Below are 57,671 nucleotides of genomic sequence, written 5' to 3' on the forward strand. Positions count from 1 at the left end.
ACCGTCGGTCCAGAACGAATAGAAGTAGCCGTTGTTCGTGCCGGTCTGATTGGTGGTGATCGCCGCGTGGGCGACGCCGGGCAGCAGCGCCACGACCGCGGCCAGCGCCACGGCGCAGGCACGGCCGATGAGCAACCCGGCACGGCCGCGTCTGCGGCCCCTCGGGAGAACGGGGACGTCGTTCACGTGCTTCCTCCTCATGCGGGCCTGGTGGGGGATCGCCAGGCGGCGTGAATCGGTTCGACAAGGTCAGGCCCCCGTCGCCGAAAGTATCGGCGCAGTGGCGAAAGTATCGATTCGCCTCCTCTGGGCTGTCAACGAGTCGGAAACGTCCCCGAAACCTCGTGATGATCGATCATTTCTCACGAGAGAGCATCCGACCTGGTCGGCGGCCGGAAGCCTTGACCGGGCGCGCTCGGATCGGTCGGAGAAGGCGCTGGTCGAGTGGTCGGGATCCAGGCCGATGCGGTTGAAATTTTCAGCGATCCGAGAAGTGGGAGAGGCGACACACACGTCTTCCCCTCGGAGGCATGCGCCGTCCCCACCAGGGTGATCGGCGGACGGCATCCGCCACTGTCGCCGGCGTCCTCCCCCAGCCGGTACGGCGGGCAGGCGAACTGCCGATCGCTCAGTGAGTCGCGGGAGCCGGATCGCTTCGCAGCCTGCTGTACATCCAGCCGTCGCGCCACCGACCGGCACGGAACTCCACCGCGCGCAGCACGCCCTCCAGCGTGAAGCCGGCCTTCTCCAGCGACTTCTGTTCGGCGATGTTCTCGGGGTGGGTGGCCGCCTGGATGCGCTCGGCCGGGGTGTGGGTGAACAGGTAGTCGCACAACATCGCCTGAGCGCGCCAGCCGATGCCGCGCCCGCGCCAGTCCGGCAGCAGGGCGATCCCTATCTCCCAGTATCGGGAGACCCCGAACCCCCGCGCCGACCAGCTCACGACGCCCGCGGCCGCGCCGTCGACCTCGACGATGATCCTGCTGTCGTCGTCACCCAGGTAGCCGTCGGCGGCGAAGCGCCGCGCCGGGGCCTGCGCGTCGCGGAACCCCGTCCAGTCCAGGCCGATCAACCCCGGCTCGGTGACGAAACGCCGGAACATGTCGAGGTCGTCCTCCGTCACCGGCCGCAGTCGTATCCCAAGCGCGCTCATCGCGGCACCTCCCCTGGTGATGCGCACGTCCACAAGATCGTCAGTGGCCTGGACCCTACCTCGCCGAGTAGTGCGGCGCGTGACGCCGGGGACCTACTGGCCGAAGGAGAACCGCAGCTGAGCGTTGATCAGGAAGTTGAGCCGGTGGCGCAGATGGCCGATGACGGCCTGGTCTGGAGCTTCTCCAGGCGTCGACAGCGTCCAGCGCAGGGCGCATCCGTTCTCCGCCGGCCGGATGTCGAACCGGATCTCGTCGTCGGGCCTGTCAGGCCACAGCGACGACCAGACCACGAGTTCCGGCTTCACCGCCTGGAGGATGCGAGGGTCGACCTCGTCGGGACGCAGATCGAGCCATGGGCGCCCACCGGGTCGCCGTGGATCGGCCAGACTCTCCCACACCACATGAGGAGGCGGGGGTTGCTTTCGCTCTCGCGAACCCAGCTCGATCACTTCAACAGTCTAAAGACCGGTCCCGCCCGCGCCCGATGGCCAGGTCTGCTCGCCAGGGTTTCGCAATGGCAGGACGCGCAGTGACTCCGTGAACATTTCAGGCCATGACTCGGACGGCGCCCGCGCGGAACCTCCTCCGGCGACGACGTGACCGCGAAAAGACCAAAGCTCATCCCGTACGGAACGGGCGACGGCCGGACAGGCGGCTTCCACACGACGAGCCCGGGTGGACGACCACCACTCGTGAAAGCGCTCTCTCGCACGTACGGTGTCGGGCATGGAGCTAACTGAGATCCGGAGATACCCGGTCAAGTCGGTTTCAGGGTGGGTGATGGATTCGGCGGTCGTGGAGCCATGGGGGCTGGCGGGCGACCGCCGCTGGGCCGTCGTGGACGAGCAGGGGGAACTGCACTGGGCCGGGGAGAACCCCCGGATGCTGTCCGTCGTGGCCAGCGCCACGGACGAGGACGGGCTGCTGCTCGACGCGCCGGGGATGCCCCAGCTGAAGGTGCCCCCGGCCACCGGAGAGAGCGTTCCCGTGGGCTTCGTCGAACTGGACTACGCGACACTCGCGCACCCCGACGCGCACGCCTGGTTCACCCGCCTGCTCGGCAAACCCGCCCGCCTGATCTGGCTCGACGACCCCAACCGCTGCGCCGTCCCGCCCTCGCACGGCGGCCTGCCCGGCGACGTCGTCACCTTCGCCGGGGACGCCCCCATCCTGCTCACCTCCCGTTCCTCGCTGCGGCAACTGGACGACTGGATCTGCCGTGGAACGCCAGGAGGACCCGCCCGCTCCCCTGGACATGGCCAGATTCCGCCCCAACCTCGTGATCGACGGCGCACCCCCGTACGCCGAGGACGACTGGCGCGAGATCCGCATCGGGCCGCTCGCCTTCCGGGTCTCGGAACGCTGCGACCGGTGCGCCGTCCCCACCTACGACCCGGTCACCCTGGAGAAGGGCAAGGAGCCTCTCCGCACCCTCGCCCGCCACCGCCGCTGGGACGGCAGGACCTGGTTCGGCATCCGCCTGATCCCCCGAGGTCGCGGCGAACTGCGACTCGGCGACCCGGTCACCGTCCTGGCCTGAACCGGCCAGCCCTCGCAGGACTCGCCGGACGTTGCGCGAGGTCCGCCAGCACGACGGCAGCGAGACCAGCGTGGGCGCTGCCGTCTGGGCCTACCAGGACGTGAAGTCACCTGGCCGCGGCGGCGGCGACGCGGAACTCGTAGGCCGCCGGCTGGACGCCGTCCTGCCGTCAGACCAGGCGGCTGAAACTTTCCACCTCCACATCCGAGGTTTCCACCTTCTCGGGAGAGACGTCGGCACCGTGAATCCGATCGCGACCTGGGGATTCATCTGCGGGTTCCGGTCCCCGTGCCGTGGCGACGGCAGAGCCTTCACCGGTGCACTGATCGGGTCTGTTGACCGAGATGGCTGCGCTGATAGCTTCCCGATCAGGATGACGATCTGCCTCGAGATCAGCAGCACTCTGGTAACCGGGTTGGCACATTCCATGCGAGGGCAACCCTGGACGTCGGATGTTAACGCTCACATCCTCTCGGGGCAACGACACCGCCGACCGCCACCGCGGTCAGCTCGCACCCCCAGGAGGATCGTTGCGCTCCCCCTCACGCGTACGCAGGAAGGCGTCGCTCGCCGTGATGGCCGCAGCGCTGGTGACGGCGCCGGCATGGGCGGCGCCGGCGTCGGCGGCGTCGTCGTCGTCCTTGGTCAGCGCCGCCTCGGGCCGGTGTCTGGACGTGACGGGAAACACCGACGCGCCGGGCACCGCCCTGGAGATCTGGGACTGCTCCGGGCAGGCCAACCAGGCGTTCGAGTTCACCTCGGCCGGTGAGCTGCGCACGTTCAACGGCACGCGGTGCGTGGACGCCTACGCCGGCGGGACCTCGCCGGGCACGAAGGTGATCATCTGGTCGTGCAACGGGCAGAACAACCAGAAGTGGCGGCAGAACGCCGACGGGTCGGTCACCGGCGTGCAGTCGGGTCTGTGCCTGGACGTGAACGGCAACGGCACGGCCAACGGGACCGCCGTCATCCTGTGGACCTGCAGCGGCCAGGCCAACCAGAAGTGGAGCACCGCCGGAGGCCCCAGCCCGACGCCCACACCGACGCCGAGCCCGTCGCCGCCGCCCGTGTCGCCCAGCCCCTCGCCGTCGCCCAGCCCCTCACCATCGCCCAGCCCCTCACCGTCACCCAGCCCGCCGGCCGACGCGAACTCCCGGCAGAAGGTCGACTTCGACCGGAGCTGGAAGTTCATCCGTTCGGACGTGACGGGCGCCCAGAACGCGGGCTTCGACGACTCGAGATGGGTCCCCGTGGCGCTGCCCCACGACTTCGACGCCCCGTACGACGTGGGCGGCTCCACCGGCGGGCAGAACTTCTACGTGGGTGCGGGCTGGTATCGCAAGCACTTCACCGTTCCCTCGTCGTGGAGCGGCAAGCGCGTCGAACTCGAATCCGAGGGCGCGTTCTCGATCACCGACGTGTGGGTCAACGGAACCAAGATAGGCACGCATCGGGGCGGCTACACCGGATTCGCGTTCGACATCACCAGCGCGATCCGGACCGGCGACAACGTGGTAGCGGTGCGCGTGGACAACCGCTGGCAGCCGGACCTCGCCCCTCGGACGGGCGACCACCAGTTCAGCGGCGGCCTCTACCGCGACGTCTACCTGAACGTCACCGACAACGTCCACGTCACCTGGTACGGCACCTTCGTCACCACCCCCGCGCTCACCAATCCGGCCTGGGACACGAGCAACTCCGCGTACTTCAGGAACATCGACCTGTCGCAGTATCCGAGCGACACCGACCTGCGCGCGAACATCGCCGCCCGCCGTTCCAACGTGAGAGCGCAGACGGAGGTCCGCAACGACGGTTCCTCCGCGGTCGACGTCTACGCACGCCAGGAGGTGCGCAAGCAGGGATCGACCGGCGTGCTGGCGACGTTCGACTCGCCCGTACGGACACTCGGCGCCGCGGCCACGACGACGCTCGACGCGCTGAGCGGATCCCTCTCGAACACCTCCGCCATGCTGCAGAATCTCGACCTCTGGGCGCCGAACAACCCCACGCTCTACACCGTGACCACTTCTCTCGTGGTCGACCGCACTCCGGACGGGGCCGTCAACGACGGCGTCGTCGTCGACAGGTACGACACCACGTTCGGCTTCCGCAGCGCGCAGTGGAAGGTGGACGGCTTCTATCTCAACGGGGTCAAGACGCTGCTCGTCGGGGCGGACGCGCACCAGGACCACGGTGGCTGGAGCAACGCCGTCACCAACTCCGGGTTCGACCGCGACGTCCGCTACATCCGTGAGGCCGGCATGAACTTCATCCGGGGCTCGCACTATCCCCACGACCCGTCCTTCGCGGACGCCACGGACAGGCTCGGCGTCATGCTCTGGTCGGAGGCGACCTTCTGGGCGACCGCGACCGCCGGCAAGGAGCCCACGCCGACCGGCAGCGTCAACGACTACCAGGCGGACGGCTATCCGCAGAAGACGGCCAACCAGGCGGCCTTCGAACAGAGCGCCATGGACACCCTTCGCGACATGATCCGGATCAACCGCAACCACCCCTCGATCATCAGCTGGTCGATGGGCAACGAGGTGTTCTTCACGTCCTCGGCCACCCTGGGCAACGCCAAGGCGCTGGTGAGCAGGATGCGCGACTACTCGCACCAGCTCGATCCGACGCGCAAGGCAGGGCTGGGCGGTGTGCAACGCAACTCGCTCGACCAGCTCTCGGTCTCTGACGTCGCCGGATACAACGGCGACGGCGGGAAGATCACCAACACGTGGATGCCGAACGTCGTCTCGGAGTACGGGTCGTACACCTCCGACCGGCCCGGCACGTACGGCCCGACGTACGGCGACGTCGCGGACCCGTCCGACGGCACCAGGTTCAAGCTCACGACCGGAAGCGCCGGACTGGCCATCTGGGCGGGCTTCGACCACGGCACGATCATGAGCGCCGCCTTCGCCCGCATGGGCATGATCGACTACTACCGCCTGCCGAAGGACCAGTGGTACTGGTACCGGGCCAACAAGTCGAGGTGGACGGGCATCACCAATGTCGCCGACCCCACGCCCGTGGCCCGCGAACAGTCGACGAGCGGCACGGCGACCCGGATGACGCTGGAGGCAGGGAGGTACTCACCGACGACGATCACTGACGACGGCACCACGGACACCCAGCTCGTGGTGACGATGCGGAACTCGTCGGGCGCCTGGGTCAACGACACCCGCGCCGTCACGCTGACGGTCACCGGCGGACCCGGAATCCTGCCCGGCGGCAAGTCGTACACCTTCACGCCGGGTGTCCAGGGCTTCAACGGGAAGATGGCGATAGAGTTCCGTTCCTCCTACGCCGGCACGACCACCATCACGGCGAAGTCGTCGGGGCTGCCCGACGCCACCATCACGATCACGACCACCGACACCGTCGGAGCAGCGGGCGAGACAGAGCCCGCCAACTTCGGCAACTCAGCTCTCTGGGGCTGACCTGCCGCTCACCTGGCCGATTCCCGTTCACCGCGCGTCTGTGTTCAGCGTTACCGGGCAATGTCGTCACATGGCAACGGGCGCGGAGCGGAACGAGCGGGATTGGCTGCTGGTCAGCGTGTCCACGGGTGCCATCGCTTCAATCCGGGTATGTGTAGGCAACTGCGGTAGCTGGGCGCGGTCTGCTGTGTCGAGCGAGGAGCGCGGACGTGGACTACGAAGAGTTCCTCGAAATCGTGAGCCGCCAGACCGGCCTGGACGCCGAGGCCGCTCAGCGCGCCATACAGGCGACACTCGAGACGCTCGCGCGGCGCCTGTCGAAGGGTGAGAGCCGCGACCTGCTCCGGCAACTGCCCGCCGAGCTGAAGCCGTACGTCTACACGGACGAGGCCCCCGAGGCCTTCGACGTCGACGAGTTCCTCCGGCGCGTGGCCGAGCGGGAGCAGGTGGACGTCGAGGAGGCCGAACGGCGCGCGCGAGCCGTCTTCTGGGCGCTGGGCGGTGCCCTGGACGCCAAGGAGGTGGCCGACCTGGCGGCGGACCTGCCGGAGGAATTCGACCCCCTGGTGGCCGAGGCCCAGCGGCGGCACGTCGAGGTCATGCGGTCCTCGGAGTTCCTCAGCAGGGTCGCCAGACGGACCGGCCTCGACGCCGAGGGTGCCGAAAGCGCCACGGCGGCCGTGCTGGAGACGCTCGCGGAGCGCATCGCCGCAGGCGAGGTCAGGGACCTCATCCGCGAACTGCCGGTCCGACTGCACCCACCACTGAGGCGGGGCATCGCCGGTCGCTCCGGCACGGCCACACGGATGGGGCTGGAGGAGTTTCTGCGCCGGGTGGCTGAGCGAGAGGGCGTGTCCCTTGACCAGGCGCGGGAACATGCCGCCGCCGTGTTCGCCACATTGCGCGAGGCCATTACGGACAAGGAGTTCTTCGACGTCACCGTCCAGTTGCCGGACGAGTACCGGGCCCTGCTTCCCCATCCGTGAGCGGGCGACGGCCGGGCCCGCCGTTCCACCTGCTCCATGAACCCCGGCAGGTCCTCGAAACCGCGCCAGTAGCAGGTCACCTCTTCCCGTGGAGGCCCTGACACGTCACAGGCCCGGCGAGGCGGTTCCGGGTGCGGTCACGGCGGTCGTCTCAGACCGTCGTGACCGCGGTTTCGCCCCCGTGCGCAAGGAGTCCGGCCGGAGTGAGAAGGTGTGGGGGACGGCATGCTGGCACAGCCGGCCTCCGGCACCGCTCGGGCCGCAGGCTGCCGGAGGTCTCCGTGGACCTGCGAAACGTTTCGGAACGGGCGCCGCAGGCGTTGCACATCGCGATGGTCGCCCCGCCGTGGTACGACATCCCGCCCAAGGGGTACGGCGGCATCGAGTCGATGACGGCGGATCTCGTCCGCGGGCTGCTCGCCCGCGGGCACCGGGTTACCGTGATCGGCGCGGGCGACGGAGTCGATCGGCGCACGTACAACGAGCCGCCGTCGGCGAGGATCGGAGAGGCGTATCCGGAAGTCGTGCACACTGCCAGGGCGGAGCGCTTCCTGTGTGGGCTGGCGCCCGACGTGGTCCACGACCATTCGCTCGCCGGCCCGTTGTGCGCGTTGGCACGTACGGCTCCCACCGTGGTCACCTGCCATGGCGACGTCCGGGGCGAACTCGGCGCCTACTACCGGGCCCTCGGCACCGCCGTCAACCTCGTGGCCATCTCTTCGTCGCAGCGGGCGAGCGCACCCGACCTCAATTGGGTCGCGCAGGTGCACAATGCCGTGGATGTCGCCACGTTCCCGTTCCGCGCTCGTAAGGAGGAATGGGTCCTGTGGGTGGGCCGACTGCATCCCGACAAGGGTGCTCACCTGGCCATCGAGGCCGCCCGGGCGGCCGGCCGGTCCATCGTCCTGGCGGGCAAGCAGACAGAGGGAATCGAACAGGCGTACTTCCGGGAGCACGTCATGCCGCTGCTCGGCCGGGCGGCGCGGTACGTGGGCGAGGCTGACGCCGCACTGAAGCGTGACCTGCTGTCCCGGGCTCGTTGCCTGGTGTTCCCGGTGCAGTGGGAGGAGCCGTTCGGCATGGTCATGATCGAGGCCATGGCCTGCGGCACACCGGTGGTGGCACTGAGCAGGGGCGCGGTTCCCGAGGTCGTCCTGGACGGGGTGACGGGCAGCGTCCGTCACGATGTCGGGCAGCTTGCGGTCGCCATCGAGGAGGCAGGGAGACTGGAGCCGGCGGCCGTGCGCGCCTACGCGCTGCAACGCTTCGACGTCTCGGTGATGACCGAGGCCTACGAACGCGTGTACCAGCAGGTCTTCGCGCCGATACATGACCCGGGCCGTCCGGCGGGACGGGAAGGGTGAACTCGTGAAGCCACGACGCCTGACCGAACCAAGTACGGAGTTGCTTCGCACCTGGCGCTCCCCCTGGGCGACTGCCACTGCTCATGCGAGGCAGGAAGGGTGGTGCGAGGGAACGGCAGGCGGGATCCTGGGGTGGGGGACGAAATCCCGTCGGGGTGTTCACGAGCCCACGGGGGATACGCGTCATAGGGATTGTTCTCGCTGGTAGAGCCCTGACGCCCACCAACGTCGAAGGTGGCGTGGATTCCGGTTCTCCCGCCCGGGCCGATGCGCATCGGCGGCGGAGCGAGTGGTCTTCACGAGCTGGAACAGCCGAGGGGGTTGGTCCCGTGAACGTCCCGAGAACAGCAGGGTCCCACAAGGTGGTGCTGGCCACCTACAGCAGCTACGACGCGGCCCAGCACGCGGTGGACGTCCTGGCCCGCCACGACTTCCCGATCGAACACGTCACCATCGTGGGCTGCGATCTGCGGTGGGAGGAGAAGGTGCTCGGGCGATGGGGCTTCGGCAGGGCGCTCCTCACCGGCGCGGGTACCGGCGGCTGGATCGGCCTTCTCATCGGCGTGATATTCGCGATCTTCAGCCCGTGGGCCGGATGGGCCATCGGCTCCTCGATCGTGCTCGGGCTGATCTTCGGCCTCGTCTGGGGTGCGATCAGTCACGTGGTGCAGCACCGGGCGTTCGCCTCGATGCCTGCGGTCGTCGCCGACCACTACGACATCCTCGTCGACCCCGAGTTCGCCGACGAGGCCCGGCGCGTGCTCACGGACGCTCGTGAGACCGCTGCGCTCAGGTGAGCGCGCCAGGAGGGGGATGAGGACATGGCCAAGGCGGTGGGCATCGACCTCGGCACGACGAACTCGGTCATCGCGACCACGGAGGACGCGCATCCAACGGTCGTCCCGAACGCCGAGGGGTCGCGCACGACTCCCTCGGTGGTGGCCTTCACGGACCAGGGTGAGGTGCTGGTGGGCCAGATGGCCAGACGCCAGGCGATCCTCAACCCGAAGGGCACGATCTATTCGGCCAAGCGCTTCATCGGGCGCAAGTTCGACGAGGTACAGAGCGAGATCAAGGCGGTCTCGTTCGACGTCGTGCCGGGCCCGGACGGCGCCGTGCGGTTCAAGGTGCGCGACAAGCTGTACGCGCCGGAGGAGATCTCCGCCTTCGTCCTGCGCAAACTGGCCTCGGACGCCGGGAAGTTCCTGGGCGAGAAGGTCAACGAGGCCGTCATCACGGTGCCCGCGTACTTCAACGACGCCCAGCGGCAGGCCACCAAGGACGCCGGCAAGATCGCCGGCTTGGAGGTCCTGCGCATCATCAACGAGCCCACCGCCGCGGCCCTGGCCTACGGGCTCGACAAGAAGGGCAACGAGACGGTCCTGGTGTTCGACCTGGGCGGCGGCACGTTCGACGTGAGCATCCTGGACATCGGCGAGGGCGTGATCGAGGTGCGGGCCACCTCGGGCGACACGCACCTGGGCGGCGACGACTTCGACCGGCGCATCGTGGACTACCTGGCCGACGAGTTCCAGCGCGACCAGGGGATCGACCTGCGGCGCGATCCGCAGGCCCTCCAGCGGCTGTTCGAGGCCGCGGAGAAGGCCAAGGTGGAGCTGTCGGCGGTCACGCAGACGCAGATCAGCCTGCCGTTCATCACGGCTGACGCGACCGGCCCCAAGCACCTCAACACCACGCTGATGCGCTCGACATTCGAGGAGATCACCCACGACCTGCTCGAACGCTGCCGGGGTCCGGTGGAGCAGGCCATGGCCGACGCGAAGCTGACGACGAACGACCTCGACGAGGTGATCCTCGTCGGCGGCTCCACCCGCATGCCGGCCGTGCAGCAACTCGTGCGGCGGCTGACGGGCAAGGAACCGAACATGACGGTCAACCCGGACGAGGTCGTGGCCGTCGGCGCGGCCGTCCAGGCCGCCATCATCAAGGGTGAGCTGAAGGACGTCGTGCTGCTCGACGTCACTCCTCTGTCGCTCGGCGTCGAGACGCTCGGCGGCGTGATGACGAAGATCATTGACAGGAACACCACGATCCCGGCCCGCCGCACGGAGACGTTCAGCACGGCGGACGACAACCAGTCGGCCGTGGACGTGGTCATCCTGCAGGGCGAGCGCGAGCGGGCCGCCGACAACCGGGTGCTCGGCCGGTTCCGGCTGGAGAACATCCGGCCCGCGCCGCGCGGGGTGCCGCAGATCGAGGTCACCACCGACATCGACGCCAACGGCATTCTGAACGTCTCCGCCAAGGACAAGGACACCGGCGCCGAGCAGCGGATCACGATCAGCGAGAGCTCCAACCTGGACAAGAGCGAAATCGACCGGATGGTCGCCGACGCGGAGCGGCACCGCACCGAGGACGCGCAGCTTCGCGCCGCGATCGACGCGCGCAACGAGCTTGACTCGGTCGCCCACCAGGTGGAACGCCGGCTCTCGGAGCTGGGCGAGGCCGTCCCGGTGCACGAGAAGGCGCGGGCCGAGCAGCTGATCATGGAGGCGCGTCAGGCGGTCAAGGAAGAGGCGCCCATCGACCGGCTGCGCAGCCTGACCGCGGAGCTGCAGCAGGTCTATCACGGCCTCGGGGTGGCGGCGTCCGCCGCCCAGACCCAGGAGCCGGCTCAGGCCGGGTCCGGCCAGGCCGCCGCCGGCCCCTCGGACGAGGACGTCATCGACGCCGAGTTCACCAGCCCCGAATAGCCCGTGACATGACATGACCGAGCAAAATGAGACACCACCTCCGGAGCCCCGGCAGGACGTCGAGGAGTCCGTTGCGGAGAAGCTCGCCGAGCTGGAGGACCGGTGGCTGCGGGCCGTCGCCGAGCTCGACAACCTCCGCAAGCGTGTCGCGCGCGACTTGGACCGGCAGCGGATCGACGAGCGCACGCGGGTCGCGGCGGAGTGGCTGCCGGTGGTCGACAACCTGGAACTCGCGCTCAAGCACGCCGGCGCCGACGCCGACGCGGTGATCGAGGGGGTTCGGGCCGTCCGCGACCAGGCGGTCGGCGTGCTCGCGCACCTCGGCTTCCCTCGCAGAGACGACGTGGGGACGCGGTTCGACCCCGCCAGGCACGAGGCGGTCAGCACGGTCGCCGTTCCGGACGCCGACCCCGGCACCGTCGTCGAGGTCGTACGGCCCGGCTACGGCGACGGCGCGCTGCAACTACGCCCGGCCTCCGTCGTCGTCTCCACGAAGGCCGACGAGTGATGGCGGAGCGCGACTTCTACGAGATCCTGGGCGTGCCGAGAACGGCGGACCAGGACGAGATCCAGCGGGCCTACCGGAAGCTGGCCCGCACCTACCATCCGGACGTCAACAAGGCCCCGGACGCCGAGGACCGTTTCAAGGAGGTCTCGGAGGCGTACGAGGTGCTGTCGGACCCCGAGACGCGGCGGCGGTACGACGCGTTCGGGCCGGACTTCCGCCGCGTGCCCGAGGGCGTGGACCCGGCGGCGTACGCCCGTGCCCGCGCCGGAGCGGGCGCCGGCGCGGGGCGGGGCTGGGCGGGGCCGGGGCCCGCCTGGGCGCGCGGACCGGGCGGGGAGGAGATTCATTTCACCACCGGCGAGGGTTTCGAGGGCATCGACCTCGAAGACCTGTTCGGCGGCGTCTTCGGCGGGCGGGGACGCCGTGCGGCCGGCCGTGGCTGGGGTCCGGTGCCGGGCGCCGATCAGGAGGCCGAGCTGCCGCTCACGGTGGAGGAGGCCTACCGCGGCGGACGGCGGACCATCACGATTCCCGGCCCGGGAGGCGGGCGCACCCTCCAGGTGAACATACCCGCAGGGGTCACCGACGGCCAGCGGATCCGGCTCGCGGGCCAGGGCGGCGCGGGCACCGACGGCGCGCGGGCAGGGGACCTGTACCTGGTCGCGCGAATCACCGATCACCCGCGCTACCGGCTGGAGGGGCGCGACATCCACGTCCGCCTCCCGCTGACGCCGTCGGAGGCCGCGCTGGGGGCGACCATCGCGGTCGACACGCCCGGCGGGGAGGCGAAGGTGAAGGTGCCGCCGGGCACCTCGTCCGGGCGCCGTCTGCGCCTGCGCGGTCAGGGCATGCCCAACCCGCGAGGCAGGCCCGGAGACCTGCTGGCCGAGGCCCGGATCATGGTGCCGCCCAGGCTCGGTGACGAGGAGCGCCGTCTGTACGAGCAACTGGCCAGGATCTCGGCTTTCAACCCGAGGAGTCCGTCATGACGTATCCGCTCATCCGGCTCGCCCACGTGGACATCGGGCACCTGGACCTGGAGTCCTTCTCCCAGGCCACGGGACTGCACCCCGAGCTGGTGCGCCGCCTGGTGGCGCTGGGGTTGATCGACGCCTGGACGGACTCCTCGGGCGGCCTGCGCTTCCCGACCGCCCAGGTCGTCGCCGCGGGCCGCCTCCAGCGCCTGCACGCGGGGCTCGCCGTCAACTACGCCTCTCTCGGTGTCGTGACCGACCTCCTGGACCGCATCGCGGAGCTGGAGGCGGCTCTGCGTACCCGCACGAGAAGGACCGGAGACAGATCGTGGACCTGAACCGTCTCACGCAGAAGTCGCAGGAGGCCCTGCACGACGCCCAGACCGCGGCGCTCCGCTTCGGCCACACCGAGGTCGACGGGGAGCACCTGCTGCTCGCGCTGATCCGGCAGCCCGACGGGCTCGTCCCGCGCCTGCTGTCGGTCGCCGGCGGCGATCCGGACAAGCTCCAGCTCGAACTGGAGCACGAGCTGGAGCGGCGGCCCCGCGCCACCGGTCCCGGCGCCGCCCCCGGCCAGGTCTACGTCACCCAGCGGCTGTCCCAGCTGTTCGACGCCGCCGAGCGGGAGGCCGGCCGGCTGAAGGACGAGTACGTGTCGGTCGAGCACCTGCTGCTCGCGCTGCTGGACGAAGGTGCGGACAGCGCGGCCGGCCGGCTGCTCAAGGGGCACGGGCTGACCCGCGAGCGTTTCCTGTCCGTGCTGACGCAGGTGCGCGGGAACCAGCGGGTGACCTCCGCCAACCCGGAGGTCGCCTACGAGGCACTGGAGAAGTACGGGCGCGACCTCGTCGCCGCGGCGCGGGCGGACAAGCTCGACCCGGTCATCGGGCGGGACGGCGAGATCCGCCGGGTCGTGCAGATCCTGTCCCGCAAGAGCAAGAACAATCCCGTCCTGATCGGCGACCCGGGCGTGGGCAAGACGGCGATCGTGGAGGGCCTCGCGCAGCGCATCGCGCGCGGCGACGTGCCGGAGGGACTGAAGGACAAGACGATCTTCAGCCTCGACATGGGCGCGCTGGTCGCCGGAGCGAAGTACCGCGGCGAGTTCGAGGAGCGCCTGAAGGCCGTGCTGACGGAGGTGACGGCGTCCGAGGGCCGGATCCTGCTGTTCGTCGACGAGGTGCACACGGTGGTCGGCGCGGGCGCCGCCGAGGGGGCGATGGACGCCGGCAACATGCTGAAGCCCATGCTGGCCCGCGGCGAGCTGCACCTGATCGGCGCGACGACCGTGACGGAGTACCGCAAGCACATCGAGAAGGACGCCGCGCTGGAGCGCCGCTTCCAGCCCGTCTTCGTCGACGAGCCGTCGGTCGAGGACTCGATCTCCATCCTGCGCGGGCTGCGCGAGCGGCTGGAGGTCTTCCACGGCGTGAAGATCCAGGACGGCGCGATCGTCGCCGCGGTGGTGCTGAGCCACCGCTACATCTCCGACCGCTTCCTCCCGGACAAGGCCATCGACCTGGTCGACGAGGCGTGCGCCATGCTGCGTACGGAGATCGACTCGATGCCCGCCGAGCTGGACGAGCTGACCCGCCGGGTGAGGCGGCTGGAGATCGAGGAGGCGGCGCTCGCCAAGGAGGACGACCCGGCGAGCCGGGAGCGCCTGGAGACCCTGCGCAAGGAGCTGGCCGACCTGCGAGCCGAGGCGGACGCCATGCGGGCCCAGTGGGAGGCCGAGCGGCACGCCCTGCGCAAGGTGCAGCAGCTGCGCGAGGAGATCGAGAGCGTACGCCGGGAGGCCGAGCAGGCCGAGCGCATGTACGACCTGAACCGCGCCGCCGAGCTGCGGCACGGGAGGCTTCCTGAGCTGGAGCGGAAGCTGCGGGCGGCGGAGGAGCAGCTGGAGTCCAAGCAGGGCGGGCAGCGGCTGCTGCGTGAGGTGGTGACCGAGGAGGAGATCGCGGGCATCGTGTCGCGGTGGACCGGCATCCCGGTCAGCCGCCTGCAGGAGGGCGAGCGGGAGAAGCTGCTGCGGCTGGACGAGATCCTGCACCAGCGCGTGATCGGCCAGGACGAGGCCGTGCAGGCGGTGGCCGACGCGATCATCCGGGCGCGGTCGGGGATCAAGGACCCCCGCCGGCCCATCGGCTCGTTCATCTTCCTCGGCCCCACCGGAGTCGGGAAGACCGAGCTGGCCAAGGCCCTGGCCGAGGCGCTGTTCGACACCGAGGACAACATCGTCCGCGTCGACATGAGCGAGTACCAGGAGCGCCACACGGTCAGCCGCCTGGTCGGAGCGCCTCCCGGGTACGTCGGCTACGAGGAGGGCGGCCAGCTCACCGAGGCGGTGCGGCGCAAGCCGTACTCGGTGGTGCTCTTCGACGAGATCGAGAAGGCACACACGGACGTGTTCAACACGCTGCTGCAGGTGCTGGACGACGGGCGGCTCACCGACGCCCAGGGCCGTACCACCGACTTCCGCAACACCGTGATCATCATGACGTCCAACATCGGCTCGCACTACCTGACCGAGAAGGCGGCGCCTTCGGGCGAGATCGACCCGGAGGTGCGCGAGATGGTCATGGCGGAGCTGCGCGCCCGGTTCCGTCCCGAGTTCCTCAACCGCATCGACGACATCGTGCTGTTCAAGCCGCTCACCGAGACCGAGATCGAGCAGATCGTCAAGCTGATGTTCAACGACATCAGGGCGCGGCTCGCCGAACGCCGGATGAAGCTGGAGATCAGCCCGGAGGCGGTCCGCTGCATCGCCGAGCGCGGCTTCGACCCGATCTACGGAGCCCGCCCGCTGCGCCGCTACATCGCCCGCGAGGTGGAGACCCGGGTGGCGCGAGCACTGGTCGCCGGCGACGTCCGCGACGGCGCGACCATCCGGGTGGGACTGTCCGGCGGCGAGATCGTCGTCACGTACGACAACCCGGAGGGCTGACCGATGCCGCCGAAGGTCGTGGAGTCCAGCGTCGTGAAGTGCCCGCACTGCGGCCGGAACAACCGCGTACCCAAGGCGGGGACGGGAGCGCCGCGCTGCGGCGAGTGCCACGAGTCGCTGCCCTGGGTGGTGGACGCGGGGGACGAGGACTTCGCCGAGGTCGCCGAGGCGGCGCGGATTCCGGTCGTCGTCGACTTCTGGGCGTCCTGGTGCGGACCGTGCCGCATGGTGAGCCCGGCACTCCAGCAGGTCGCCACCGAGCTGGCCGGGCAGATCAAGCTGGTGAAGGTGAACATCGACGAGGCGCCTGAGACGTCGCGGCGCTTCGGCGTGCAGGCCGTTCCGACGCTCGTCGTCCTGCGGCTGGGGCGCGTCGTCGCCCAACGGGCCGGCGCCGCCCCGGCACCCGCGTTACGGGAATGGGTCCGCGATGCGCTGGCCGGATGAGCTCACCGAGTCGCCCGACCTGCAGGGCGCCTACCCCCGGCTGAGCGACACGCAGATGCGGACGCTGGCCGCGCACGGCGAGCGTCGCCCGGCTCACCGGGACGACGTGCTGTTCGCGGAGGGCGACCCGTGCGCCGCCTTCTTCGTCGTACTGAGCGGCAAGGTGGCGACCGTCAAGGGGTACGGAGTCGACGATCAGGTGATCAGGGTCCACGGCGCGGGCCGGTTCCTGGGCGAGCTCAACGTGCTCACCGGCCAGGCCAGCTTCGTCACCGGTGTGGTGGCGGAGGACGGCGAGGTGCTCGACGTACCCGTGGACGAGCTCCGCCGACTGGTCGCCGACGATGAGATCCTGGGCGATCTCGTCATGCGCGCCTACCTCATCCGCCGCTCGATGCTCATCGGGCTGGGGGCCGGTTTCCGGATCGTGGGCTCCCGCTACTCGCAGGACTGCCGTCGGCTGCGGGAGTTCGCGGCGCGCAACCGGCTGCCGCATCGGTGGATCGACCTGGAACAGGACGCCGAGGTCGAGCGCTTCCTGTCGCGGATGGGCATCACCCCGGCGGAGACGCCGGTCGTGATCTGGCGCGGCGAGCTGGTGCTGCGCAACCCCACCAACGCGGAGCTGGCCAGGGCGATCGGCCTCCCGGCGCCCAGCGCGCGCGAGACGGTGTGCGACCTGCTCATCGTCGGAGCCGGGCCGGCCGGCCTGGCCGCCGCGGTCTACGGCGCCTCCGAGGGGCTCGCCACGGTCGTCCTCGACAGCGTCGCCCTGGGCGGCCAGGCGGGCACTTCGTCGCGGATCGAGAACTACCTGGGCTTTCCCGCCGGGATCTCCGGTGGCGAGCTGGCCGAGCGGGCGATGATCCAGGCCCGCAAGTTCGGCGCGGAGCTCAGCGTCCCGGCGGAGGCGTGCGCCCTGCGAGAGCACGAGGGCTATCACCTCGTCACCCTGAAGGAGGGCACGACGGTTCACGCGCGCACGCTGCTCATCGTGACAGGCGTTCGCTACCGGAGGCTCGACGTGCCGGACCTGGAGAGGTTCGAGGGGATCAGCGTTCACTACGCGGCCACCGAGTTCGAGGCGCAGATGTGCAGCCGGGACCCGGTCGTCGTCGTGGGCGGGGGCAACTCGGCCGGCCAGGCCGCGCTGTTCCTCGCCCGGCAGGTCGCCTCTGTCCGCCTGCTCGTACGCGACGGCGAGCTGACCAGGAACATGTCCCGGTACCTGGCGGTCGAGATCGAACAACACCCCGGCATTCAAGTGATGCTGAACACCCAGGTCCGGCGGCTGGCCGGGCGGGAAACGCTCGAGGCGGTCGTCGTCGAGAACAACGTCACCGGGGAGCAGTCCACCGTCGAGGCACGCGCGATGTTCGTCTTCATCGGTGCGGAACCGTACACCCGGTGGCTGGCCGACGAGATCGCGCTCGACTCCCAGGGATACATCCTGACCGGGCTGGACGCCGCCCGTTCCGGCAGGAAGGGCGTGCTGGACTCCACGGGCCGGCCGTTTCCGCTGGAGACCAGCAGGGCGGGTGTGTTCGCGGCCGGCGACGTGCGGCACGGATCGATCAAGCGGGTCGCGTCGGCCGTCGGCGAGGGCGCGATGGCCGTGCGCCTCGTGCACGAGCACCTCAGGTGAGGGGCTGAGTCGTCGACGCGGGGAGGAAGGGGACTGGCGATGGCAGAAGTGATGGCGGTGCCGAGGTTCGAACGGTTCTTCAGGACGGCGGCGGGCCTCGACGTCGACAAGGAGGACCTCCGGCGCTACAGCGACTTCGTGAACCAGAAGCTGTACGACCTGCTGGTGATCGGCGAAGCCCACGCGAAGGCGAACGTCCGGGACGTCGTCGAGACCTGGGACCTGCCCATCACCAAGGGCCTCCAGGAGAGCATCCACCGGTTCCGCGACCTCGACGAGGACATCGAGCTGAAGCCCATCCTGGAGCAGCTCGCGGCGTTGCCTCCGCTTGACCTGTCGATCGGCGAGGAGGTGAGGGAACGGCTGTCCGAGATCGTCGGCGGGCTGTCGCTGGCACTGGCGCGCACGTTCACCGTCCTCGATCCCGAGCTGAAGAATCCGAGGACCGAGCACTGGGATCGCGCGATCCGCGTCTTCCAGCTGCTGCTCTAGAAAAGAGGACACCATGAAGGCAGTCGTATACAAGGGACCCCGGCAGCTCGACGTCGAGAACGTGCCGGACGCGCGGATCGAGATGCCCACCGACGTCCTGGTCCGTGTGACCACGACCAACATCTGCGGGTCGGACCTGCACATGTACGAGGGCAGGACCGACCTGGAGCCGGGCCGTGTCCTCGGTCACGAGAACCTCGGCGAGGTGGTCGAGGTGGGGCCGGGAGTGGTAAACGTCCGCGTCGGCGACCTCGTCTGCCTGCCGTTCAACGTCGCATGCGGCTTCTGTGCCAACTGCGAGAAGGGCCTGACGGCCTTCTGCCTCACCACCAACCCCCAGATGGGGGTGGACGGAGCCGCCTACGGCTTCGCGGACATGGGCCCGTACAACGGCGGCCAGGCCGAGCTGCTGCGCGTGCCCTTCGGCGACTTCAACTGCCTGGTCCTGCCGGAAGACGCGCGGGAGAGGCAGACCGACTACGTCATGCTGGCCGACATCTGGCCAACCGGCTGGCACGCGACCCAGCTCGCCTGTGTGCAGGCCGGCGACTCGGTCGTGATCTACGGCGCGGGGCCGGTCGGCCTGATGGCCGCGTACTCCGCGACGTTCAAGAGCGCGAGCATGGTGATGGTCGTGGACCGCCACCCGGACCGGCTGGCCAAGGCCGAGGAGATCGGGGCGATCCCGATCGACGACTCCAAGGGCTCGCCGGTCGACCAGGTCATGGAGCTCACGCAGGGCAGGGGCGCCGACCGGGGCTGCGAGTGCGTGGGCTACCAGGCGCACGACCCCCAGGGGCACGAGCATCCCAACATGACGCTGAACAACCTCGTCAAGTCGGTGAGGTTCGCCGGGACGATCGGGGTCGTGGGCGTGTTCCTCCCCATGGATCCCGGCAGCCCCGACGACCTCTACAAGCAGGGCGAGATCGCCTTCGACTACGGGATGTTCTGGTTCAAGGGCCAGTCCATCGGCAACGGTCAGTGCAACGTCAAGAACTACAACCGGCAGCTCTGCACCCTCATCCACAAGGGGAAGGCCCGGCCGTCCTGGGTCGTCTCCCACGAGCTGGATCTGGACGAAGCGCCCGGCGGCTACGAGCACTTCGACCGGCGCGACCCGGGCTGGACCAAGGTAGTCCTGCATCCCGCCGGCGTCGGCTGATCCTCCTGTGGCGACCGCGCACCCGCGGCCCGACCACTGCGGCACCGAGGAGGACGCGCCATGCGCATGCCGGACGCCCGCCGGCTCAAGCAGAGGCTGTACGACGCCTTCAACAGGCACGACTTGGACGAGGTGATCCAGTGTCACAGCCAGGACGCGGTCCTGGTGACCCCGGCGGGCGTCGCGGAGGGCCACGAGCAGATCGCCTCCTACTACGAAGATCTGTTCAGGGGCTTCCCCGACATGCGCATGACGGTCTGGCACACCATCCTGTGCGCCGATCCGGCGGTGACCGAATGGATGCTCACCGGCACCCACACCGGGCCCTTCCTGCTGCCTGGGGGCCAGGTGCTGGAGGCGACCGGCCGCCATGTCGCCATTCCGGGCACCAGTACCTGTTCGGTGGGAAACGACAAGATCATCAGTCACCGGATCTACCTGGACCAGCTGGAGCTCTACACCCAGCTCGGCGGGCGCCTCGCCTTCGACGAGCAGCCGTCGCCGGGTGAGCGGCGCGCGGAGGACTGAGCGATGCCGGCACAGGACGTGGGCGACATGGTGACGGTCGAGCTGTTCTTCCAGTGCAGGCACGACGTCGTCAGCGAGGAGATCCGGATTCCACGGGCCGAGTGGGACGCGATGAGCGCGGGCCAGCGCGACGCGTACCTGGCCGACCGCGTAGACGCGCTCGTGTGCGCGAACTCCGGCGCCGGTTGGAGGGAGATCCAGGAGGAGTAGAGCGGCCGGGAGACAGCCCGTCGTGGGAGTGGGTGAGAGCGTGGGCGCGCTGAAGGTGGCTCTCGTGGGGTTGGGCGTGGCGGCCCAGGTCGTGTACCTGCCGCTGCTCGCCAGGCGGCGGGACATCTTCCAGGTGTCCGCCGTGTGCGACCTGGACGGCGCCCACGCAGAGACGCTCGGCCGGGAGTTGGGCGTCAGATCCTACGACCGCGCCATGGCCATGCTGGAGGCGGGCGGGTTCGACGCGCTGATCGTCCTCACGCCCGGTTCTCACGGGCCGCTCGTGAAGGCGGCCCTCGCCTGCGGCTGCTGGGTGCTGTGCGAGAAGCCGCTCGCCTACAGCCGGGCCGAGCTTCACGGCATCCCCGGCGACGCGCGGCTGATGGTGGGTTATGTGAAGCAGTACGATCCGGCCACGCAGCGCCTGCTGTCGGCGCTCGGCGAGGCCGGCGGCGCCAGGGCCGTACGCCGTCTGGACGCCACCGTCCTGCACCCCTCCGAGGAGTCGCAGCTCCTGTTCGCCAGAGCCCGGGTGTCGAGGCCGGCGTCCGAGCGGCTCGCCCCCTACCTCGAAGCCGACGACGAGGCGATCATCCAGGCTCTGGGAACGGTCCCGGAACGGCTGCGGCGCCTCTACTCCCAGGTCTTGCTCGGCGACGTCCGGCACGAGCTGTCCGTCATGCGGCTGCTGGTCGGCTCGCCCGCGACCGTGGACCATGTGTCCGTCTGGCCGGACGACGTCTTCCCGCCCTCGGTCGAGGTGAGCGGGAGACTGCCGGACCCCGCGTACGGCAGGTACGGCCTGTGCTGGCACCACCTGCCGGACTACCCCGTCTACCGGGAGACGATCGCCGTACACCACGACCACGGCTCGCTGGAACTGTGCTTCCCGACCCACTACCTGCTGAACGCCCCGACGAGCCTCACCGTCCTGTCGCGGGCCGGCACGGCCGAGCGCACGGCCGCCTACCGCGACCTCTCGGAGGCGTACGAGCGGCAACTGGTGGCCTTCCACCGGTTTGTCACCCAGGACGAACCACCGCTCACCGGGCTCGACGGGGCGTTGAAGGACATCATCACCGCGCAGCGGATCATCCGCCGCCATGCCGAGCAGACGGGGCTCTCCGTCGGCGGCGAATGCGGGGAGTAGGGCGGGCGTGGCGGCATGGCGACCAGGGACAGCGTCCGCGCCTGGCTCCTGGAGGGGCTTCAGCACGAGGACGTGATGCCCGCCGGGCCCCACGTGGTGGAGGCGCCCCACAGGCGGCATGCCTGGTGGCAGGTCATGTGCCTCACCGGTCTCGACTACTTCTCCACCCTGGGCTACCAGCCGGGGATCGCCGCGCTGGCGGCGGGCCTGCTGTCGCCCGTCGCGACGTTGTTCCTCGTCGCGCTGACGCTGTTCGGCGCGCTGCCGGTCTACCGGCGGGTCGCGGTGGAGAGCCCGCGCGGCCAGGGCTCGGTCGCGATGCTGGAGCGGCTCGCTCCGAGGTGGTGGGGCAAGCTGTTCGTGCTGGTGCTGCTCGGGTTCGCGGCCACCGACTTCGTGATCACGATGACGCTGTCGGCGGCCGACGCGACGGCCCACATCCTGGAGAACCCCTTCGTGCCCCGCGCCCTGCAGGGGCACCAGGTCGCCGTGACGATCGTCCTGCTGGCGCTGCTCGGCGGCGTGTTCCTGCTGGGCTTCAGCGAGGCGATCGGCGTCGCCGTCGTCCTCGTGGGCGTCTATCTGTCGCTCAACGTTGTGGTGGTGACGGCGGCCGTGCTCCATGTCGCCGACCGGCCCGCCCTGGTCGTGGATTGGAAGCAGGCCCTGCTGGCCTCGCATGGCGGGCCGGCGTCGATGGTGCTGCTGTCGCTGCTCGTCATGCCCAAGCTCGCCCTCGGCCTGTCCGGGTTCGAGACCGGGGTGGCCGTCATGCCGCTGATCAAGGGGGACCTGGCGGGACGGATCAGGGGAGCCAGAAGGCTGCTGACGACGGTCGCCCTGGTCATGAGCGTCTTCCTGATCGCCAGCAGCTTCGTCACGAGCGTGCTGATCCCGCTGCGGGAGTTCCGGGAGGGGGGCAGGGCCAACGGCCGGGCCCTGGCCTACCTGGCCCATGCCTATCTCGGGAACCGCTTCGGGACGCTGTACGACGCGAGCACGATCGCGATCCTGTGGTTCGCCGGCGCGTCCGCGATGGCGGGCCTGCTCAACCTGGTTCCCCGCTACCTTCCCCGGTACGGCATGGCCCCCGACTGGACGCGGGCGGTACGGCCGCTGGTGCTGGTCTTCACGGCCGTCGCGTTCGCCATCACCGTGATCTTCCGGGCGAGCGTGACGGCGCAGGGCGGGGCGTACGCCACCGGAGTCCTCGTGCTGATCCTCTCGGCGGCCGTCGCGGTCACGGTCTCGGTCCACCGGCGGGGCCGGCGCGCGGCGACGGCGGCATACGCCGCCATCGCCCTCGTCTTGACGTACACGCTGGTGGCGAACGTGATCGAGCGGCCGGACGGCGTCAAGATCGCCTCGTTCTTCATCACGGCCATCGTGGTCACCTCGCTGATCTCCCGGGCGACCCGGTCCACCGAGCTGCGGGTCACCCGCGTGGTCCTCGACCCCTTGGCGGAGCGGTTCCTCCGCGAGGTGCCCGGCCACGAGGTCCACCTGATCGCCAACGAGCCGCAGCGGCGCGACCGGGCGGAGTACGAGGAGAAGCTGCGTGAGCAGTGGCGCAACCACCGGCTGGATACCGCCACGCCGGTGCTGTTCGTGGAGGCCACCGTTCCGGACGCGTCGGAGTTCCTGACAGAGCTGCGCGTCCGGGGCGAGGAGCGGTACGGCCACCGGATCCTCCGGCTGGAGAGCTCCTCGATCCCGAACGCGCTGGCCGCCCTGCTGCTCTACATCCGCGACTGCTTCCGCAAGCTGCCGCACATCTACTTCCACTGGGCCGAGGAGAACCCCGTCGCCGCGATGCTTCGTTACCTGGTGTTCGGAGTGGGCGACGTCCCGGCGATGACGCGCGAGATCCTGCGGGAGGCCGAGCCGGATCCCGAGCGCCGTCCCCGGGTGCATGTCGGATAGGCCGTGTTTGCGCTGCTCGGATGGGGGTATCGGCTGCCCGACCGGGGAGGCGAGGCTCATGACGGATCGCCTGTTTTCGGATCGGCGGGACGCGGGCCGGGTGCTCGCGGGACTCCTCGGCCACTACCGGGGACTGCCCGACGTCGTCGTCCTCGGCCTGCCGCGCGGCGGCGTGCCGGTGGCATACGAGGTGGCGACGAGGCTGGGCCACCCGCTCGACGTGCTTGTGGTGCGCAAGCTCGGCACGCCCGGCCGGGACGAGCTCGCCATGGGGGCGATCGCCGGTGGCGGAGTGGTGGAGCTCAATGAGGACGTCACCCGCGCGCTCGCCATACCGTCCGAGACGATCAGGGAGGTCGCCCAGCGGGAGGCCCGCGAGCTGGCGAGATGGGAGCGCGCCTACCGGGGAGAACTGCCCACGCCCGAACTGCGCGGCAAGATCGTGATTCTGGTCGACGACGGACTGGCGACCGGCGCGAGCATGCGTGCGGCGATCCGAGCGGTGCGGGAACGGGAACCGGCCCAGATCGTCGTCGCCGTGCCCGCCGCGCCGGAGTCCACCTGCGAGGACCTGTCCGCCCTGGTGGACGACGTCGTCTGCGCGACCACTCCGATCCCGTTCTTCTCCATGGGGGAGTCGTACTGGAACGTGCCCCAGACCGCCGACGAGGAGGTGCGCGAGTTGCTCCGCGCGGCGGCCTCGGCGCGGGCCTGGGCCCCGCCCGCCCGCACCGACCTCGCCGTCCTGCGCTCAGAGCTCGTGCCCACGCGCGACGGCGTGCCCTCGGACGAGGTGCTGTTCCACATCGTGGGCGACGCGCGGTTCGTGCTGATCGGCGAGGCGTCGCACGGCACCCACGAGTTCTACGCCGCGCGCGCCCACATGACGCGGCGGCTGATCGAGGAAAAGGGCTTCGTCGCCGTGGCGGTGGAGGCCGACTGGCCCGACGCGTACCAGGTGAACCGGTTCGTGCGCGGCCGCGGCGACGACGGATCGGCGGAAGAGGCGCTGCGCGGCTTCGCGCGGTTCCCCGCCTGGATGTGGCGCAACGCGGACGTCCTCGACTTCCTCGGGTGGCTCCGCGAGCGCAACGAGCGGCTGGACGAGCGGGCGCGGGCGGGGTTCTACGGGCTCGACCTCTACAGCCTGCACCGCTCCGCGGAGGAGGTCATCGCGTACGTCGAGAAGGTGGACCCGGTCGCGGCGGAACGGGCCCGCGACCGCTACTCCTGCTTGGAGCACAGCGACGGTGACGACGGGCAGGCGTACGGGTTCGCCGCCGCGTTCGGCGCAGGGGAGTCGTGCGAGCAGCACGTGATCGACCAGCTCGTCGACCTCCAGCGCAGGTCGCTGCAGTACCAGCGGGCGCAGGGCCTGCTCGGCGAGGAGGAGTTCTTCTACGCGGAGCAGAACGCCAAGGTGGTGGCCGCCGCCGAGCGGTACTACCGGACGATGTTCGGCGGGCGGGTCTCGTCGTGGAACCTGCGCGACCGGCACATGGCCGACACCCTGTTCGCGCTGGCCGAGCACCTCGGCTGGCAGCGCGCCGAGCCCGCGAAGATCGTGGTGTGGGCGCACAACTCCCACCTGGGCGACGCGCGGGCGACCGAGATGGGGGCCCGCGGCGAGCTCAACCTCGGCCAGTTGGTGCGCGAGCACAATCCTGAGGACTGCCGGCTGATCGGCTTCACCACCTACACCGGGACCGTCACTGCGGCCGACGACTGGGGCCGCCCCGCCGACCGGAAGACCGTGCGCCGGGCGCTTCCCGACTCGGTCGAGGACCTGTTGCACGACGTCGGGCACAAGGAGTTCCTGCTCGACTTCGTCCACTCGGTCCGCGCCGCGGACCTGCTGCGCAAGGCGCTGCTCGAACGGGCCATCGGCGTCGTCTACCGCCCGGGCACAGAACGGCACAGCCACTACTTCCAGACCCGCCTGTCCGACCAGTTCGACGCGGTCGTCCACATCGACGAGACCCGCGCCCTTGAACCCCTGGAACGTACGGCCCGCTGGGAGCGCGGAGAGGCCCCCGAGACCTACCCGGTGGCGGTCTGAGACCGGGACAGCAGGGTTCCAGCCGACCCGCCGTTCGGGGGAGGGATCGTATGACGAACGCGTGGACGTTCGAGGGACAGCCGGCCGCTCTGGGCGCCGGCACCGTAACGCTCGTGGAGGGGAGCTCGTTCTGCGTCTCCTCCTGGAACGGCGACATCCTGCCCGGCGGCCCGCAGGGCGTCTACCACGCCGACACCCGGCTGCTGTCCCGCTGGGAGCTGCGGGTGGACGACGTGCCGATCGAGCCGCTCCAGGTGCTGGCGGGCGAGCCGTACCACGCCGCGTTCCTCGGCCGTACGCCGCCGAGGCCGGGCCGGGCGGAGAGCACCTTGATGGTGGTGCGGGACCGGTACGTCGGCGGCGGCCTGCGCGAGGACCTGCTGCTGCGCAACCTCTCCGACGAGCCCGCCGGCTGCGTGGTGGACGTCCACATCGGCTCCGACGTCGCCGACCTGTTCGAGGTGAAGATCAACCGGGTCCGGCACGTCCCCGACGTCGACCTGGTGCCCGAGGGGGCGAGCCTGCGTGTCTACTCGCCGAGCCGCGCTCGCGGCGCCGTCATCAGGACCGCCGACGCGCTGGCCGTTCCCGGACTGCTCGGCTTCCGCGTGACCGTGCCGGCCCGGGGGGAGTGGAGGGCGGCCCTCCAGGTGAATCCGATCATCGACGGTGAGGAGACGCAGGCGTGGTTCTCCACGCACCATCCCGTCGAGTACGCCGGGCCCGCGGTGCGCCTGGCGGCCTGGCAGCGGCACGGCCCGTACGTGGTCACGGATCATCCGGGGCTGGCCAGGACACTCCGGAGGTCGAAGGAGGACCTGGGGTCGCTGCGCCTGTACGAGCCCGGGCCCCCGGACGAGCCGCCCACGATCGCCGCCGGCGCGCCGTGGTTCATGACGTTGTTCGGCCGCGACTCACTGCTGACCTCGTGGATGGCGCTGCCGCTCGACCAGTCGCCGGCGCTCGGCACGCTGCGCCGCCTGGCCAGGCTCCAGGGCACGAAGGTCGACCCGCTGTCGGAGGAGGAGCCCGGGAAGATCCCGCACGAGCTGCGGTTCGGCGCGCGGTCGAGCGTCTCCCCCCATGGCGCCGCCTGCTACTACGGCTCGGTCGACGCCACCCCGCTGTACGTCGTGCTCCTCGGTGAGCTGCGCCGCTGGGGCATCCATCGCGAGGCCGTCGAGGAACTCCTGCCGCACGCCGACGCGGCGCTGTCGTGGATCGAGGAGTACGGCGAGCGCTCGGGCCCGATCGAGGGGTTGCTCTGGTACCGCCGCAAGACCGACAAGGGCCTGGTCAACCAGGGCTGGAAGGACTCCTTCGACGGAGTGAACTTCGCCGACGGGTCCCTGGCCCGCGCGCCCGTCGCCCTGGCGGAGGCGCAGGGCTACGTCTACGCGGCCTACATCGCGCGCAGCCACTTCGCGCACGAGGCGGGCGACCACGAGACCGAGCGCCGTTACACGGAACGGGCGTGCTCTCTCCGCCGCATGTTCAACGAGCTCTTCTGGCTTCCGGAGCGGGGCTGTTACGCGATCGGGCTGGACGGCGAGGGCAGGCCGATCGACAGCGTGGCCTCCAACATGGGCCACTGCCTGTGGACCGGCATCGCGGACGAGGACAAGGCGGAGTACGTCGCCTGGCACCTGCTGTCGGAGGAGATGTTCACCGGGTTCGGCGTCCGCACGCTCGCTTCGTCGATGGGCGCCTACAACCCGATGAGCTACCACAACGGATCGGTGTGGCCGCACGACAACGCCCTGATCGTGTCGGGCCTGATGCGCTACGGGTTCGTCGCCGAGGCGCAGCGGGTGGCCATGGGTCTGCTGGACGCGGCGGAGGCGTTCGGCGGGCGGCTCCCCGAGCTCTTCTGCGGGTTCGGCAGGAAGGAGTTCCCCATCCCGGTGCCCTATCCCACGTCGTGCTCCCCCCAGGCTTGGGCGGCGGCGAGCCCCGTTCAAATCCTGCGATCGCTGCTGCGCTTCGACCCCTGGATCCCGTACGGCCGGCTGTGGGTGGCCCCCGTGCTGCCGGAGGAGTTCGGCGAGCTGAGGATCACGGGGTTACCGCTGGCCGGTGGCCGGGTCAACCTCGTGGTGTGGGGCAGTGGCGAGACCAAGTTGAGCGGGCTGCCCCCGGAGATCGAGGTGCACTGCGCGCCCCGCCCATCGATCAGCACGATCGTCAGCCACCAGGACCATTTCACGGACGAGCCGTGAACGACGACACGTACGGCCGGTCGGCCAGGGCAGACCACTGACGGTGCTCCTTGGGCCGGGGCAGAGGCCGGTGGTTCGGGACGCCTAGGAACACGATCAGTCCGGCGCAGGCGACCCTGGCAGGCGCAGCCCTGGTACTCCCCGGGAACTGCGCGCGCGCCTGGACACGGCCGCCTGAGCGCGCTGCAGGCTCTGGCCCCCGTCATCAGGAACCCCCGGGGCCTGGCACGGCAAAACTGACAGCACCGCACCGCCGCCATCAGGTGCTGGACGGCCCCCGCTCCCGACTCAGATCGAAGGAGCGGGGGCCGCGTTCGCGTCAGGCTCCCAGCCGTTCAGATCTCTTAAAGCCTGCTCCAACGTCTCCTGTATCTCGAACAACTGGATCAGGCCGGTCGTGTTGAGGAGGCGCCGGAGAAAAGCCGGTGGAGCAGCCAAATTCAATCGGATGCGGTGCTCCTGGCATCTCCGAAACACCTTGATCAACTGACTGATCCCGGAGGAGTCGCAGAAGCGCAGCGGGCCGAGGCCCAGAATCAAACAACCCTCGCGGAGGTGATCCCACAGGCGTTCAACCGTGTCGAGCAGACTGGCAGACCTCGTCCAATCGAGATCTCCCGTGACGTGAACGACCGCCCACTTGCCACAGGCGCCGCGATCCACGTCGAACACGATCCCCTCAGGAGGCACCGCGATCACCGCCTCCCAACCCGCAGAGCGCCACCGCCATACAGCCCGGTCCCCAGAGAACCAAGGTACGGCGACATCGGCCAACGCGAGGCGCTCGTCACCGTGATGCAGATGCGCACCACTACCCACCGCTCGCCGCATCACGCCTCCGGCGGGGGCCTTCGACTCCCGGGTAATCACCCCCGCGCAGCTCGGAACCGTAGGCGGCCGCGGTGCTGATCGCCCCGCCGCGACGATCAGGCGGAGGGTGGAGTTCTCGCCGAGCCTGGCCCGGTGAACAGTGCTCGGAAGGTCTCCGGGTACCCACAGGCCGTCGCAGGTCGCGAAGAGCCCCAGCAGGGGCCTCAGGCAGTACCACGCCTCACGTGTGCTAGGTTAGAAGCAGTTGCAGTTGTGGTACCCATAATGAACTTGTGTGCACCTGACGGTATGTAGCCTCAGGTGCATTTTTTTGTTTTCCGGTCTTCTCCGGGTGTGGGCCTATCGCGGCAACGCGAAATTCGCGACAGTGCGGATTTCGGCTACGCCTATCAAGAGGAGATCAACATGGCTTCTGGCACCGTGAAGTGGTTCAACGCTGAAAAGGGCTTCGGCTTCATCGAGCAGGACGGCGGCGGCGCCGACGTCTTCGCGCACTACTCGAACATCATCTCTCAGGGCGGCTACCGCGAGCTGCGCGATGGTCAGAGGGTGGCCTTCGATGTCACCCAGGGTCAGAAGGGCCCTCAGGCCGAGAACATCGTTCCCGCCTGACAAATAGCGCCACGTATCAGGGCTCACACCTCCACAGGTGCGGGCCCTGATTCGTTTCCGGCTACCGCATCGCTGCTGCACGAGAATCGGCGGCAGCAGATGTCAACCACAGCCGGTTCCAAGACCCGGTCAGCTTCACGCTGCCGGGTCTTTTACCGCCGGTGCTAGTGTCCGGCCGGGCGGTCGCGCGCGTTGTTGATGCGCAGCGCCTCGGCGAGCTGATCTTCCAAGATGATGATCCGGCAGGCGGCTTCCACAGGAGTGCCCTGATCGACGAGTTCCCGGGCGCGCGCGGCCAATCGCAGTTGGTAGCGGGAGTAGCGGCGATGGCCGCCGCTGGAGCGTTGCGGCTCGATCAGTTTCGCGGCGCCCAGAGCCCGCAGGAACGCGGGGCTGACACCGAGCATCTCCGCGGCCGCGCCCATGCTGTAGGCGGGGTAGTCCTCATCGTCGAACCGATCCTCGAACCGGTCTTCGGCCCTGAAGCCGGCCGTGTCCGCAGTCTTGCCGTGAGCGAGTGTGTCATCCCCGGCAGCCGAGCGAGATTGATCCATACATTCCTTCCATCACGCGCACAGGGGGCCCCGGCACCTGTCGCGCCGGGGCCCCGAAGAGTTCAACACCATCTACCGGCCATCTGGCCGGCTCATTGTTTTCCGCATCCGCCGTACTGAGCGGCGGGGGTGCGGGGATCGCGGATGCGTGACCGTAGACCACCTTCCAATCTGTGGAACTGCGGTACCCGAGCGGCGAGACTCAGCCGGCTACGGGCGATCCTGATGGCGTCAACACTCCCTTCATCTCTCTTTCCGGACCACTGTCCGGCTTCACCTGCGGCAGCGCGTCCACGATCAGGGCCCCTAAACACTGCGCTGGCCCGTCACGTCCGACCTTCTGCTATCAACTTCCAACTTCGTCTTGCTCCGGGCAGTTCATCGTGGTGCCAGTACTTCCGCCGCCCGGCCGAACCGTTCCTTACGATGCGAGAAACTGTAGCCCCAGCGGCCACAATTGTCTACTGCGGCGAACATAGATTTTCGGTGTCGGGCGCGGCAGCCTTCTGGCGGCGCCTCCAGCGGGAACGCCGCCAACACGCTCGTGGCGGTTGCCGCCTGGGTCGCCGCGCTTGGGGGCGGACCTGAGGGGGATCGTGGCGCTGGCGTGGTGGTTGTCAGGTGACGGTGTCCAGCATGGTGCGAAGGATGCGCGTCATCGTGGCGACGTCCTCGGGGGCGAGGCCGGAGATCAGGCGGTTGAGGGTGGCCGCGTGGTCGGTGAGTGTGGCGTCGATGATCGCGCGGCCTTGGTCGGTCAGCGTGACGCGGAAGCTGCGGCGGTCGGCGGGGTCGAGGTTTCGCTGCAGTAGGCCGGCGGACTCCAGGCGGTCCAGGCGGCTGGTCATGCCCGCGCGCGACATCATCAGGGCTGCCGACAGTTCCGAGGGGATCTGGGTGTACGGCGGACCCGAGCGGCGTAGGGCGGCGAGCACGTCGAACTCCCCACGCCCGAGGCCGTGACTCGCGAGCATGTCATCCACCTGGGTTTCCACGGCGCGGGTGAGCAGCGAGAGGCGGCCCAGGAAACCCATGGCCGAAAGGTCCAGGTCAGGGCGTTCGCGCCGCCACTGCGTAAGGATCACGTCGATCGCGTCGTCGGGTTCCGGGTTCGCCTCTGCCGTCATGTCGGGTGATTCTATTCGACAGAAAATAGTTAGCAGGCGTACTATCGTGGAGCGAACTACTGTGAAGGAGTGACAGTGACAGTGATCGATCCCAACGACGCTCGGGCGGTGCTGGTAAGGGCGGGCGAGGCCGAGGTCCTCGGCGAGTTCCCGAACACGCTGGAGTTGCTGGCGGACGCTGAGACCACGAGCGGACTGGTCAGCGCGATCCGTAGCAAGATCGGCAAGAACACCGATGGGCCGCCGCCGCATTACCACAACGAGGCAGCCGAGATCTTCTACATCATCGACGGCGGCCTGCACGTCCTGACCGGGGAGCATGTCGTCACCGTGGGGACGGGCGACTTCCTGCTCGTGCCGCCTCGGACTCCGCACGCGTTCAGTACCCCCGCGCACACTGGCGTCGACATGGTGATCTTCAAGCCGGGCGCTGAGCGATTCGGCTACTTCCGGCTGGGGGATCTAGTCCGCCGGGGCGAGGCGAGCCCACAGGAGATCCTCGACGCACAGGACCTCTACGACAACCACTTCCACCACAGCGCGGTCTGGCGCCACTTCCGGGGTGCCGAAGCAGAGAGCCGCCTGCTCGTCCTGCCGCCGAATGACGATGCGACTCCGGGCCAGGACAGGGACGGAGACACCCGGTGGACGTGACGGCCGTCATCCTGTCGATCGTGCTCGCGATCTCGACGCTGGCCAGTGGCCACCACCAAGCTCGCGGGGACCCGCACCATGCGTGAGGACGCGAGGCGGTTCGGCTTCTCCTACTCCGCCTGGTCAGGGCTGGCCCGCTAACGAACGGCTAACAAATGATCAAAAGGCCAGGTCCCGAATCTTGGGAACTGGCCTCTGAGCTGGTGATTTGTGGTGGGGCTACCAGGACTTGAACCTGGGACCTCTTCCTTATCAGGGAAGCGCTCTAACCGACTGAGCTATAGCCCCGCGACGCGCATCGAACGTTACCGCATCCGTTTTCCGGAGGCGAATCGCCGACCGATCGAGGTAAAGCTTACCGTGTCCCTCCGGTGCTCGCGCCGCCCACCGGCGGCGGGCGCGCGGCCCACCGGAAGCGAGGAACCCGGCCCACCGGTACGGCCGCCGCCCGGGTGGGCGGCAGCCGTACGGGAGACTACTCGGCCTCGCTGAAGGTGACCTCGACGCCGCCCACGAGGTCGGCGGACACGTTGTAGATCACCGCGCCCAGCGTGGACAGGGCCGTGATGAGCACGACGTTGAGAGCGCCGAGCAGGGCCGTGTACCCGAGGATGCGGACCGGGTCGAACCAGCCGCTGATATCCAGCGCTGTGGACGCCTTGCCGCCGTCGCCCGTCGTGAGCTGGGTGACGGCGTCGGTGATGGACGAGAACACGCCGAGGGCCGACAGGACGCCGTACAGGACGGCGACAGCCACGAACAGCACGACGAAGCAGACGAGCGCCACGACGAAGCTGAACTTCATGGCCGACCACGGCTCGATGCGGCGCAGGACGAGGTGGGCCTTGCGGGGGGCGCGGACGCCGGCCTTCCTGTCCTTGCCCGAATCGTTCTTCTTGCCGGTGCGCTCGGCCGTGCCGAAGCTGAGGCCGTGGACCGCGCCGTCCACCGGCGCGCCGTCCACGGTGGACGGGCGGGCCGGCGCCCCGGGAGCGGCGGCCGCCGCCCGAGCCGAGGCGACGGACGGGGTGGAGGCGGACGCGGAGGAGACCGGCGAGGTCGCGGACGACGGCCGCGCGGACGCGGAGCCCGTCGCCGGACGCGCGGCCGAGGACGACGTGCCCGCCCCCGGCCGGACGGCCGAAGACGAGGACGAGGACGAGGACGACGAGGACGAGGACGACGGCCGGGCGGCCGGGGACGACGAGGACCCCGGCGCCGGACGTGTGCCCGCCGCCGACGCCGACGAGGCCGACGGTGAGGAGGCCGACGCGGAGGTGGTGGACGTCGTCGACGACGTCGTGGTGCTCCGGGCGGTGGCCGGCTTGCTGAACGGCGCCGTCGGCTCGGCGCCGGTCACCGGCTTGGCGTCGCCCGGCTTGTCCCCGTCCTTGGCCGGCTGCTGCTTCCACGGCTGGTCGCCGGCGGACGTCCGGATGCGGACGGTCTCCTCCGGCTTCGCCGTGTCTGCGGCCGTGTCGTTCTCCTCGGAAGCCACCTTGGGGACGCTACCGTCATCCTGCACCCGGGCGGTAACGCCGTCCCTCATGGATGACGACGACGCCGGGCGGGCGGCCCCGGACGGTTTCTTCTTGGGCGCGCCGGACGTCCGCGGCCTGCCGGTGTCGCTCATGCCTCGTCTCCTGCCCCGTTCTCCTCGGTCTCCAACGCCTCCGCGTTGCGAGCGAGGGCAACAACGCTGTCACCGTCGGCGAGGTTCATCAAGCGCACGCCCATGGTCTGGCGTCCCGACTGTTTGATCTCGCCGGCGCTCGTCCGGATCACGCCGCCGGCAGAGGTGATCGCGAAGACCTCGTCCTCGGGACGCACCATGACGGCTCCCACCAGCTTCCCACGTGCGCTGACGATCTTCGCCGTCAGCACTCCCTTGCCGCCCCGGCCCTGCACCGGGTACTGCTCGGCGGGAGTGCGCTTCGCGTACCCGCCCTCCGTGGCGATTAACACGTCTTCCCCGTCGCGGATCACGTTCATCGCCAGGAGCTCGTCGCCGTCGAGGAACCGCATCCCGATGACGCCACTGGTGGCACGGCCCATCGGGCGCAGCGCCTCGTCGGAGGCGGTGAAGCGGATCGACTGCGCGTTCTTGGACACGAGCAGCAGATCATCGCCCTCGGAGACGAGACGTGCGGCGATCACCTCGTCATCCTCGCGCAGATTGATCGCGATGAGGCCACCGGACCGCGGCGAATCGTACTCGCCCAGCCGTGTCTTCTTCACCAGGCCGCTGCGGGTGGCCAGCACCAGGTACGGCGCGACCGAGTAGTCCCGCAGGTCCAGGATCTCCATCACGTGCTCGTCGGGCTGCATGGCCAGCAGGTTGGCCAGGTGCTGCCCGCGGGCGTCGCGGCCGGCGTCCGGCAGCTCGTACGCCTTGAAGCGGTAGACCCGGCCCTTGTTGGTGAAGGCCAGCAGGTAGTGGTGGGTCGTGGTGACGAAGAAGTGCTCGACGATGTCGTCCTGGCGTAGCTGCGCGCCCCGGACCCCCTTGCCGCCGCGCTTCTGCGCCCGGTAGAGGTCGGTGCTCGTCCGCTTGGCGTAGCCGCCACGGGTGATCGTGACGACGACGTCCTCCTCGGCGATCAGGTCCTCCATGGACATGTCGCCCTCGTAGGCCGTGATCTCCGTCACCCGGTCGTCGCCGAACCTGGAGATGATCTCGCCGAGCTCGTCGGAGACGATGCGCCGCTGCCGCGACGGAGAGGCCAGGATGTCCTGGTAGTCGGCGATCTGCGTCATCAGGCCGTCGTACTCGTCCTGGATCTGCTGACGCTCCAGGGCGGCCAGCTTGCGCAGCTGCATGTCGAGGATGGCCTGCGCCTGGACCTGGTCGATCTCCAGCAGCGTCATGAGGCCGCCCTGGGCCTCGGCCGCGGACGCCGACCGGCGGATCAGGTTGATCACGTCGTCGAGCCGGTCGAGGGCCTTCAGAAGAGCGCGCAGGATGTGAGCGCGCTCCTCGGCCTTGCGCAGCAGGAACCGGGTTCGCCTGACGACGACCTCGATCTGGTGCTCGATGTAGTAGCGGACGAACTGGTCGAGCCGGAGCGTCCGCGGCACCCCGTCCACCAGGGCGATCATGTTGGCGCCGAAGGTGGTCTGCAGCTGGGTGTGCTTGTACAGGTTGTTCAGCACGACCTTGGCGACGGCGTCGCGCTTGAGCACGATCACGAGCCGCTGGCCGGTGCGCGAGGACGTCTCGTCACGGACGTCCGCGATGCCGGTCACCTTGCCCTCGCGCACGAGCTCGGCGATCGTCAGGGCCAGGTTGTCCGGGTTGACCTGGTACGGCAGGGCCGTGACGACCAGGCACTGCCGCCCCTTGGGGTCCTCCTCGACCTCGACGACGGCCCGCATGATGATCGAGCCGCGGCCGGTCCTGTAGGCGTCCTCGATGCCGCGGCGGCCGACGATCAGCGCGCCCGTGGGGAAGTCCGGGCCCTTGACCCGGGCCATCAGCCCCTCGAGCATCTCCTCGTCGCTCGCCTCGAGGTTCTCCAGGGCCCACCGTACGGCCTCGCCGACCTCCCGCAGGTTGTGCGGCGGGATGTTGGTCGCCATGCCCACCGCGATGCCCGCCGAGCCGTTGACCAGCAGGTTCGGGAAGCGCGACGGCAGGACCACCGGCTCCTGGGAGCGCCCGTCGTAGTTGGGCTGGAAGTCGACGGTCTCCTTGTCGATGTCCCGGAGCATCTCCATGGCGATCTGCGCCAGGCGGCTCTCGGTGTACCGCATCGCGGCCGGCGGGTCGTTGCCCGGCGAGCCGAAGTTGCCCTGCCCGTCGACCAGCGGGTAGCGCAGCGACCAGGGCTGCGCGAGCCGTACGACCGTGTCGTAGATCGAGGCGTCGCCGTGGGGGTGGTAGGAGCCCATGACGTCGCCGACGATGCGCGAGCACTTGAAGTATCCGCGGTCGGGACGGTAGCCGCCGTCGAACATGGCGTACAGCACGCGGCGGTGCACCGGCTTGAGCCCGTCGCGGACGTCCGGCAGCGCGCGGGACACGATGACGGACATCGCGTAGTCCATGTAGCTGCGCTGCATCTCGGACTGGATGTCGACCGGTTCGACGCGCTCGGCCGGTGGTGGTCCGGGCGGAGTGTTTACTTCCGTCACGAAGAGTCCTTTTGCCTATCCCTGCTCAGACGTCGAGGAATCGGACGTCGCGGGCGTTGGTGATGATGAAATTCCTGCGCGCCTCGACGTCCTCGCCCATCAGCACGCTGAACAGATCGTCGGCCTGGGCGGCGTCGTCGAGGGTGACCTGCCGGAGCACCCGGGTTTCGGGGTTCATCGTGGTCTCCCACAGCTGCGAGGGGTTCATCTCGCCGAGACCCTTGAAGCGCTGCACGCCGTCGTGGAGGCGGGGGTCGCGCCGGCCGCGGCCGACGCCGTCCTCGATGATCGCGTCGCGCTCCCGATCGGAGTACGCGTAGGAGGCGTCCTCGCCCTTGCGGTCCCACTTGATCTTGTACAGCGGGGGCTGGGAGAGGTAGACGTGGCCGGCCTCGATCAGCGGCCGCATGAAGCGGAACAGCAGCGTCAGCAGCAGCGTCGTGATGTGCTGGCCGTCGACGTCGGCGTCGGCCATCAGGATCAGCTTGTGGTAGCGCAGCTTCTGGATGTCGAACTCGTCGTGCACGCCGGTGCCGAGAGCCGTGATCAGCGCCTGGACCTCGTTGTTCTTGAGGACCTTGTCGATCCGCGCCTTCTCGACGTTCAGGATCTTGCCGCGGATGGGCAGGATCGCCTGGAACTTCGGGTCGCGGCCGCCCTTGGCGGAGCCGCCGGCCGAGTCGCCCTCGACGATGAACAGCTCGCACTTCTCGGGCTCGGACCACTGGCAGTCGGCCAGCTTGCCGGGCAGGCCGCTGCCGCTCTCCAGCAGCGACTTGCGCCGGGTGAGGTCGCGCGCCTGGCGGGCCGCGATCCGGGCGCGGGAGGCCTGGAGCGACTTGTTGATGATCTCCTTGGCCTCGCCCGGGTTGCGCTCGAACCAGTCGCGCAGGTGGTCGTTGCACGCCTTCTGGACGAACGACTTCGCCTCGGTGTTGCCCAGCTTGGTCTTGGTCTGGCCCTCGAACTGCGGGTCGGACAGCTTCACCGAGATGATCGCCGCGAGGCCCTCACGGACGTCGTCGCCGGTGAGGTTGTCGTCCTTGCCCTCCTTGAGGAACTTCTGCTCGCGCGCGTAGCGGTTGACGATCGTCGTCAGCGCCGCGCGGAAGCCCTCCTCGTGGGTGCCGCCCTCGGCCGTGTTGATCGTGTTGGCGAACGTGTAGACCGACTCGGAGTAGGAGGCGTTCCACTGCATCGCGATCTCGACCGAGATGCCGTCGCCGTGCTCCTCGAAGTCGACCACCGAGCTGTGGATGGCCTCCTTCTTGGAGTTCAGGTGCTTGACGAAGTCGGACAGGCCGCCCTCGTAGTGGTACGTCACCACCTTGGGCTCGCCCTCGATGACGTGGTCGGGCCGCTCGTCGGTGATCTTGATGGTGAGGCCCTTGTTGAGGAAGGCCATCTCCTGGAAGCGGCGCGACAGCGTCTCGAAGTTCCAGGTGGTCGTCTCGAAGATGTCCGGGTCGGGCCAGAAGCTGATCGTCGTGCCGTGGTCGTCGGTCGGCTCGCCCTTCTCCAGCGGCCCCGTCGGCTTGGCCAGGACGTACTTCTGCCGCCAGACGTGGCCGTCGGTGCGGACCTCGACCTCCAGGCGCGACGACAGCGCGTTGACGACCGAGGCGCCCACGCCGTGCAGACCGCCGGAGACGGCGTACGACTTGCTGTCGAACTTGCCGCCGGCGTGCAGGACGGTGAAGACGACCTCGACGGCGGGCCTGCCCTCGGCGGCGACGATGCCCACGGGGATGCCGCGTCCGTGGTCCATCACGCGCACGCCGCCGTCGGCGAGCAGGGTGACCTCGATCAGGTCGTTGTAGCCGGCCAGCGCCTCGTCGACCGCGTTGTCCACGATCTCCTGGACCAGGTGGTGCAGGCCGCGCTCACCGGTGGAGCCGATGTACATGCCGGGGCGCTTGCGGACCGCTTCCAGGCCTTCGAGAACGGTGATTGAGCTAGCGTCGTAGGACAAGTGCGAAATCCTCCTGCCGCGGACACGCGGCGGGGGACACCGTGGATTGGCTGCCCCTGCCATGCCCGTCACCGTCGTGAGTGCCCCGATGCGATCACCCGGGGGAAATCGGCCCGCGAGGCCGGGGGTGACGCAAACCGGACGTGTCCTTGAGTCCGCATTCATTCTACCGTTCCGGCGGACCTCAGGTGGCATTCACGGGCGCTGTGATGCCCTGTCACGCGACGATCATGGTTTTGAGTCTCCCCCACGCGGGGCGGGGGTCGTCGCGTCAGGCGCGATTTTGGGCCGGTTCGGCTCGCACGACCCCTCCGTTCCGTACGGCTGGGCCCGTCACCCGTAGGTGTCGCCGGGTCCCTGGCTGCCGCGGACCCGCAGGCCGCCTCCCTGCCGGGGACCGGCGTTCGGCCCGCGCACCTTCACCCGTGTGACCGTACCCGGGCCCAGCTCCTCGTTCAGCCGCTTGACCAGCGTCGACGCCAGCAGCCGCACCTGCGTCGCCCAGGCCGTGGAGTCGGCGGCCACGATCACCTCGCCGTCCTCGAAGCTCTCGGGGACGGTGTGCGCGGCGAGGTCGGGGCCCACGATGTCGTGCCAGCGGCCGAACACCCCGCCCACCGCGACCGGCTGCTCCCAGCCCCGGTCGGCGAGCAGGTCGCGGATCGCCTTCCCGAACGGCAACGGGTCGCCGGAATCCCTGCGGGGAGCGCCGGAGCCGGACCGGCGGCGCGGCTCGGACCGGGGGAGCTGGCCGCGCCGGACCGCGTCGGCCTTCGCCTGGGCCAGCTTCTCGCGGGCCATGGCCGCGCCGCGGGCCGTCGCGCCGTCCGGGGACTGTCCACCGCCTGTGGATTCAGCGGACACGGGTCACACTCCCTTCGCGCACGTCGAACCGGGCGCCGGCGAGCTCCGGCGGGACGTCGTCCGGGACGGCGGCGGTGATGAGCACCTGCTCGGCCGGGGCGACGATCTCGGTGAGCCGCCTGCGGCGCTGGCTGTCGAGCTCGGCGAACACGTCGTCGAGGATGAGCACGGGGTCGCCGCCGTCCGAACGGAGCAGGTCGTAGGCCGCGAGCCGCAGGGCCAGGGCGAACGACCACGACTCGCCGTGGCTGGCGTAGCCGCGTGCCGGCAGCTCGCCCAGCCGCAGCAGCAGGTCGTCGCGGTGCGGGCCGACCAGCGTGACGCCCCGCTCCAGCTCCGCCTGCCGGACCTCGGCGAGGGCCGCTCTGAGGCGTTCGGCAAGGGCTTCCCGGTTTGTCCCCAGGTTGGGGATATCTGTGGACAACGTGCTCTCGTCCGATCCGCGGTACTCCAGGTCGGCCAGTCCGGACGAGGGGGCCAGGGTGGCGTACGCCTTGGCGGCCAGCGGGCGCAGCGCCTCGACAAGCTCGAGCCGCCCCGCGAGCAGCTCCGCGCCGTGTCGCACGAGGTGGGCGTCCCAGACCTCCAGTGTGGTCAGCGGGTCGCCCGCGCCGGCGGAGGCGAACGCCGCCTCGTCGTCCTGCCTGCGGGGACCGCGCCTGCGCCCGGCCCGCGTCGCGGCCGCCGTGCGCAGCAGGGCGTTGCGCTGCTTGAGCACGCGCTCGTAGTCGGCCCGCACGCCCGCGTAGCGGGGGGCGCGGGCCACCAGCAGCTCGTCCAGGAAGCGCCGCCGCTCGGACGGGTCGCCCTTCACCAGGGCCAGGTCCTCGGGGGCGAACAGCACGGTCCGCAGCAGGCCGAGGGCGTCGCGCGGCCGGGAGACGGGGGAGCGGTTGACCCTGGCCCGGTTGGCCCGGCCCGGGTTGATCTCCAGCTCGATCAGCGCGCGGCGGTCGTCCCTGACCACGAGGGCGCGGACGACCGCGCGCTGCGCGCCGTGCCGTACGAGCGGGGCGTCGGTGGCGACCCGGTGGCTCGAGTGCGTGGCCACGTACCCCAGGGCCTCGACGAGGTTGGTCTTGCCCTGCCCGTTCGGCCCGACGAAGGCGGTCGTCCCCGGCTCCAGCTCGATCTCGACGCCCGGGTAGGACCGGAAGTCGGTGAGGGACAGGCTGGCCACGTGCACGCCCGCAAGGCTAGTACCCGCCGCCCGGGCCCCGTGTGCCGAAGGCGGGCAGACCCGCCCACGGCACGTCCCGCGAGCGGACCCGCGCCCCGCACATGGCCGTCCACAGGCTGTGGAAATCCCCGGCGGACGCCTCCGGCCCCTGAGACGGTGACCGGGTCAGCGCTCGGCTTCGGCGGGCGGGGTGACGTCCGCGCCCGGGGAGTCGGCGCCCTTCGCCTTCTGGCCCTCGACCGAGGCGACCGCGTGGCCGCCGAACTGGTTGCGCAGGGCCGCGACCATCTTCATGGCCGGGGAGTCGGTCTGGCGGGACGCGAAGCGGGCGTACAGGGACGCCGTGATGGCCGGCAGCGGGACCGCGTGGTCCACGGCCGCCTGGACCGTCCACCGGCCCTCGCCCGAGTCCTCCGCGTAGCCCTTGAGCTCGGCGAGGTCGGGGTCCGCCTCCAGCGCGCGGACGAGCAGGTCCAGCAGCCACGAGCGGATGACCGTGCCGTGCCGCCAGCTCTTGAACGTCCCGGGGACGTCGGTGACGGCGTCGCTGGCCTCCAGCAGCTCCCAGCCCTCGGCGAAGGCCTGCATCATGCCGTACTCGATGCCGTTGTGGACCATCTTCGCGAAGTGGCCGGCGCCGACCCCGCCGGCGTGGACGAAGCCGTCCTCGCCCTCGGGCTTCAGCGTGTCGAAGATCGGCATGAGCCGCTGGACGTGGGCGTCCTCGCCGCCCACCATGAGCGCGTAGCCGTAGTCGATGCCCCAGACGCCGCCGCTGACACCGACGTCGACGAAGCCGAGGCCCCGCGCGGCCAGGTCGGCGGCGTGCCGCTGGTCGTCCTTGTAGTGCGAGTTGCCGCCGTCGATCACGATGTCGCCCTCGGACAGCAGGTCGCGGAGCTGGTCGACGGTGGCGCGGGTCGGCTGCCCGGCCGGGACCATCACCCAGACGGCACGCGGCGCCTCGAGCCGGTCGACGAGCTCCTTCAGGCTCCCGACGTCACTGATGGCGGGGTCGCGGTCGTACCCCACCACGTCGTGACCGCCCCGGCGGAGGCGCTGGGCCATGTTCCCGCCCATCTTGCCGAGCCCGATCATCCCGATCTGCATTGGAGCCACCCCTCAACATCTCACTCGACCACGAGGCACGCGTACCCGCACATAGAGGGTCCATGCCAACGGGAGATGGTACGCCCGGGGTTGTCCGGGGCCGTCAGCTGGACAGGCGGATGGGCATGATCAGGTATCGGTAGTCCTCCGTGACCCCGTCGTCCACAGGCTTGCCGCCGGTGAGGATGGCCGGCTTGGTCGGCGTGGTGAACTGCAGGCGTGCCACGTCGGAGTCGATCGCCCCCAGCCCCTCCAGGAGGAACTGGTGGTTGAACGCGATGTTGATCTCGTCGCCGTCGAACTCCACCGGCAGCGCCTCCACCGCCTGGGCCTCGTCGCCGCTGCCCGCCTCCAGGACGACCTCGCCGCCCCGGAAGGCCAGCCGCACCGGCGTGTTCCGCTCGGCCACCAGCGCGACGCGCTTGACCGCCTCGACGAACGACCCTGTGGACAGATCGGCCCGCGCGGAGAACTCGGTGGGCAGCAGCGAACGGTACTTGGGGAACTCGGGGTCGAGGAGCCGCGTCGTGGTCCGCCGGCCCGCGCTGGAGAACCCGATCATCCCCTCGCCGGTGCCGCCGGCCGAGCTGAGCGCGATCTCCACCTCCGCGCCGGTGCCGCCGAGCGCCTTGGCCGTGTCCGCGAGCGTACGGCCGGGGATCATGGCGATCGCCTGGAAGTCGGGCTGCTCAGGCTGCCACTTCAGCTCCCGCACGGCCAGGCGGTAGCGGTCGGTGGCGGCCAGCGTGACCGTGTCGCCCTCGATCTCCATGCGGACGCCCGTGAGCATGGGCAGCGTGTCGTCCTTGCCCGCCGCGACGGCCACCTGGCCGACGGCGGAGGCGAACACGTCGCTGCCGACCCGGCCCGCGGCCGGCGGCATGGCCGGCAGGGAGGGGTAGTCCTCCACAGGCATCGTCAACAGGGTGAACCGCGCGCTGCCGCACGTGACGACGGCCTTGGCGCCGTCCACCACCAGCTCGACCGGCTGCGCGGGCAGGGCGCGGGTGATCTCGGCGAGGAGCTTGCCGCTGACGAGCACCACACCCGGGTCGCCCGTCTGCAGGTCGAGGGTCACCTCGGCGGAGACCTCGTAGTCGAAGCCCGACAGCTTCAGCTGCTGGTCGTCGGTCACCTCGAGCCGCATGCCGGCGAGGACCGGCACCGACGGACGGGCCGGAAGGCTCCGCGCCGTCCACGCCACGGCTTCGGCGAGCACGTCGCGCTCGATCCGGAACATCACGGGGATCAGCCTCCTGGGTGTCGCTGCATCGTCAAGTGTTCACTCTCCCGCACCTGGGCGCGTGGAGAACCCTTCTATGGTTCTTCGGTTCTTTGGAGAGAGAGATATAGGTCATCTCATTAGGGGCGGTGGATATGTGGATGTCGAGCATCTTCGCAGGTCAGGCGGCGACTTTCATCCACCGCCGGTGTGGGGACGGGGTGGATGCGCCCCCTGTGGCCTGTGAGGTTCGCGGCCGTCCCCACACCCGTTCCCCAGGAGAGCAGGCCTTCGTCCACGAGTAATCCACGATGTTTCCACCGGTTGTCCACGGGAAAGAAGAGGCCTTTGGGGGTGCTGTGACGAGATCCCACAGGGCGTCCCCAGGTCGTCCACGGGTCTTCCCCAAGCCGTCCCCAGGCTTTCCCCATGTTCGTCCCCATGCCGGCGCGGCCTATTTCCGGGAGCTGATTGAGTGGTGACGACCGGATGGCCGCGTCACGGGCATCCGGTTCTGATCCACAGAGATATCCACAGGCTGTGTATCACGTGTTGCGCGCGCGCTGCTTTACGCGCGTCGTCAACTCGTTGACCTGGTTGTACATCGACCGGCGCTCGGCCATGAGAGACCGGATCTTGCGCTCGGCGTGCATGACCGTGGTGTGGTCGCGGCCGCCGAACTGCTGTCCGATCTTCGGCAGCGACAGGTCGGTGAGCTCGCGGGCCAGGTACATCGCGATCTGACGGGCCGTCACCAGTGCCCGCGAGCGGGAGCCCCCGCACAGGTCGTCCAGGGAGACCCCGAAGTACTCCGCGGTCGTGGACATGATGAGGGAGATGGTGATCTCGGGGCTCGCGTCCTCGCTGATCAGGTCCTTGAGGACGATCTCGGCGAGCTGGATGTCCACAGACTGCCGGTTGAGGCTGGCGAACGCGGTGACCCGGATCAGCGCCCCCTCCAGCTCGCGGATGTTGGTGGCGATGCGGCTGGCGATGTACTCCAGCACGTCGGGCGGCGCGGCCAGGCCCTCCTGGATCGCCTTCTTGCGCAGGATCGCGATGCGGGTCTCCAGCTCGGGCGGCTGGACGTCTGTGATCAGACCCCACTCGAACCGGTTGCGGAGCCGGTCCTCCAGCGTGACCAGCTGCTTCGGCGCGCGGTCGCTGGAGATGACGATCTGCTTGCTGGCGTTGTGGAGGGTGTTGAAGGTGTGGAAGAACTCCTCCTGCGTCTGCTCCTTGCCCTCAAGGAACTGGATGTCGTCCACAAGGAGGATGTCGACCGCGCGGTACCGGGAGCGGAACCCGTCGGCCTTGTGGTCGCGGATGGAGTTGATGAAGTCGTTGGTGAACTCCTCGGAGCTCACGTACCGCACCCGGGCGCCGTCGTACAGGCTCTGCGCGTAGTGGCCGATCGCGTGCAGCAGGTGGGTCTTCCCCAGCCCGGAGTCGCCGTAGATGAACAGCGGGTTGTACGCCTTGGCGGGCGCCTCGGCCACCGCGACGGCCGCTGCGTGGGCGAAGCGGTTGCTCGCGCCGATGACGAAGGTCTCGAAGGTGTACTTGGCGTTGAGCCGCGCCGGCTCGCCGCCGCCGGTCCGTCCGCCGCGGGCGTCCCAGCGGTTCTGCGCGGGCTCCGGCTTGGGCGCGGGCGGCGGCTCAGGGGAGTATCCACCGGGCCGCGGCGGCTGCTGGGGATGCTGTGGATATTGCGGGCCGCCGTTGGGTCCCGAATCATGCTGAACCGGCCCCTCGTCGCCTAACGCGAACCCCTGGGCCTGGGGACGATGCTGTGGATAATCCGTGGACGAGGGCCGCTGGTCGGCGGCCTGGCCCGACGCGCTCGGGTCCACCATCACGGCGATCCGAACCGGACGGCCGAGCTCCTGGGACAGCGCGTGCACGATCAGCGGGCGCAGCCGTACCTCCAGGACCTCCTTGGCGAAGTCGTTGGGCGCGGCCAGCAGGATCGTGTCGTTGATCAGGCCGGAGGGCTGCGTCATCTGGAGGAACGCGCGCTGCTGTCCCGAGACGCCCTCGTCGAGCAGGGTCCCGAGCGCCCGAGCCCATACAGCGTTGAGATCGACGCCTTCCATGGCTCGGCCCCTCCTCCCATTGCGCGGCCCCCGCCCGCCCGCCGCGATCCTTCTCCGTCAACCCGCCTCCGGGACCTCCGGCCCGGCCGGGACCCACAGGTGATCCACATGAGATCCACAAGATGTGCACAGTCCGCGCGCTCTCCCCGGGCACATCCACGCTGATGGAGGGAAGAGCCGGAGGGCCGACAGTAGCGGTGCGCGCGACTTGCGTTCAAGGCGTTGTCCACAGCCTAGTGGGCCATGGTCGCTCGCCGTACGCGCTTGGGAGCATGGGCTCTGGTTTGACCAGACCCGGGATGGCCCCGTAACGTGGCCCGGTCGGCTATTCACGCGACGGCTATTTCGCATGCCCGCGCTATTGACGAGCCGCGACCTTGGAATGTACCGCGCCCGTGGGACCGCCGCGGGCGTACTTGAAGCCTGGAGCCCACCCGTGAGCAAGCGTACTTACCAGCCGAACAACCGTCGTCGCGCGAAGACCCACGGCTTCCGGCTGCGCATGCGCACCCGTGCCGGCCGCGCGATCCTGGCCGCCCGCCGCCGCAAGGGCCGCGCGGAACTGACGGTCTGACGACGCGACGCCGCCCGCCGTGCCCTCGGCCGGTGGGCGGCTCGCCGTACTTCGAAGAAGGCCCGGTGCTGCCGTCCGCGTCGCGCATGCGACGGGGTTACGAGTTCGCCGACGCGATCCGCCGCGGGCGACGCGCCGGGCGTCCCACCCTGGTCGCTCACCTCAACGTGCGCGAGGCCGACGAGCCACCGCTGGTCGGCTTCGTCGTGAGCAAGGCGGTCGGTGGCGCGGTCGTCAGGAACCAGGTCAAACGCAGGCTGAGACACCTGATGCGGAGCCGTGTGGAGGCGCTGCCGAGAGGTAGCCTGCTTGTGGTACGCGCCAATCCACCGGCCGCGTCCGCGCGAAGCGAGCACCTGGCCGCCGAACTCGACGTCGCGCTGGATCGTTTACTCCGGCGGCGAGGGTCCGGATCCCGGACCCCTACGGACGGACGGTCATGACTGCGGAGCACCCGGTTCCGGCGCGTCCGGCGAGCGTCGCGCCGCCGGCCGGCCCGGTCGCGCGCGTCCTGCTCGCGCTGATCAGGTTCTACCGCGCTTTCATCGGTCCCGCCCTTGGACCGCGGTGCCGGTTCGAGCCGTCGTGCAGCGCCTACGGGCTGGAGGCCATCGCCGTTCACGGCGCCCTTCGTGGGGTATGGCTGACCGTCAGGCGCATCGGGCGGTGCCATCCGTTCCATCCTGGAGGTTTCGACCCGGTGCCCCCACGCCGAGTCCGGTCTCACGACGAAACGCAAGGGAGCTAGCTCGGTGGAGCTGCCATTCCTCAATTGGCTGTATACGGCAGTGGCCTGGGTCATCACCCAGATCCACTCGGGCTACAGCACCTTCATCCCCTCCAGCAGCGGGTTGAACTGGGCGCTGACGATCATCACGCTGACCGTGGCGATGCGGTTGCTGATCTTCCCGCTCTTCCTCAAGCAGATGCGCTCGTCGAGGAAGATGCAGGAGCTCGCCCCCAAGGTGCAGGAGCTGCGCAAGAAGTACAAGAACGACAAGCAGCGCATGAACCAGGAGGTCATGGCGCTGTACCAGTCGGCCGGGGCCAACCCACTGGGCGGCTGCCTCCCGATCGTCGCGCAGTTCCCGATCTTCATCTCGATGTTCACCGTGCTGCGGGCCATCGCCGAGGACCGCGTGAGCTTCGGCATGACCAAGGAGCTCGTGGACAGCGCGCGCGCCGCCCACATCATCGGCGCCCCGCTGCCGGCGAAGTTCTTCGACAGCGCCGAGGTCATCACGAAGCTCGGCGCCGACCCGACGATGACGAAGATCGTCCTCGCCTGCTTCGTCGCGATCAGCTCCTGCACGACGTTCCTCACCGTCCGGCAGAGCGTCAAGCGCTCGGTGATGCAGATGCCGGACAACCCCATGGCGCAGCAGCAGAAGATCCTGATGTACATTTCGCCGCTGTTCGCCGTCTTCAGCCTGAACTTCCAGCTCGGTCTGATCCTCTACTGGGTCACCACCAACCTGTGGACGCTCGGCCAGCAGCACTGGTTCTACAGCCGCCACCCGATGCCCGTGATCGACGAGAAGGGCAACGTGACGACGCCCGAGCCGACGAACGGGATCTTCACCAAGCTGGTGGGCAAGCCCAAGGTCGCGACGCCGGAGGCGCCGGCCGAGCCCGCTCCCAAGATCGTCCGTCAGCAGCCGGCGCGGCAGCCGCGCAGCAAGCGCACCGGCAGCAAGAAGTCGTAGGAGAAGGAGAGTCCGGACGTGACCGAAGCTGAGGAGACCCTCAAGCCTGAGCCTGCTCCCGACGTCGACGCCCTCGAACAGGAGGGCGAGATCGCGGCCGACTACCTCGAGGGACTGCTCGACATCGCCGACCTCGACGGCGACATCGACATGGACGTCGAGGGCGACCGCGCGGTGGTGTCGGTCGTCGGCATCAAGGGCGACGACCTCGTGGGTCCCGGCGGGGAGGTGCTCGAGGCGCTCCAGGAGCTGACCCGCCTGGCGGTGCACCGCCAGACGGGGGAGCGGTCGCGTCTCATGCTCGACGTGGGCGGCTACCGCGAACGCCGCCGCACCGAGCTGACCAAGCTCGGCACCGACATCGCGGCCGACGTCAAGCGCAGCGGGGAGCCCAAGTCCCTGCAGCCCATGACGCCGTTCGAGCGGAAGATCGTGCACGACGCCGTCGCGGCGGCGGGGCTGCGCAGCGAGTCGGAGGGCGAGGAGCCCCGCCGCTTCGTCGTGGTCCTTCCCGCGTAGATCCTTTCGCGCCTGTCCGCCGGAAGCCGCCGGTCCCCTTGTCGGGCCGGCGGCTTTCGCCGTCCTGAGCGGCCTTCCGGAGCGGCTTGCCGCCTCCGGCGCGGGCGGGACGGCTACCCTTGGCCCTGAGCGTTCCTGGATGAGTGAGTGATGACGGAGAGCAACGACCTGCCCGAGGCGCCCCCGGTGGCGCTGGAGGTCTTCACCGGCGAGGCGCTGGAACGGGCGCGGGCGTTCGCCGACCTCCTCGCGGGGCCCGGGGTGGTGCGCGGCCTGCTCGGACCCCGGGAGGTCCCGCGAATCTGGGACCGGCACCTGTTGAACTGCGCGGTGGTGGCCGAGGCCGTCCCGCGGGATGCGAGCGTCGTCGACATCGGATCGGGTGCCGGCCTGCCCGGGCTGGTCCTGGCGATCGTCCGGCCGGACATCACGGTCACCCTCCTCGAACCGCTGCTGCGCCGTACGGTCTTCCTCACGGAGTGCGTCGACGCGCTCAAGCTCGACAACGTGGAGGTGCTGCGGGGGAGAGCGGAGGAGCTCGCCCGCAGACGCGTGTTCGACGTCGCCACCGCCCGGGCCGTGGCGCCGCTCGACCGCCTGGTGACCTGGGCGCTGCCGCTGCTGCGGGACGGCGGGGAGCTTCTCGCGATGAAGGGTGAGCGCGCGGCGGAGGAGATCGAGTCCGCCCGGGCGCAACTGGAGGCCTCGGGAGCGCAGGACGTCGAGGTGCTCGAGGTCGGGCGCGATAAGGTCGAGCCGCCCGCCACCCTCGTCCGCGTGGTCGCCGGACGGCCTCCGGAGGCGGGCGCGCGGCGGCGACGGAAGAGGTGAGCGTCGTGGCGGGTACCGCAGCGGGCCTGGGTTGGCCCGAGACTCCCGTCGCCCTACCCTGGGAGATCGCGACAGCAGGCCGGCCCTCGGGGGTTGGCTGGCCTCGTCCCCCTGTTTCGCCGGTCGAAAGGACGACGACCGTGTCCCAGACCCCCCTTAACCCTGGCGATTCGCCGCTGGTACGAGAGGCTCTGAGTTCTGTGGTTTCACGTGAAACAGCCGCGCCCCCGCAGGCGGCTGCGCCTTCCGTGGGGTACTCGACGCGTGACGAGGGGGAGTGGCCGCGGCCACCCCGGTGCCGCGTGATGACCGTGGCCAACCAGAAGGGCGGGGTGGGCAAGACCACCACAGCCGTCAACCTTGCCGCCGCCCTGTCGATGCACGGGCAGCGCGTCCTCGTGGTCGACCTCGATCCCCAGGGGAACGCCTCGACGGCGCTGGCGACGGAGCACCGATCGGGGATGCCGTCGGTGTACCAGGTGCTCGTGGACGACTTAGCGCTGTCGTCCATCGTGAAGCCGGTCCCCGAGATGCCCAACCTCTACTGCGCCCCCGCCACCCTTGATCTGGCCGGAGCGGAGATCGAGCTCGTCCCCATGGTGGGCCGGGAGGCCCGGCTCAAGCGAGCGCTGGCGTCGTTCGAGGCCGGGACGTTCGACTACATCCTTATCGACTGCCCGCCGTCCCTCGGGCTGCTCACGGTCAACGCCATGGCGGCCGCGCAGGAGGTCCTGATCCCCATCCAGTGCGAGTACTACGCGCTGGAGGGCCTCACCCAGCTTCTGCAGAACGTCGAGCTCGTCCGGGCCCACCTCAACCAGCAGTTGTCGGTGTCCACGATCCTGCTGACGATGTACGACGGCCGGACGCGGCTCGCCTCCCAGGTGGCCGAGGAGGTGCGGTCCCACTTCGGCGACACCGTCCTCGACGCCGTCATCCCCCGCAGCGTCCGGGTCTCCGAGGCGCCCAGCTACGGCCAGTCGGTCATGACGTACGACCCGGGGTCGAGCGGCGCGATGGCCTACATGGAGGCCGCCCGGGAGATCGCCTACCGGGCGGCGGCGCTCGCCGGGGCGTAGAAACCGGGATCCGGGAGCGGGAAGCGGCGCGGATGCTCATCGGCGCGTCCGCGCGGCGGTACCCTCTCCTGGTGTGTGCGTGACGGTGCCCAGCGGCCTCGGGTCGCTGGGCACCGCCTTCTGTGCGGTGTGAAGGAGCAGCGGTGAGCAAGCAGCCTCGGGGACTGGGCAAGGGTCTTGGCGCTCTGATCCCCACAGGACCGATCGTCGATCCCTCGATGGCCGCTCCCGCGCCGTCCCCGGCCGAGGCGGGGCTGCGCCCGGTCGAGGGCGCCTACTTCCAGGAGATCGACGTCGAGGCCATCTCCCCGAACCCGCGTCAGCCGCGCGAGGTCTTCGACGACGACCGCCTCGAGGAGCTGGCGGCCTCCATCAAGGAGGTCGGCCTCCTCCAGCCGGTCGTGGTGCGGGCCATCGGAGACGGGCGCTACGAGCTCATCATGGGGGAGCGGCGCTGGCGCGCCTCGAGGATCGCGGGGATGGATCACGTCCCGGCCATCGTGCGCAGCACCCAGGACGACGAGATGCTCCGCGAGGCGCTCATCGAGAACCTCCAGCGGGAGCAGCTCAACTCGCTGGAGGAGGCGGCGGCCTACCGCCAGCTGCTCGACGACTTCGGGGCCACTCATGAGGTGCTGGCCCAGAAGGTGGGGCGCTCCCGCTCACACATCACCAACACCCTGCGCCTGCTCAACCTCCCCCCCAACGTGCAGCTCCGGGTGGCGGCCGGGCTCATCAGCGCCGGGCACGCCCGGGCGCTGCTGACGCTGGACGACGCGACCGCCATGGAGCGGCTCGCCAACCGCATCGTGGCCGAGGGGCTGTCGGTGCGGACGGTCGAGGAGATCGTGGCGCTGGGGGAGGCGACGGCCGGGCCGGCGCCGCGCAAGCCGCGGGCGAAGAAGCCGACCGCCCCGGCGCTCCGCCACCTGGCCGACCGGCTCTCCGATCATTTCGAGACGCGCGTGAAGGTGGACCTCGGCAGCCGGAAGGGCCGGATCGTCGTCGAGTTCTCCACGATCGACGACCTGGAGCGGATCATCGGCACGATGGCGCCCGAGGCGGCCAACTCCATGCGCGGGCTCGACGGGGAGTAAGTCCCTCCCGATGTTTCACGTGAAACGGAGTCGCCGGAGCGGACCGGTTTCACGTGAAACATCGAACGGCCGGCACAGCCCGTCGTGTCAGCGGCCGCGGCGGACGGCGGCCTCCAGGAGCCCCTTGCACAGAGTGCCGAGATCCCGGCCCGCCGCCTCGGCCGCCATGGGCAGCAGCGAGGTCTCGGTCATGCCGGGGGCCACGTTCACTTCGAGAAAGTACGGGCGGCCCGTGGCGTCCACGATGAGGTCGGTACGCGAGATGTCCCGCAGGCCGAGGGCCGTATGGGCGGCGACCGCCATCGCGGCGCAGGCCTCGGTGGCCTCCCCCGACAGGCGGGCCGGCGCGAAGAACTCGGTGTGCCCAGCGGTGTAGCGGGCCGCGTAGTCGTAGACGCCGCCGTCGGGCACGATCTCCACGGGCGGCAGCGCCATGGGCCCGTCTCCGAGGTCGACGACGGACACCGCGACCTCCACACCGCGGATGTACTTCTCGATGAGCGCCGTGTCGCCGTAGGCGAAGCAGCCGACCATGGCGGCGGGCAGTTCCTCGGCCGTGCGGACGATCGAGGCGCCGAGCGCCGAGCCGCCGCGCGACGGCTTGACGAACAGCGGCAGCCCGAGACGCTCGACGATCCGCCCGAGGACGGCGGTGGCGCCGAGGTCGTGGAAGGTCTCCTTCGGCAGGGCCACCGAGTCGGGGGTGTTGAGCCCCCAGGAGCGGACGACGGCCTTCGCGGTCGGCTTGTCGAAGGCGACCCGGCAGGCGTCGGGCGTCGCGCCCACGTAGGGCACGCCGAGCAGTTCGAGCACCGAGCGGATCGCGCCGTCCTCGCCGGCGCCGCCGTGCAGCGTCACGAACGCCACGTCCGGTGGGTCGGACAGCACGGCGGGGACGAGCGTGGCGTCGGTGTCGCGGGTCTCGACGTCGACGCCGGCCGCGCGCAGCACCTCGGCCACGCGGCGGCCGGAGCGGATGGAGACCTCACGCTCGTAGGAGAGCCCGCCCGCGAGGACGAGCACGTGCCCGATGTCGCTCATGACCATGCCCCGCCCCGCGGCTCGGCGGGCCGTCCCGCTCGCCGGGTCATGCGTCCGCCTCCCCGCGGGCGCGTCCCACTGAATGAGGACGCGCGGGGGGCGATCCGTAGGTGCTCGTTCGCTCGCTCACGACGAGGGCCTTTCTCGCGCGGGGGTCCAGTACGGCCGGCCTGAACAGGCTAGCCGTACCGGGCCTCAGGCGAGGTCGGGGCCGGGGGTGTCGACGCCGGCGTGGCCGGGGACGGACCCGGTGCCGAACGTGTCGCGCAGCTGAAGCTCCTGCTCGATCACCCCGGCCAGCCGGCGCACGCCCTCCCGGATCCGGTCGGGCTCGGGGTAGCAGTACGACAGCCGCATGTGCCGGGCGCCGCCGCCGTCCGAGTAGAAGCCCGTGCCGGGCACGAACGCCACCCGCTCCGCGACGGCGCGGGGGAGGATCGCCTTGGAGTTGAGCCCCTCGGGGAGCGTCATCCAGACGAAGAAGCCGCCGCCGGGCCTGGTCCACGTGCACCCGTCCGGCATGAGCACCTCGAGGGCGCCGAGGAGGGCGTCGCGGCGCTCGCGGTAGAGCTCCCGGAAGGCCTTGATCTGCTCGCGCCACGGCTGGGTGGTGAGGTACTGCCCGACGGCGAGCTGGGTGAAGGTCGAGTGGGACAGCACCGCCGACTCCATCGCCAGCACGAGCTTGTCGCGCACGGCGTGCGGGGCGAGAGCCCATCCGACGCGGAAGCCGGGGGCCAGCGTCTTGGAGAACGACCCCAGGTAGACCACGCCCTCCGCGTCGTCGGCGCGCAGCGCCCGCAGCGGCTCGCCGTCGAACCCGAGGAGCCCGTACGGGTTGTCCTCGACCACGAGGATGCCGGCCCGCTGGCAGATCTCCAGCACCTGGCGGCGGCGCACCTCGTTGAGCGTGACACCGGCCGGGTTCTGGAAGGTCGGGATCGTGTAGAGGAACTTGATCCGGCTGCCCGCGGTCTGCAGCGCGTAGATCGTCTGCGCCAGCGACTCGGGGATCAGCCCCTGGTCGTCCATGGCGACGTGCACGACCTTGGCCTGGTACGCGCTGAACGTGCCGAGCGCGCCCACATAGGACGGCCCCTCGGCGAGCACCACGTCGCCCGGGTCGATGAAGATGCGGGTGATGAGGTCGAGGGCCTGTTGTGAGCCCACTGTGACGACGACGTCGTCTGCGCCGGCCTCGATGCCCTCCATCCGCATGACCTCGCAGATCTGCTCGCGCAGCGCGGGGTCGCCCTGGCCCGAGCCGTACTGCAGGGCCACGGAGCCGCGGGTGGCGACCAGGTCGGCGACGAGCTCGCCGACGAGGTCGAGGGGCAGAGCCGTCACGTACGGCATGCCGCCGGCGAGCGAGACCACCTCGGGCCTCGACGCGACGGCGAAAAGAGCTCGGATCTCGGAGGCGACCATCCCCGTAGCTCGCGCGGCGTAACGGTCGACGTAGGCGTCAATGCGCGACCCGTGGGCCGCGTTCGTCCGACCGTGATCGAGCTCCTTGGTCACGGTCCACCTCCGATCACGTAGCCGAGAAATCCAGAGTACGGTAGCGCGGCACGCCGATCACAACAGGGTATTGACCATCAAGGGCTCCTCTTCTTGCCATCGTGTCCCACACATCACGGTGCGCCGGACCCCACTGTGCGCGTCCGGAACCCCCTTGGAACGTGGCGGCGGCGACCGCTGTGGCGCCCCGTGCGGACGCGATCGCTGAGTTACGATGCGACCTGGAGACGCCGTATTCGCGCGCTTTTCTGGCAGGACTCCTGACGGGGATTGGGGCATCACGTGTCGCGTCGGCTGGTCAACGTCACGCTCGACAACCTCGACGACCTGCCGCGCCGGTGCAGGCGTTGCGTCTTCTGGGAGCTCGACCCGGTCGGCGGCGAGCGCGCGGTGGAGTCGGGCGACCCGGGCCTGGAGAAGGAGGCGTGGATCTCCGCGACGCTGCTGGAGTGGGGGAGCTGCGGGAAGATCGCATACGTGGACGGCGTCGCCGCCGGGTTCGTGCTGTACGCCCCGCCGCTCTACGTCCCCCGGTCGGTCGCGTTCCCGACCTCGCCGGTGAGCTCGGACGCCGTGCTGCTGATGACGGCGCACATCCTGCCGGAGTTCTCCGGCGGAGGCCTCGGGCGGATGCTCGTGCAGGGCGTGGCCAAGGACCTGACGCGCCGGGGCGTACGGGCGATCGAGGCGTTCGGCGACCTGAAGTGGGAGCAGCCGGGCTGCCTGCTGCCGGCGGAGTACCTGCTGTCGGTGGGCTTCAAGACCGTCCGCCCGCATCTGCGCTTCCCCCGCCTGCGGCTGGAGCTGAAGACCGCCGTCTCGTGGCGTGAGGACGTCGAGGTGGCCCTGGAGCGCCTGCTGGGATCGATGTCTCCCGAGCGGGCGCTGCGGCCCGTCTGAGACGATCTCAGCCCCGCCGGCGGTGATCGAGGAGCGGTCGCCGCCATCGGAGGTCCCCTGTGCGCCGAAACCGGGGAAATCGACGACGGAACTTCCCCGAGGAAGCCGAAAAACGGAATCCCGGCAAACGGAAAGGCCCCCGCGCCGGAGCGCGGGGGCCTTCCCTGTGGGTGGGTGCCGCCGGGAAAGGCGGTGGTACGGCTCGCGCCGCAGGGGGCCTCAGATGATGCCCTCGAGTTCGCGCAGCAGCATCGCCTTCGGCTTGGCGCCGATGATCTGCTTGACGACCTCTCCACCCTTGTAGACGTTCATCGTCGGGATCTGGAGTACGCCGTAGTCCCGCGGAGTGGCGGGATTCTCGTCGATGTTCAGCTTGACGATGGTCAGCTTGTCGGCGTTCTCGGCGGCGATCTCCTCGAGAATGGGCGAGACCTGGCGGCACGGACCGCACCACTCCGCCCAGAAGTCCACCAGGACCGGCTTGTCGCTCTTGAGGACCTCGGCCTCGAAGCTGCCGTCCGTCACGCTCTTGATCGCGCCCACGGTAACTCTCCCCTTGATCGGTGTGCTGAATGGGAACCGCGGGGACGGGCCCCGCATTCCCGGGTCAGGCGTGGTTGCTCAGCCAGCGCTCGGCGTCCAGCGAGGCCGAGCAGCCGGTGCCCGCGGCGGTGATGGCCTGCCGGTAGATGTGGTCGACCACGTCGCCGGCGGCGAACACCCCGTCGAGGTTGGTCCGCGTCGTGGGCGCCTGCGTCAGGATGTACCCCTGCTCGTCGAGGTCCACCTGGCCCTTGAACAGCTCGGTGCGCGGGTCGTGCCCGATCGCGATGAACAGGCCGCCCACCGGCAGCTCGGTCTCCTCGCCGGTCTTGAGGTTGCGCAGCCGCACTCCGGTGATGCGGTCCTCGCCCAGGATGTCGACGACCTCGCTGTCCCAGATGAAGCGGATCTTCTCGTTCGCGAACGCCCGATCCTGCATGATCTTGCTGGCGCGCAGCTGGTCCCGCCGGTGCACCACGGTCACCGTACGGCCGAACCGCGACAGGAAGATCGCCTCCTCCATCGCGGTGTCCCCGCCGCCGACCACCACGATGTCCTGGTCGCGGAAGAAGAACCCGTCACAGGTGGCGCACCAGGACACGCCGCGCCCCGACAGCCGCTGCTCGTTCTCCAGACCCAGCTGCCGGTACCCCGACCCGGTGGCCAGAATGACGGCCTTGGCGTAGTAGGTGTCGGTGTAGGTCTTCACGACCTTCGGGTCGGCCGTCAGGTCCACCTCGACGACGTCGTCGGCGACCAGTTCGGCCCCGAACCGCTCGGCCTGCTTGCGGAAGTTGTCCATCAGGTCCGGCCCCATGATGCCGTCGGGGAAGCCGGGGAAGTTCTCCACATCGGTGGTGTTCATCAGCGCACCGCCGGCCGTGACCGACCCCTCGAACAGCAACGGCTTGAGGTCCGCGCGCGCGGAGTAGACGGCCGCCGTGTAGCCGGCCGGGCCCGACCCGATGATGATCACGTTACGGACGTCGCTCAACGGACTCGCCTTCCGATCCTGAGGTGTGCAGTCGCGTCAACAGATCCTAGGCCCCGGGGATTCCCGGGAGGGGGCCTGGACACGGCGAAGCCCCCCGGAGGTCGCGGGGGGCTTCGTCAGGTTCGATGGTACGGCTCCCGCCGACCGGTCACTTCCAGGTCGCCAGGCCGTCCGGGCGCAGGGGGTGGCACTCGGAGTCGACCACGACCACACGCACCGCGTTGATCTTCTGATCCTCCCAGAACGCCATGACCGTGGCCTCGTTGCCGTTGTACAGCGCCTTGTCCACGCCGATGGGCGTGCGGTCGAGCTGGTTGGAGAACCTCTTCACGCAGGTGTCGAGGTCCTCGTCGTCGTTCGTCCCGGAGCCGGGCGCGACGCCGAAGTAGCCCAGCAGGGGGCCGCGCAGCTCCCGGCTCGTGTAGTTGTGACCGCTGGCGAAGATCGAGTAGGAGGCCGCCTGCTGCGGGCCGGCCGGGCTCTCACTCGTGTCGCCCGTGCCCAGGGCGTACTGGCCGGTCGGGGTCCCGTCGGCCAATAAGTTGGTCACCAGCCCGGCGCCCCCGACGATCACCGCCGCGGCTGCCGCCGCCGCGGCCGGCAGCGCCCACAGCCGCCGACGGGAGGACCGGCCTCTGCGGGCCGGCGAGCCGTTCCCGGCGTCCTGTCCCGCCGCGACGACCGTACGCCGCGCGAGGGGGTCGACCGCCTGCCGTTCGCGCCGCTGCGCGGGCACGACCGCCGGCTCCTCCGCGGCGGAAGGGGTCGCGTCCGCGTGGACGTCCTGGAACGCGTCCGCCCACGCCGGCGCGGAAGCGGTCTCCCAGGGCGAGTCCGTCGTCCCGCTCTCCCAGGGCGCGTCGCGCATGACGCGGTCCCAGTCCGGGGCCTCCGCGGCCAGCGCGCGGTCGATGCGCTTGGCGACCCCGAGGGGCATCGCCGGCACCGGGACCGCCGCGAGGACCTCGCGGACCGCGGCCAGATCGGCGAGTGTCTCGCCGCAGGCGTCGCAGATCGCCAGATGCTCGCGGACCCGCAGGGCCGTGGTGTCGTCGAGGAGGCCCTCCGCCAGTTCGGCGAGAGTCTCCACGTCGTAGTGCGTGTCACCCGTCACGAAGTTCTGCTCCCTTCGCGGATGAGACGCGAGTGAGGTCTGATCGGTTCCGCAGATGCGAAAGAATCGGGGCAAGTTTGGCGCGGCCCCGCGCGCAGCGGCTTTTGACGGTTCCGGCGGGGACGCCGAGCACCGTGGCCGCGTCCTCCACGCCGTACCCCATCATGTCGACGAGGACCAGGGCGGCGCGCTGGTCCGGGGGCAGCAGCTTGAGCGCCGCGGTGACCTCCAGCGAGACCTCGCGCTCCCCGGCCTGGTCGGCCGGCGGCGCCTCCCGCTCGGCCGCCTCGATGAGCTCGTCGTCAGCCACGGGCCGCACGGACTTGCGGCGCATCCGGTCGAGGCAGGCGTTGACGACGATGCGGTGCAGCCACGTCGTCACCGCGGCCTCGCCGCGGAAGCTCTCGGCCTTCCGGTAGGCGGACACGAACGCGTCCTGGACGGCGTCGGCGGCCTCGTCCGGGTCGCCGAGCGTGCGCAGGGCCACGGCCCACATGCGGTCGCGGTGCCTCTTGACGATCTCACTGAAGGCGTGCGGGTCCCCCTCGATGTGCCGCGTCAGCAGCTCGGCATCGGACACCGCGGGCCGCGCCGAGTGCCCCGCCGCCGGGGAGTTGTCTGGTGGGGAGGTCACGAGGTCCCTGCTATGCCGATCCGGGGGAGTGCACCGTTACGTCGTAGATGGTGCCACGATACTGACCCTTGTAGGGGGCAAGACGGGTGAACCAGATCAAAACGTACTGGCCCGTCACGGACTTGGACGGCGTGAGCGTGGTGGACCCGGAGGCGTTCTGGGCGTCGGCGACGGTCTTGAGCGAGGACAGCTCCTGCGAGTCGCCCACCTTGAGCTGAACAGTCGCGCCGGGGGTGTCGGCGAGCGCGACGACCACGTTGGCGATGGGGACGGGCTTGCCCATGTCGAGGATGAGGCCGACGCCGTCCTTGAGCCGACCGAGGTCGGCGCTGTTGTAGCTGTCGGTGTGCCACTCGGTCGACGGCTTGCCGTCGACCGCGAGCGCGGCGTACTCCGGGTTCTCCGCGTGGTCGTCGCCCAGCGGGTCGAAGCCGTTCGCGCCGACCGGCTTGACCGTCACCGGCTTGTGCGACACGGACGGCGTCGGCGAGGTGCCGCTCGCGGTGACCCGGGGGGTGTTGCCGAGGTTCTTGCCCACGGTCCACGCGCCGACGCCGACGGCCGCCATCACGAGCAGCACGATGATCGTGAGCAAAACCTTGCTCGCCGCGCCGGTCTGCGGCCGGGGGCCGCCGTTCGGCATGGGGGGCGACGGCACGATGTGCGGGGCCATCGTGTCGGGCGCCTCGGACCGCAGGTTGAGCGCGGGCGGGATCGACGCGGCCGGCGCGGGGGCGGGCCGCGGCACCTCGGACAGGGCCTCGGCCACCTCGGCCGGGGTGGTCAGGGGCGGCTGGCCGCGCCGCTGCTCCTGGAGGAGCGCCCGGCAGGCGATGGCGTCGAGGTAGCCGGGCACGCCGGCGGTGACCTGGCGGGGTGTGCAGATCTTGCCGTCGTCGAGCGGCGCCGGGGGCAGGCCGCAGTCGGAGTCGCCCGGCCAGTGGCCGGTGAGGGCGGCGTACAGCAGGCGGCCCAGGCCCTCGGCGTCCTCCTTGGTGGCGTCCTCGCTGGTCAGGCCCAGGATCGCGGCGTCCACGGCGAGCCCGAGAAGCTTCACGGTGCCGCCGGTCGTCCAGACCAGGCGGCTGGGGGTCAGGTGGAGGTGGGTCAGCCCGGCGGCGTGGGCGTGGGCGAGCGCCTCGGCGGCCTCGGCCACCAGCGCCGCGCCTCGCTCGGGCTCGACGGGGCCGCTCTCCAGCAGGTCGCGCAGCGACTCGCCACTGACCCACTCGCTCACGACGTACGCCGTGCCGTCCTCGTCGGCCGCGTCGAAGACCTGGGTGAGCCGGGGGTCGGT

52 protein-coding genes, 1 tRNA gene and 2 pseudogenes (1 of these 55 running past the window's edge) are annotated in these 57,671 nt (G+C 70.0%); 32 read left to right on the forward strand and 23 right to left on the reverse strand.

Translation table 11 applies throughout. From position 1 onward, the window contains the following. The 3 genes and pseudogenes from Mco01_RS30560 to Mco01_RS30570 form a co-directional block, all read right to left on the reverse strand. Positions 1 to 186: pseudogene (locus Mco01_RS30560) on the reverse strand (glycoside hydrolase family 11 protein); the annotation flags it as partial. A 442-nt stretch (positions 187 to 628) separates the two neighbouring features. Further along, positions 629 to 1,153 (reverse strand): GNAT family N-acetyltransferase, encoded by a 525-nt coding sequence (locus tag Mco01_RS30565; RefSeq protein WP_204060332.1) that lies wholly within the window; start codon positions 1,151 to 1,153, stop codon positions 629 to 631. 93 nt (positions 1,154 to 1,246) lie between these two features. Further along, positions 1,247 to 1,459 carry a hypothetical protein gene (locus Mco01_RS30570; RefSeq protein WP_204060333.1) on the reverse strand — a complete coding sequence of 71 codons (213 nt, stop codon included), beginning with the start codon at positions 1,457 to 1,459 and terminating at the stop codon, positions 1,247 to 1,249. Between the two features lie 421 nt (positions 1,460 to 1,880). Here Mco01_RS30570 and Mco01_RS40305 point away from each other — a divergent pair. Beyond that, positions 1,881 to 2,210: pseudogene (locus tag Mco01_RS40305) on the forward strand (MOSC N-terminal beta barrel domain-containing protein); the annotation flags it as partial. A 163-nt stretch (positions 2,211 to 2,373) separates the two neighbouring features. Beyond that, positions 2,374 to 2,694 (forward strand): MOSC domain-containing protein, encoded by a 321-nt coding sequence (locus tag Mco01_RS30580; RefSeq protein ID WP_204060334.1) that lies wholly within the window; start codon positions 2,374 to 2,376, stop codon positions 2,692 to 2,694. 505 nt (positions 2,695 to 3,199) lie between these two features. Here Mco01_RS30580 and Mco01_RS39355 read toward each other — a convergent pair. Beyond that, complete coding sequence (locus Mco01_RS39355; protein WP_239104034.1) at positions 3,200 to 3,382, reverse strand: hypothetical protein; 183 nt, start codon at positions 3,380 to 3,382, stop codon at positions 3,200 to 3,202. Between Mco01_RS39355 and Mco01_RS30585 the strand changes: the two genes are divergently transcribed. The 19 genes from Mco01_RS30585 to Mco01_RS30675 all read left to right on the forward strand — a co-directional run bounded on the left by Mco01_RS30585 (position 3,336) and on the right by Mco01_RS30675 (position 27,465). Then, complete coding sequence (locus tag Mco01_RS30585) at positions 3,336 to 6,134, forward strand: ricin-type beta-trefoil lectin domain protein (protein WP_239104029.1); 2,799 nt, start codon at positions 3,336 to 3,338, stop codon at positions 6,132 to 6,134. The genes Mco01_RS39355 and Mco01_RS30585 overlap by 47 nt on opposite strands. A gap of 209 nt (positions 6,135 to 6,343) precedes the next feature. Next, positions 6,344 to 7,120: a DUF2267 domain-containing protein gene (locus Mco01_RS30590; protein ID WP_204060336.1), complete on the forward strand. Its 777-nt coding sequence runs from the start codon at positions 6,344 to 6,346 to the stop codon at positions 7,118 to 7,120. 281 nt (positions 7,121 to 7,401) lie between these two features. Further along, complete coding sequence (locus tag Mco01_RS30595; protein ID WP_275410616.1) at positions 7,402 to 8,484, forward strand: glycosyltransferase family 4 protein; 1,083 nt, start codon at positions 7,402 to 7,404, stop codon at positions 8,482 to 8,484. A 329-nt stretch (positions 8,485 to 8,813) separates the two neighbouring features. Next, positions 8,814 to 9,281, forward strand: coding sequence for a general stress protein (locus Mco01_RS30600; protein WP_204060337.1), 468 nt, complete (start codon positions 8,814 to 8,816; stop codon positions 9,279 to 9,281). A gap of 24 nt (positions 9,282 to 9,305) precedes the next feature. Further along, entirely contained in the window at positions 9,306 to 11,198 is a 1,893-nt protein-coding gene (dnaK, locus tag Mco01_RS30605; RefSeq protein ID WP_204060338.1) for a molecular chaperone DnaK, read from the forward strand. 13 nt (positions 11,199 to 11,211) lie between these two features. Further along, positions 11,212 to 11,706, forward strand: coding sequence for a nucleotide exchange factor GrpE (locus Mco01_RS30610; protein ID WP_204060339.1), 495 nt, complete (start codon positions 11,212 to 11,214; stop codon positions 11,704 to 11,706). Beyond that, positions 11,706 to 12,695, forward strand: coding sequence for a DnaJ C-terminal domain-containing protein (locus tag Mco01_RS30615; protein WP_204060340.1), 990 nt, complete (start codon positions 11,706 to 11,708; stop codon positions 12,693 to 12,695). Before Mco01_RS30610 ends, Mco01_RS30615 begins: the two co-directional genes overlap by 1 nt. Further along, positions 12,692 to 13,018 carry a chaperone modulator CbpM gene (locus Mco01_RS30620; RefSeq protein ID WP_204060341.1) on the forward strand — a complete coding sequence of 109 codons (327 nt, stop codon included), beginning with the start codon at positions 12,692 to 12,694 and terminating at the stop codon, positions 13,016 to 13,018. Before Mco01_RS30615 ends, Mco01_RS30620 begins: the two co-directional genes overlap by 4 nt. After that, the gene (gene clpB / locus Mco01_RS30625; RefSeq protein WP_204060342.1) at positions 13,009 to 15,627 is read left to right on the forward strand and encodes an ATP-dependent chaperone ClpB; all 2,619 of its coding nucleotides are present in this window, start codon (positions 13,009 to 13,011) and stop codon (positions 15,625 to 15,627) included. Before Mco01_RS30620 ends, clpB begins: the two co-directional genes overlap by 10 nt. 3 nt (positions 15,628 to 15,630) lie before the next feature. Next, positions 15,631 to 16,074, forward strand: coding sequence for a thioredoxin (trxA, locus tag Mco01_RS30630; protein ID WP_239104015.1), 444 nt, complete (start codon positions 15,631 to 15,633; stop codon positions 16,072 to 16,074). Continuing rightward, complete coding sequence (locus Mco01_RS30635; RefSeq protein WP_204060343.1) at positions 16,058 to 17,719, forward strand: FAD-dependent oxidoreductase; 1,662 nt, start codon at positions 16,058 to 16,060, stop codon at positions 17,717 to 17,719. The genes trxA (Mco01_RS30630) and Mco01_RS30635 overlap by 17 nt, the downstream gene beginning before the upstream one ends. A gap of 39 nt (positions 17,720 to 17,758) precedes the next feature. Then, on the forward strand, positions 17,759 to 18,211 hold the full coding sequence (locus Mco01_RS30640; protein ID WP_204060344.1) for a DUF1931 family protein: 453 nt from the start codon (positions 17,759 to 17,761) through the stop codon (positions 18,209 to 18,211). Between the two features lie 13 nt (positions 18,212 to 18,224). Then, a complete protein-coding gene (locus Mco01_RS30645; protein WP_204060345.1) occupies positions 18,225 to 19,376 on the forward strand; it encodes a glutathione-independent formaldehyde dehydrogenase in 1,152 nt (383 codons plus the stop codon). A 60-nt stretch (positions 19,377 to 19,436) separates the two neighbouring features. After that, positions 19,437 to 19,904 carry an ester cyclase gene (locus tag Mco01_RS30650; protein ID WP_204060346.1) on the forward strand — a complete coding sequence of 156 codons (468 nt, stop codon included), beginning with the start codon at positions 19,437 to 19,439 and terminating at the stop codon, positions 19,902 to 19,904. Positions 19,905 to 19,907: 3 nt separating this feature from the next. Beyond that, positions 19,908 to 20,114, forward strand: a complete 207-nt coding sequence (locus tag Mco01_RS30655; protein WP_204060347.1) for a DUF7167 family protein — start codon at positions 19,908 to 19,910, stop codon at positions 20,112 to 20,114. A gap of 22 nt (positions 20,115 to 20,136) precedes the next feature. Further along, positions 20,137 to 21,264, forward strand: a complete 1,128-nt coding sequence (locus tag Mco01_RS30660; protein ID WP_239104016.1) for a Gfo/Idh/MocA family protein — start codon at positions 20,137 to 20,139, stop codon at positions 21,262 to 21,264. Between the two features lie 15 nt (positions 21,265 to 21,279). Then, positions 21,280 to 23,187 (forward strand): APC family permease, encoded by a 1,908-nt coding sequence (locus Mco01_RS30665; RefSeq protein WP_239104017.1) that lies wholly within the window; start codon positions 21,280 to 21,282, stop codon positions 23,185 to 23,187. A 58-nt stretch (positions 23,188 to 23,245) separates the two neighbouring features. Continuing rightward, complete coding sequence (locus Mco01_RS30670; RefSeq protein ID WP_204060348.1) at positions 23,246 to 25,246, forward strand: erythromycin esterase family protein; 2,001 nt, start codon at positions 23,246 to 23,248, stop codon at positions 25,244 to 25,246. Between the two features lie 50 nt (positions 25,247 to 25,296). Next, positions 25,297 to 27,465 (forward strand): amylo-alpha-1,6-glucosidase, encoded by a 2,169-nt coding sequence (locus tag Mco01_RS30675; RefSeq protein WP_204060349.1) that lies wholly within the window; start codon positions 25,297 to 25,299, stop codon positions 27,463 to 27,465. A gap of 288 nt (positions 27,466 to 27,753) precedes the next feature. Here Mco01_RS30675 and Mco01_RS30680 read toward each other — a convergent pair whose 3' ends face one another. After that, entirely contained in the window at positions 27,754 to 28,296 is a 543-nt protein-coding gene (locus tag Mco01_RS30680) for an STAS domain-containing protein (RefSeq protein ID WP_204060350.1), read from the reverse strand. A 405-nt stretch (positions 28,297 to 28,701) separates the two neighbouring features. Here Mco01_RS30680 and Mco01_RS30685 point away from each other — a divergent pair, with 405 nt between their 5' ends. Next, positions 28,702 to 28,908, forward strand: coding sequence for a cold-shock protein (locus tag Mco01_RS30685; protein WP_036324202.1), 207 nt, complete (start codon positions 28,702 to 28,704; stop codon positions 28,906 to 28,908). A gap of 164 nt (positions 28,909 to 29,072) precedes the next feature. Here Mco01_RS30685 and Mco01_RS30690 read toward each other — a convergent pair whose 3' ends face one another. Next, a complete protein-coding gene (locus Mco01_RS30690) occupies positions 29,073 to 29,333 on the reverse strand; it encodes a helix-turn-helix domain-containing protein (RefSeq protein ID WP_204060408.1) in 261 nt (86 codons plus the stop codon). Between the two features lie 746 nt (positions 29,334 to 30,079). Then, positions 30,080 to 30,589 (reverse strand): MarR family winged helix-turn-helix transcriptional regulator, encoded by a 510-nt coding sequence (locus Mco01_RS30695; protein WP_204060351.1) that lies wholly within the window; start codon positions 30,587 to 30,589, stop codon positions 30,080 to 30,082. 75 nt (positions 30,590 to 30,664) lie between these two features. Here Mco01_RS30695 and Mco01_RS30700 point away from each other — a divergent pair, with 75 nt between their 5' ends. Then, positions 30,665 to 31,243, forward strand: coding sequence for a cupin domain-containing protein (locus Mco01_RS30700; protein ID WP_204060352.1), 579 nt, complete (start codon positions 30,665 to 30,667; stop codon positions 31,241 to 31,243). 211 nt (positions 31,244 to 31,454) lie between these two features. Here the strand turns inward: Mco01_RS30700 and Mco01_RS30705 are convergent. The 9 genes from Mco01_RS30705 to dnaA form a co-directional block, all read right to left on the reverse strand. Then, a tRNA-Ile gene (locus tag Mco01_RS30705) sits at positions 31,455 to 31,531 on the reverse strand. A gap of 187 nt (positions 31,532 to 31,718) precedes the next feature. Next, positions 31,719 to 32,741 (reverse strand): DUF3566 domain-containing protein, encoded by a 1,023-nt coding sequence (locus tag Mco01_RS30710; protein ID WP_239104018.1) that lies wholly within the window; start codon positions 32,739 to 32,741, stop codon positions 31,719 to 31,721. 131 nt (positions 32,742 to 32,872) lie between these two features. Continuing rightward, positions 32,873 to 35,377 carry a DNA gyrase subunit A gene (gene gyrA / locus Mco01_RS30715; RefSeq protein ID WP_204060353.1) on the reverse strand — a complete coding sequence of 835 codons (2,505 nt, stop codon included), beginning with the start codon at positions 35,375 to 35,377 and terminating at the stop codon, positions 32,873 to 32,875. 25 nt (positions 35,378 to 35,402) lie between these two features. Next, positions 35,403 to 37,349, reverse strand: a complete 1,947-nt coding sequence (gene gyrB / locus Mco01_RS30720) for a DNA topoisomerase (ATP-hydrolyzing) subunit B (RefSeq protein WP_239104019.1) — start codon at positions 37,347 to 37,349, stop codon at positions 35,403 to 35,405. A gap of 333 nt (positions 37,350 to 37,682) precedes the next feature. Next, complete coding sequence (locus tag Mco01_RS30725) at positions 37,683 to 38,213, reverse strand: DciA family protein (protein WP_307825700.1); 531 nt, start codon at positions 38,211 to 38,213, stop codon at positions 37,683 to 37,685. Continuing rightward, entirely contained in the window at positions 38,203 to 39,399 is a 1,197-nt protein-coding gene (gene recF / locus Mco01_RS30730) for a DNA replication/repair protein RecF (RefSeq protein WP_204060355.1), read from the reverse strand. The genes Mco01_RS30725 and recF overlap by 11 nt, the downstream gene beginning before the upstream one ends. Before the next feature lie 159 nt (positions 39,400 to 39,558). Next, the gene (gene gnd, locus Mco01_RS30735; protein WP_204060356.1) at positions 39,559 to 40,503 is read right to left on the reverse strand and encodes a phosphogluconate dehydrogenase (NAD(+)-dependent, decarboxylating); all 945 of its coding nucleotides are present in this window, start codon (positions 40,501 to 40,503) and stop codon (positions 39,559 to 39,561) included. Positions 40,504 to 40,606: 103 nt separating this feature from the next. Then, positions 40,607 to 41,746: a DNA polymerase III subunit beta gene (gene dnaN / locus Mco01_RS30740; RefSeq protein ID WP_204060357.1), complete on the reverse strand. Its 1,140-nt coding sequence runs from the start codon at positions 41,744 to 41,746 to the stop codon at positions 40,607 to 40,609. A gap of 524 nt (positions 41,747 to 42,270) precedes the next feature. Then, positions 42,271 to 43,821, reverse strand: coding sequence for a chromosomal replication initiator protein DnaA (dnaA, locus tag Mco01_RS30745; protein ID WP_204060358.1), 1,551 nt, complete (start codon positions 43,819 to 43,821; stop codon positions 42,271 to 42,273). Between the two features lie 436 nt (positions 43,822 to 44,257). Between dnaA and rpmH the strand changes: the two genes are divergently transcribed. The 8 genes from rpmH (at position 44,258) to Mco01_RS30785 (ending at position 49,627) form a co-directional block, all read left to right on the forward strand. Continuing rightward, the gene (gene rpmH, locus Mco01_RS30750; RefSeq protein ID WP_015772801.1) at positions 44,258 to 44,395 is read left to right on the forward strand and encodes a 50S ribosomal protein L34; all 138 of its coding nucleotides are present in this window, start codon (positions 44,258 to 44,260) and stop codon (positions 44,393 to 44,395) included. Between the two features lie 32 nt (positions 44,396 to 44,427). Further along, positions 44,428 to 44,838: a ribonuclease P protein component gene (rnpA, locus tag Mco01_RS30755; RefSeq protein ID WP_239104020.1), complete on the forward strand. Its 411-nt coding sequence runs from the start codon at positions 44,428 to 44,430 to the stop codon at positions 44,836 to 44,838. Beyond that, positions 44,835 to 45,143 carry a membrane protein insertion efficiency factor YidD gene (gene yidD, locus Mco01_RS30760; protein ID WP_084369723.1) on the forward strand — a complete coding sequence of 103 codons (309 nt, stop codon included), beginning with the start codon at positions 44,835 to 44,837 and terminating at the stop codon, positions 45,141 to 45,143. Before rnpA ends, yidD begins: the two co-directional genes overlap by 4 nt. A 4-nt stretch (positions 45,144 to 45,147) precedes the next feature. After that, positions 45,148 to 46,101: a membrane protein insertase YidC gene (gene yidC, locus Mco01_RS30765; protein WP_036324759.1), complete on the forward strand. Its 954-nt coding sequence runs from the start codon at positions 45,148 to 45,150 to the stop codon at positions 46,099 to 46,101. Positions 46,102 to 46,119: 18 nt separating this feature from the next. Beyond that, positions 46,120 to 46,620 (forward strand): Jag family protein, encoded by a 501-nt coding sequence (locus Mco01_RS30770; protein ID WP_204060359.1) that lies wholly within the window; start codon positions 46,120 to 46,122, stop codon positions 46,618 to 46,620. A gap of 150 nt (positions 46,621 to 46,770) precedes the next feature. Next, positions 46,771 to 47,451 (forward strand): 16S rRNA (guanine(527)-N(7))-methyltransferase RsmG, encoded by a 681-nt coding sequence (gene rsmG, locus Mco01_RS30775; RefSeq protein WP_204060360.1) that lies wholly within the window; start codon positions 46,771 to 46,773, stop codon positions 47,449 to 47,451. Between the two features lie 305 nt (positions 47,452 to 47,756). Next, positions 47,757 to 48,530 (forward strand): ParA family protein, encoded by a 774-nt coding sequence (locus Mco01_RS30780; RefSeq protein ID WP_084369722.1) that lies wholly within the window; start codon positions 47,757 to 47,759, stop codon positions 48,528 to 48,530. A 143-nt stretch (positions 48,531 to 48,673) separates the two neighbouring features. After that, the gene (locus tag Mco01_RS30785; protein WP_204060361.1) at positions 48,674 to 49,627 is read left to right on the forward strand and encodes a ParB/RepB/Spo0J family partition protein; all 954 of its coding nucleotides are present in this window, start codon (positions 48,674 to 48,676) and stop codon (positions 49,625 to 49,627) included. An 87-nt stretch (positions 49,628 to 49,714) separates the two neighbouring features. Here Mco01_RS30785 and Mco01_RS30790 read toward each other — a convergent pair whose 3' ends face one another. Then, positions 49,715 to 50,668, reverse strand: a complete 954-nt coding sequence (locus Mco01_RS30790) for a D-alanine--D-alanine ligase family protein (protein ID WP_036326343.1) — start codon at positions 50,666 to 50,668, stop codon at positions 49,715 to 49,717. A 195-nt stretch (positions 50,669 to 50,863) separates the two neighbouring features. After that, a complete protein-coding gene (locus tag Mco01_RS30795; protein ID WP_036324755.1) occupies positions 50,864 to 52,096 on the reverse strand; it encodes an aminotransferase-like domain-containing protein in 1,233 nt (410 codons plus the stop codon). A gap of 375 nt (positions 52,097 to 52,471) precedes the next feature. Between Mco01_RS30795 and Mco01_RS30800 the strand changes: the two genes are divergently transcribed. Next, positions 52,472 to 53,089, forward strand: coding sequence for a GNAT family N-acetyltransferase (locus tag Mco01_RS30800; RefSeq protein WP_204060362.1), 618 nt, complete (start codon positions 52,472 to 52,474; stop codon positions 53,087 to 53,089). 219 nt (positions 53,090 to 53,308) lie between these two features. Here Mco01_RS30800 and trxA (Mco01_RS30805) read toward each other — a convergent pair whose 3' ends face one another. From trxA (Mco01_RS30805) to Mco01_RS30825, 5 genes are all read right to left on the reverse strand, one after another. Further along, the gene (trxA, locus tag Mco01_RS30805; protein WP_036324753.1) at positions 53,309 to 53,632 is read right to left on the reverse strand and encodes a thioredoxin; all 324 of its coding nucleotides are present in this window, start codon (positions 53,630 to 53,632) and stop codon (positions 53,309 to 53,311) included. A gap of 64 nt (positions 53,633 to 53,696) precedes the next feature. After that, complete coding sequence (gene trxB / locus Mco01_RS30810; RefSeq protein WP_204060363.1) at positions 53,697 to 54,626, reverse strand: thioredoxin-disulfide reductase; 930 nt, start codon at positions 54,624 to 54,626, stop codon at positions 53,697 to 53,699. Positions 54,627 to 54,774: 148 nt separating this feature from the next. After that, positions 54,775 to 55,740 (reverse strand): anti-sigma factor family protein, encoded by a 966-nt coding sequence (locus Mco01_RS30815; RefSeq protein ID WP_204060364.1) that lies wholly within the window; start codon positions 55,738 to 55,740, stop codon positions 54,775 to 54,777. Next, the gene (gene sigM, locus Mco01_RS30820; RefSeq protein WP_204060365.1) at positions 55,730 to 56,374 is read right to left on the reverse strand and encodes an RNA polymerase sigma factor SigM; all 645 of its coding nucleotides are present in this window, start codon (positions 56,372 to 56,374) and stop codon (positions 55,730 to 55,732) included. The genes Mco01_RS30815 and sigM overlap by 11 nt, the downstream gene beginning before the upstream one ends. 10 nt (positions 56,375 to 56,384) lie before the next feature. After that, on the reverse strand, positions 56,385 to 57,671 hold the 3' portion of the coding sequence (locus Mco01_RS30825) for a protein kinase family protein (RefSeq protein WP_239104032.1). Its footprint extends 195 nt past the window's final position; 1,287 of the gene's 1,482 nt are visible here — the last part of the coding sequence; the start codon falls outside the window, past its right edge; it ends in the stop codon at positions 56,385 to 56,387.

It is taken from the genome of Microbispora corallina (genome assembly GCF_016863035.1).
GTDB classification, from domain to species: domain Bacteria; phylum Actinomycetota; class Actinomycetes; order Streptosporangiales; family Streptosporangiaceae; genus Microbispora; species Microbispora corallina.

Coding starts and splice junctions, on each gene's coding strand:
- Mco01_RS30665 (WP_239104017.1), top strand. CDS start 21,280: ATGGCGACCAGGGACAGCGTCCGCGCCTGGCTCCTGGAGGGGCTTCAG.
- yidD (WP_084369723.1), top strand. CDS start 44,835: ATGACTGCGGAGCACCCGGTTCCGGCGCGTCCGGCGAGCGTCGCGCCG.
- dnaK (WP_204060338.1), top strand. CDS start 9,306: ATGGCCAAGGCGGTGGGCATCGACCTCGGCACGACGAACTCGGTCATC.
- Mco01_RS30680 (WP_204060350.1), bottom strand. CDS start 28,296: ATGCGGCGAGCGGTGGGTAGTGGTGCGCATCTGCATCACGGTGACGAG.
- dnaA (WP_204060358.1), bottom strand. CDS start 43,821: ATGGAAGGCGTCGATCTCAACGCTGTATGGGCTCGGGCGCTCGGGACC.
- Mco01_RS30670 (WP_204060348.1), top strand. CDS start 23,246: ATGACGGATCGCCTGTTTTCGGATCGGCGGGACGCGGGCCGGGTGCTC.
- Mco01_RS30690 (WP_204060408.1), bottom strand. CDS start 29,333: ATGGGCGCGGCCGCGGAGATGCTCGGTGTCAGCCCCGCGTTCCTGCGG.
- Mco01_RS30565 (WP_204060332.1), bottom strand. CDS start 1,153: ATGAGCGCGCTTGGGATACGACTGCGGCCGGTGACGGAGGACGACCTC.
- Mco01_RS30795 (WP_036324755.1), bottom strand. CDS start 52,096: ATGGTCGCCTCCGAGATCCGAGCTCTTTTCGCCGTCGCGTCGAGGCCC.
- Mco01_RS30790 (WP_036326343.1), bottom strand. CDS start 50,668: ATGAGCGACATCGGGCACGTGCTCGTCCTCGCGGGCGGGCTCTCCTAC.
- Mco01_RS30685 (WP_036324202.1), top strand. CDS start 28,702: ATGGCTTCTGGCACCGTGAAGTGGTTCAACGCTGAAAAGGGCTTCGGC.
- Mco01_RS30635 (WP_204060343.1), top strand. CDS start 16,058: ATGCGCTGGCCGGATGAGCTCACCGAGTCGCCCGACCTGCAGGGCGCC.
- Mco01_RS30610 (WP_204060339.1), top strand. CDS start 11,212: ATGACCGAGCAAAATGAGACACCACCTCCGGAGCCCCGGCAGGACGTC.
- Mco01_RS30620 (WP_204060341.1), top strand. CDS start 12,692: ATGACGTATCCGCTCATCCGGCTCGCCCACGTGGACATCGGGCACCTG.
- Mco01_RS30615 (WP_204060340.1), top strand. CDS start 11,706: ATGGCGGAGCGCGACTTCTACGAGATCCTGGGCGTGCCGAGAACGGCG.
- Mco01_RS30650 (WP_204060346.1), top strand. CDS start 19,437: ATGCGCATGCCGGACGCCCGCCGGCTCAAGCAGAGGCTGTACGACGCC.
- Mco01_RS30655 (WP_204060347.1), top strand. CDS start 19,908: ATGCCGGCACAGGACGTGGGCGACATGGTGACGGTCGAGCTGTTCTTC.
- Mco01_RS30695 (WP_204060351.1), bottom strand. CDS start 30,589: ATGACGGCAGAGGCGAACCCGGAACCCGACGACGCGATCGACGTGATC.
- Mco01_RS30675 (WP_204060349.1), top strand. CDS start 25,297: ATGACGAACGCGTGGACGTTCGAGGGACAGCCGGCCGCTCTGGGCGCC.
- Mco01_RS30645 (WP_204060345.1), top strand. CDS start 18,225: ATGAAGGCAGTCGTATACAAGGGACCCCGGCAGCTCGACGTCGAGAAC.
- rsmG (WP_204060360.1), top strand. CDS start 46,771: ATGACGGAGAGCAACGACCTGCCCGAGGCGCCCCCGGTGGCGCTGGAG.
- trxA (WP_239104015.1), top strand. CDS start 15,631: ATGCCGCCGAAGGTCGTGGAGTCCAGCGTCGTGAAGTGCCCGCACTGC.
- gnd (WP_204060356.1), bottom strand. CDS start 40,503: ATGCAGATCGGGATGATCGGGCTCGGCAAGATGGGCGGGAACATGGCC.
- Mco01_RS30780 (WP_084369722.1), top strand. CDS start 47,757: ATGACCGTGGCCAACCAGAAGGGCGGGGTGGGCAAGACCACCACAGCC.
- Mco01_RS30640 (WP_204060344.1), top strand. CDS start 17,759: ATGGCAGAAGTGATGGCGGTGCCGAGGTTCGAACGGTTCTTCAGGACG.